Here is a 57112-nt window from a genome sequence, read left to right as displayed (position 1 = left end):
GGGCGGTGACGCGATCGTGCATGCCGTCGAGTCGCTCGCCTCGGCCCGGGCCGGCGGGATGCGTCTCGCGTACGTCACCAACAACGCTCTGCGGACTCCGGACACCGTGGCCGCGCATCTGACGGAGCTCGGCATACCGACCGGGGCGGGCGATGTCATCACCTCGGCGCAGGCGGTGGCGCGGCTGATCAGTGAGCAGGTGCCGGCGGGGGCGCGGGTGCTGGTGATCGGCGGGGAGGGGCTGCGGGTGGCGCTGCGGGAGCGTGGTCTGGAACCCGTCGAGTCGGCGGACGACGATCCGGCGGCGGTTGTGCAGGGGTTCGGCGGGCCGGAGCTGCCGTGGGGGCGCTTCGCGGAGGCTTCGTACGCCGTCGCGCGCGGTGTGCCGTGGTTCGCGTCCAACACCGATCTGACGATTCCGAGCGGGCGGGGCATAGCGCCGGGCAATGGTGCCGCGGTGGAGGTCGTAAGGATCGCCACCGGTGCCGAGCCGCAGGTGGCGGGCAAGCCGTTGCCTCCCATGCACCGGGAGACGATCCTGCGGACGGGTGCCGAGCGGCCGCTGGTGGTGGGGGACCGGCTGGACACGGACATCGAGGGCGCGTTCAACGGGGAGGTCGACTCGCTGCTCGTGCTGACCGGCGTGACCGACGGCGCCCTGCTGCTCGCGGCGCCGCCGCAGCACCGGCCGACGTATGTCGACGCCGATCTGCGGGGGTTGCTCGGCGGACAGCCGGAGGTCTCCGCGGCCGGGGAGGGTTTCCGGTGCGGTGGCTGGACGGCGACCGCCAGGGCAGAGCGGCTGGAACTCGACGGTGACGGTGCGGCCTTGGACGGGCTGCGGGCGCTGTGCGCGGCGGCCTGGACCGCGGCCGGGGACGGCTCGTGCACGCTGGACGCGGGTAAGGAGCTGGCGCGGCTGGGGTTGTGACGCCGAGGCGAGGGGCCGGAGCCGGGGTTGTGACGTCGTACGGTGGGATCGTGGCTGAATGGGAGGGTAGGCTAACCTAACCGCGTGTTGGTCGACAGTCCTCCCGAACAGCGCGCGGAGTCCCCGTCCGCGCCTCCAACCCGATGGGCGATACGTACCGTTGGGCTGCTCGTCTCTGTCCTGATTCTGGTGGTCGTCGCGTTGGCGAGCATCGCGATCGGGGCGAAACAGCTGTCCCTGGGGGAGGTCTGGCACGGACTGTTCGAGAGTTCCGGGACCTACGGGGACGTCGTGGTCGACGACCGGATCTCGCGTACGGTCCTCGGGCTGCTCGCCGGTGCCGCACTCGGCCTCGCCGGTGCCGTGCTACAGGCGCTCACCCGTAATCCGCTCGCCGATCCCGGTCTGCTCGGCATCAACGCGGGCGCGTCCGCCGCGGTCGTCACCGCCATCACCTTCTTCGGCGTCACCAGCCTGAGCGGCTACGTCTGGTTCGCCTTCGTCGGCGCTGCCGCGGTCGGCGCGGTGGTCTGGTTCCTCGGCGGCAGTCGGGGTGCCACGCCGGTGCGGCTCGCGCTCGCCGGTACGGCGATCAGCGCCGCGCTGTACGGCTATCTCCAAGCCGTGATGATCATGGACGATGCGGCGCTGAACAAGATGCGCTTCTGGACGGTCGGTTCGCTGACCTCGGCCACGGACTCGACCATCAAGCAGGTGTTGCCGTTCCTCGTCGTCGGCATGGTCCTCGCGCTCGCCCTCGCCCGGCCGCTCAACGCCATGGAGATGGGTGACGACACCGCCAAGGCCCTTGGCGCGCATCTGAACCGCACCCGGGTGCTGTCGATGCTCGCCGCGACCGTGTTGTGCGGGGCCGCGACCGCCGCCTGCGGGCCGATCGTGTTCGTCGGCCTGATGGTGCCGCACGTCGTGCGCTCCTTCACCGGGCCCGACCTGCGCTGGATCCTGCCGTACGCGGCCGTCCTGTCGCCGGTGCTGCTGCTCGGCGCCGATGTCCTCGGCCGGATCGTGGCCCGACCGTCGGAGCTCCAGGTCGGCATCGTCACCGCGATCCTCGGCGGACCGGTCTTCATCTTTCTCGTACGACGGCGGAGGACGGCCCAGCTGTGAAGACCGCACTGAAGAAGGAAGCGACGAGCGAAGAGAAGAGCGACGCGCGGGGGGCGGCGAGGAGTGCGGTGAAGCCGGCCCGGGCGTCCCGGGCCAGCCGTGCCGTGCGGGCCCCGGGCGGGCTCTCCGTCCGGCTGGACGTCCGGGCGCTGACCGTCGTCGTGCTGTTGCTGCTGGCCGCGCTCGCCGCGACCGTGGTGCTGATCGGCACCGGCGACTTCCCGATCTCGGCGGGCGACGTACTCAGGACGCTGGTCGGCGACGGCAACGCGGGGCAGGAGTTCATCGTCAACGAGCTGCGGCTGCCGCGGGTCCTCGTCGGGCTCCTCGTCGGGGCCGCGCTCGGCCTCGGCGGTGCGCTGTTCCAGGCGCTGTCACGCAACCCGTTGGGCAGCCCCGACATCCTCGGCCTCGGACAGGGGGCCACGGCCGGCGCGCTCGTGATGATCGTGCTGTTCTCCGGGGACGCCGGCCAGGTCACCATCGGTGCGCTCGTGGGCGGACTCGCGACCGGGCTCGCCATCTATCTGCTCGCCTGGAAGCGGGGCGTGCACGGCTATCGACTGGTCCTGGTCGGTATCGGCATGTCCGCGATCATGACAGCGGTCAACGGCTATCTGCTGACCAAGGCCGACCTGGTCGACGCGGCCCGCGCGCTCGTGTGGATGACCGGCTCCCTCAGCGGCCGTGACTGGGCCCAGGTCTGGCCGCTGCTCGCGCTCTGCGCCGTCCTCGTACCGCTCGTCCTCGCCAACGCGCGCGGGCTGCGGATGATGGAGATGGGCGACGACGTCTCGTACGCCCTCGGGGTGCGCGTCGAACGCGTACGGCTGCTGATGATGCTGTCCGCCGTGCTGCTCACCGCGGCCGCCACCGCCGCCGCGGGACCCGTCAGCTTCGTGGCGCTCACCGCCCCGCAGCTCGCCCGGCGCCTGACCCGCTCGCCCGGGCCGAACCTGCTGCCCTCGCTCTGCATGGGCGCCGCCCTTCTCGTCACCGCCGACTGGATCTCCCAGCGGGTCTTCGGCGCCGACCAGCTGCCCGTGGGCGTGGTCACGGGCGTGCTCGGCGGCGTGTATCTGCTGTGGCTGCTGGTCACCGAGCGCAAGGCGGGCCGGATATGAGCGCCGGTAGGAGCAACGAGAACAGCAGTGGGCTGAACAACCGAAGGAGCACCGTGAACCGCCTGTCCGCCGACAACGTCACCCTCGCCTACGACCAGCGGGTCATCGCCGAGCAGCTGTCGGTGGAGATACCCGACAACTCCTTCACCGTGATCGTCGGCCCGAACGCGTGCGGCAAGTCCACGCTGCTGCGGGCCCTGTCACGGATGCTCAAGCCCAGCCAGGGCCACGTCCTGCTGGACGGGCAGATCATCCAGTCGATGCCGGCGAAGAAGGTCGCCCGCACACTGGGCCTGCTGCCCCAGTCGTCGATCGCGCCCGACGGGATCACCGTCGCCGACCTGGTGGGCCGCGGCCGGTACCCGCACCAGGGCATCCTGCGCCAGTGGTCGACCGAGGACGAGCGGGTCGTACAGGAGTCCATGGAGCAGACCGGGGTCGCCGAGCTCGCGGATCGCTATGTCGACGAACTGTCCGGCGGTCAGCGCCAACGCGTATGGATCGCGATGGCGCTCGCCCAGCAGACACCGCTGCTGCTGCTCGACGAGCCGACCACCTACCTCGACATCCAGCACCAGATCGACGTCCTCGACCTGTGCGCCCAGCTGCACGAGGAGCAGGGGCGCACGCTGGTCGCCGTCCTGCACGACCTCAACCACGCCGCCCGGTACGCCACCCACCTCATCGCCCTGCGCGGCGGGGCCGTGATCGCCGAGGGCGCGCCCAGCGACATCGTCACGGCCGAGCTGGTCGAGGACGTGTTCGGGCTGCGGTGCCAGGTCATCGACGACCCGGAGACGGGGACGCCGCTGGTGGTGCCGGCGGCGCGGAAGGCGCGCGAGCAGGTCAGGAAGGAGCCGGTCGACCAGGGCGGGCAGGCCGAGAAGGTGGCGGCTACAGAAGCTTTCTGAGCGTCAGCAGGTCGCGCACACCCGCGTGCAGCTTCACCCGGCCCGAGCCCCAGGCCTTGGCGAAGTGCAGCTCGCCGCCGACCAGGGCGACCAGGTCGTCGCCGGTCATGCTCAGTCTGATCTGGGCCTTCTCGCGGGGCGGGCCCTGGATCGTCTCGTGGACATGGATCCGGCCGCCCGACATGCGGCCGGCGAAGGTGACGTCCAGGTCGGTGATGTGGCAGCTCACCGAGCGGTCCAGGGCCGCGGCCGTGCGGGCGTCCCCTTCGGCGCGCTGCATGTTGTCCGAGAGCTTTTCGAGTGCTGCGCGGCACTCCTCAGTCGTGGCCATCGCGATCGACGGTACCCCAGCGGTTCGGGGTAGCGTCTGGGCATGAGCGACACGGTTCCGGAGACGGAGATCCCGGAGATCCCGCAGGAGGCGGCCGAGGCGGAGGCCGGAGCGAAGGCCGAGCTCGCGGTCGAACCAGTCGAACCAGTCGAACCGGTCGCAGCGGTCGAGACGGCCGAGGCGGTCGAACCCGAGTACGACCCGGCCGCCCCCGCCCCGCTGAACATCCCCCGCACCCTCACCGGCAACGCCGACGTCGACGCCCAGCTGGAGCGGCTGGGTGATGCCGACCACCTCGCCACCGACGGGCATGTCGAGGTGTACGAGGATGTACACCGGGGGCTGCGCGACGCGCTCACCGCGCTCGACGCCCGCCCGGGACCTCCGGCGCCCCCGTCGATGCCTGGGATGAGGAGCTGAACCGAACGTGGCAGGAGTCGCACGCCGCCGTCTCGACGCGGAGCTGGTCCGCCGGAAGCTCGCGCGCTCGCGCGAGCACGCCAGCCAGCTGATCGCCGCCGGGCGGGTCACCGTCGGCAAGACCGTCGCGACCAAGCCGGCCACGCAGGTGGAGACCGCGGCGGCGATCGTGGTGTCCACCGACGACAGCGAGCCCGAGTACGTCTCGCGCGGCGGGCACAAACTCGCGGGCGCGCTGGAGGCCTTCGTGCCCCAGGGGCTCGTGGTGAAGGGGCGGCGAGCACTGGACGCCGGCGCGTCCACCGGGGGTTTCACCGACGTCCTGCTGCGATCGGGGGCCGTCCATGTCGTCGCTGTGGACGTCGGATACGGACAACTCGCCTGGACTCTCCAAAGCGATGAACGCGTCACCGTCAAGGACCGTACGAACGTACGCGAGTTGACGCTCGAAGCGATCGATGGGGAACCAGTGGATCTTGTCGTGGGGGATCTGTCCTTCATCCCGCTCGGACTGGTACTGCCCGCCCTGGTGCGGTGCGTGAAGCCGGACGCCGATCTGGTGATGATGGTCAAGCCGCAGTTCGAGGTGGGGAAGGAACGGCTGGGCAGCGGGGGAGTCGTACGGAGTCCGCAGCTGCGGGCGGAGGCCGTGCGGGGAGTCGCCGGGAAGGCGTGGGAACTCGGGCTCGGAGTGAAGGGCGTCACGGCGAGTCCGTTGCCCGGCCCCTCCGGGAATGTCGAGTACTTTCTGTGGCTGCGTGCCGGGGCGCCCGCCCTGGACCCGGCCGACGTTGACCGTGCAGTTGCGGAGGGGCCGCGTTGACACCGAACCGAGCTCGTACTGTTTTTCTGCTCGCCCACACGGGGCGGCCCGCGGCGATTCGCAGCGCCGAGCTGGTGGTCAAGGGGCTGCTGAGGTCGGGGATCGGTGTGCGGGTCCTGGAGTACGAGGCGGCCGACCTGCCGCTGCCGCCCGAGGTGGAGCTCGTCAAGGAGGCGACTCCGCAGTGCCTCGACGGGTGCGAGCTGCTGATCGTGCTGGGCGGCGACGGGACGCTGCTGCGCGGCGCCGAGTTCGCCCGGGCGTCCGGGGTGCCGATGCTGGGTGTCAACCTCGGGCGCGTCGGGTTCCTCGCGGAGGCCGAGCGGGACGATCTCGACAAGGTTGTCGACCGGGTCGTGACCAAGGCGTACGAGGTCGAGGAGCGGATGACGGTCGACGTCGTCGTGCATCAGAACGGCGACATCGTGCACACGGACTGGGCGCTGAACGAGGCGGCCGTGCAGAAGGCCGGGGCCGAGAAGCTGCTCGAGGTCGTGCTGGAGATCGACGGGCGGCCGGTGACGGGGTTCGGGTGCGACGGGATCGTGCTGTCCACGCCTACCGGGTCTACGGCTTACGCGTTCTCCGCGGGTGGGCCTGTGGTGTGGCCCGAGGTCGAGGCGTTGCTGATGGTGCCGATCAGTGCGCATGCGTTGTTCGCGAAGCCGTTGGTGACCTCGCCGGATTCCGTGCTTGCGGTGGAGGTTCTGCCGCATGTCCCGCCGGGGGTTTTGTGGTGTGACGGGCGGCGGACCGTGGAGTTGCCGCCGGGGGCGCGGGTGGAGGTGCGGCGGGGGGCTGTGCCGGTGCGGCTTGCTCGGCTGCATCATGCGTCGTTCACGGATCGGTTGGTGGCGAAGTTCGCGTTGCCGGTTTCCGGGTGGCGTGGGGCGCCTCATTAGCCCATTCGCAGTGGGGTGAGGGGTGCGTTTGGCGGCTGCGGGTCCGTTGTGGCTGGTCGCGCAGTTCCCCGCGCCCCTTAAGGCGTTGCACTCGCCCGGGTGACAATGTGCTGCCGATATGCATTCGTCACCTGGACCTTCACATGACTGGGGCCGGGGGGCGTCGCACTCCCGGTACCCGACCTCGTAAGGTCGTGTCCGTGTTGGAGGAGATGCGGATACGGTCGCTCGGAGTCATCGATGACGCGGTCGTCGAGCTGTCGCCGGGGTTCACCGCTGTCACGGGTGAGACGGGTGCGGGCAAGACCATGGTGGTCACGAGCCTGGGTCTGTTGCTCGGTGGGCGGGCGGACCCGGCGCTCGTGCGGATCGGGGCCGAGAAGGCGGTCGTGGAGGGGCGGATCGCCGTGTCCTCGGGCGCGCCGGTCGTCGTACGGGTCGAGGAGGCCGGGGCGGAGCTCGACGACGGGGCGTTGCTGATCAGCCGTACCGTTTCCGCCGAGGGGCGGTCGCGGGCGCATCTGGGCGGGCGCAGTGTGCCCGTGGGGATGCTGGCCGAGCTCGCCGACGAGCTGGTGGCCGTGCACGGGCAGACCGATCAGCAGGGGCTGCTGAAGCTGGCCCGGCAGCGGCAGGCGCTCGACCGGTACGCGGGGGATTCCGTCGCCGTGCCGCTCGCCAAGTACGGCGAGGCGTACCGGCGGCTGCGGGCCGTCTCCGTCGAGCTGGACGAGATCGTCACACGCGCGCGTGAGCGGGCCCAGGAAGCCGACATGCTGCGGTTCGGGCTCGACGAGATCGCCGGGGTCGAGCCGCGGGCCGGGGAGGACGTGGAGCTCGCGGAGGAGGCCGAGCGGCTGGGGCACGCGGAGGCGCTGTCGTCGGCCGCCACGGCCGCTCACGCGGCGCTCGCAGGCAATCCGGAGGACCCCGAGGGCATCGACGCGGCGACGCTCGTCGCGGGCGCGCAGCGGGCCCTGGACGCCGTGCGGTCGCACGATCCGGCGCTGGCCGCGCTGACCGACCGGATCGGTGAGATCGGGATCCTGCTGGGCGATGTCGCCGGGGAGCTGGCGGGGTACGCCGACGACCTGGACGCCGATCCCCTGCGGCTCGCGGCCGTCGAGGAGCGGCGGGCCGCGCTGACCGCGCTCACGCGGAAGTACGGCGAGAACGTCGCCGCCGTGCTCGCCTGGGCCGAGGAGAGCGCCGCCCGGCTGACCGAGCTGGACGGAGACGACGAGCGGATCGGGGAGCTGACCGCCGAACGGGACGCGTTGCGGGTCGAGCTGGGCGGGCTGGCACAGGCGCTGACCGACGCGCGGACGGACGCCGCCGAGCGGTTCGCCGCCGCGGTGACCGCCGAGCTGGCCTCGCTCGCGATGCCGCACGCGCGCGTGTCCTTCGACATCCGGCAGACCGAGGACCCGGAGGGCGTGGAGGTCGGCGGGCGTACGGTCGCCTACGGGCCGTCCGGTGCGGACGAGGTCGAGCTGCTGCTCGCCCCGCACCCGGGAGCGCCGCCCCGGCCGATCGCCAAGGGCGCGTCCGGCGGTGAGCTCTCGCGCGTGATGCTCGCCGTGGAGGTCGTGTTCGCGGGGACCGATCCCGTGCCGACGTATCTCTTCGACGAGGTCGACGCGGGTGTCGGTGGCAAGGCGGCCGTGGAGATCGGGCGGCGCCTGGCCCGGCTGGCCAAGAGCGCGCAGGTCGTCGTGGTGACCCACCTGCCGCAGGTCGCCGCCTTCGCCGACCGCCAGTTGCTCGTCGAGAAGACCAACGACGGGTCGGTCACCCGGTCCGGCGTGAAGGTCCTGGAGGGCGAGGAGCGGATCCGGGAGCTGTCCCGGATGCTCGCCGGGCAGGAGGACTCGGAGACAGCGCGGGCCCATGCGGAGGAGTTGCTGGCTACGGCTCGCGCGGACGCGTAGGAGGGCGGGGCTTCCCGCGTGGGCGGCTCCGATCGCCTGGGCGGGCCCCGCGCAGGGCCGGGCTGTCAGTGGTGGACCGTAGGGTGGCCGAATGAGCGAACGTGCCTCTCGGACCACCGCCTTCGGCCTCTCCGCGGCCCTCACCCGCGCCGCCGTCGCCGCCCTGCGCGCCAAGGCACCCGGCGGCCATGACCGCTGGGAGCGGAAGAACTGCGCCGGGCGGACGGTGGAGTTGTACGCCGGGCCCGCCTCCGCCCTGGCGGCCGCGGTCGGAGCCGGGCGGCTCTCGCCGGCGGCAGGGGCCGCCGTGGCGGTCGCGGGGGTCTGCGGGGGATACGACGACGTGGCGGGTGCCGATGACCCCCGGCGTGGGTTCCGGGCGCACCTCGGTGCGCTTCGGGACGGTGAAGTCACCAGCGGGGCCGTCAAGTTGTTCGGGATATCCGCCGCCGGGCTCGTCGCGGGGGCGGTCCTGAAGGAACGGCTCCTGGACAAGCTGCTCGCCGGGGTCGTGATCGCCGGCGCCGCGCACTTCGTGAACCTCGTCGACGTACGGCCCGGTCGGGCCGCCGCCGCGGTGCTCGCGCTCGGTGCGCCGGGGCTGCTGCGCTCCGGACACGGTGGCGCGTTGGCCGCCGGTGCCATGGGAGCAGCCGCGGCCGTCCTGCCCGACGACCTCGGGGAGCGGGCGATGATCGGCGACTCCGGCGCCCATGCCCTGGGCGCGGCCCTGGGTGCGGCTGTCGTCGCCGGGAACGGGCGGGCCGGGCTGGTCGCTCATGCCGCCGCTGTCGTGGCCGCCGCGGTGTACGGCGACAAGGTGAGCGCGTTCGCACGAGGCGCCGACGCGCCGTGAGGTCAGTGGGGCTCGGTGCGCCACACCGGTGCACGCCGGTCGCCGCCGAAACGTGCTCCACGCGCGCATGTTCGGCCACCATCCCCACCCCGGATCACTCGTGCAGGTGACTCCGGCCACCGAGTTGCCCGGCACCCGGGCCGCCCGGGGCCTGCCGGCGTTCCCGGAACGGCCGTACGTCCTGGCATCCTTGGCGTAAACACGTCGTACGCGTAGGGATTCTCGCGGTGCACCCCGTCCGCCCGATCCTTCTGTACGTTCTTCGTGACCGCCCGACCCGAAGCAGGAGCCCTGGCCACGTGACCCCCGCCAGCAGCCATGCACCGCACGGCCAGTCCTCGCTGCGCACCGTGCAGGTGCTGGGCGGTGGCAACGCCGGCAGTAGCGCGCATGTGCGATCACTGGCCTCGGGGCTGGTCGCGCGGGGCGTGCGGGTCACCGTGTGTGCCCCCGTCGAGGCCGATCAGCTCTATGACTTCACGGGGGCCGGCGCCGACCATGTGCATGTGCCGCGCAGCAGCGATCCCGGCTCGGTGGCGGCCCTGCGGGCGGCGTGCGCGGAGGCCGACCTGGTGCACGCGCACGGGCTGCACGCCTCCTTCCGCGCGGTGCTCGCGCTGAGCGGGCGGCGCACCCCGCTCGTCGTCACCTGGCACGACCGGGCACATGCCGAGGGAGCCCGCGCCCATCTCGTACGGCTGTTGGAGCGGCGGGTCGTCAAAGCCGCCTCCGTCGTGCTCGGGACCACCTCGGCGCTCGTGGACCGGGCCCGCCGGACCGGCGCCCGGGACGCGCGCCTGGCCGCTGTCGCCATGCCCGGCCCCCTCCGCGCCGTCGAGCACGACGACCCCGACCGGCTGCGGCCCAAGGTCCGGGCCGAACTCGGGGCCACCGGACGGCCGTTGCTGATTGCCGTCGGCTCACTGGAGCGGCACCGCGGGTACGACGTGCTGCTGGACGCCTCGCGCGCGTGGCTGCGGCTCGACCCCGTGCCGTTGGTCGTGATCGCGGGGGAGGGGACGCAGCGGGCCGAGCTCCAGCGTCGGATCGAGGACGAGGAGCTGCCCGTGCGGCTGATCGGGCGGCGCGACGACGTCTCCGAGCTGCTCGCCGCCGCCGATGTGGCGCTCCTGCCCAGCAGTTGGGAGTCCCGGTCCGTCCTCGCCCAGGAGGCCCTGCACGCACGCGTGCCGCTCGTCGCCACCGAGGTGGGTGGCGTACCGGAACTCGTCGGCGACGCGGCCGAACTCGTCCCGTACGGCGATGCGAAGGCCCTCGCCGACGCCGTCGTCCGGCTGCTCGGCGACCCCGAGCGGCGGGAGCTGCTCAGGGAGCGCGGCGTGCGGCAGACGGCCACCTGGCCGACCGAGGACGAGACGGTGGCCCAAGTCCTCAGCGTGTACGACGAGTTGACCCAGCCCCGGTTCGTGATCTAGACGCCTCGGCCCCGGCACGCGCGTCCGACCCCAGCTGCCTCCGGCTATCCCGCATGCCTTCGCGCCCGGAGTGCCAGGCTCAACGCCAGCACCGTCTGCGGGTCGTCGAGGTCGGTGCCGAGCAACTCGCCGATGCGGGCGAGGCGGTTGTAGAGGGTCTGCCGGTTGAGGTGCAGCTCACGGGCGGTCTCCGCCTTGCGGCCCGCGTGGGCCAAGTACGTCTCCAGGGTGGGCAGCAGGGGCGGCTTCGAGCGGTTGTCGTGCTCGCGGAGCGGGCCGATCGCGCGGTCCACGAAGGCCGCGAGGTCCGGGTGGTCACGCAGCCGCCACAGCAGCAGGTCGATGTCCAGGCGCCGGGCGTCGTACCAGGGGCGGTCGGTCAGGCCCTGCGCCGCCGTCGCCGTCTCCGCCGCGTGTCTGAGGCCCGCCGAGGCCGCCGCCCAGCCGCCGGCCACGCCGACGACCACGACCGGCGGCGGCGCCCCGGGCCGCTGCACCCCGGCCCGCTCCACGCCCGCCCGCAGCGCCACCGCGACCCGGTCCGCGACCGCCGACCGGTCCGCCTCCGCACGCAGGCCCAGCAGCAGCGGCACCCGGCCCTCCACCGGCCGTACGCCCAACAGCACCGGCACCCCCACCGAGGCCAGTTCTTCGCCGACCGCGCGGGCCAGCACCGCCCAGCCTCCGCCGGGGGACGGCGCGTCCCCCAGCCGCATCACGACCGGCAGCAACGGGCCCTCACCCGGCTTGAAGCCCAGCACGCGCGCCTGTGCCGGGGCGTCCTCGGCGGCGACACGGCCCTCCGCGAGGTCGGTCAGGAAGTCGCCGCGCCCGCGCGCCGCCAGCTCATCCTCCTGCCGTGCCTGCATCAGCACCACGGCCAGGATGCCCGCGGCCCGCTCGGCGGCGATCCGGTGCACCGGGGCCAGAGGGTTCCGTACGGGGAGCAGAACCAGACGGGCCCGGACCGACACCGTTCCCGGGCCGCCCCCGGGAACATCCACCAGCACCGAACCGGCGGGCGGCGGCCCCTCCTTGTGCTGCCCCCGCAGCCCCTCCCACACCTGAAGCGGATCCGCGCCCTCCGGACCGGCCCCGGCGGCGTACAGCAGCTGCCCGTCCGTCGTCTCCAGGAAGACCGGGTTGCCGCTGAAGTCGGCCAGGATGCCGAGCACTTGGGGCACTCCACCGCCGCCGAGCAGGGCTTTTGTGCAGCGGCGGTGCACCTCCTCCGCGCGTTGCAGCAGCGCGTAGTGGCCGTTGACGATCTCGGTGTGGATCTCCTCGGTGACCGTCACGAACGGCACCTCGCGATGCAGCTGGACCAGCGGCAGACCGGCCGCACGGGCCGTGTCGACCAGCGTGGCGGGCAGCCGGGTGAAGCGGGTGCCGAGCTCGATGACCAGGGCCGCGATGCCGCGCTCGGCCAGGGTGCGCACGAACGCGCGCTGGTCGGCGGGGCGGGTGCCGATGCCGTAGCCCGTGGTCAGCAGCAGTTCCCCGCCCTTGAGCAGCGAGGCGATGTTGGGCGCCTCGCCCGCGTGCACCCAGCGCACGGTCCGCCCCAGCCGGTCGGCGCCCGCGAGGACCTCCGGAAGCCCGCTGCGCAGGCCGGGCAGCTCCAGCGCCCGGCGCACGGTGATCCCGGCGCTGTGCGTGTCGAATCCGCTGCTCATCCCGCCCGTACCGCTGTCCATGAGGCGGACGCTACCTGTGGGCACGGCTCCGCGGCATATCCAGCCGGATGCGCGCCTTGACGAAGTGATCACCGCGCCGGATTGGGGTGCGCCCGTCGGGGTAGCGGCGTCGGCATGGACTTCAGCGTGGTTGCCGTGGCACGGGAGGACGACAGTCCGGTCGAGGAGCCGCTGCGGGTGGCGGTGGCCGCCGACCGGCTCGGGTACCGAGAGGTGTGGGCGGGGGAGGGGCCGACCTGGGACTCCTTCGTCCTCGCCGCGGCCATCGGGCGGGCCACCGAGCGGGTCGCGCTGACGGCCGGTCCCGTGGCGGTGTCGGTGCGCGAGCCGTTCGGGATCGCGCGGGGCGCCGCCTCGGTCGCCGCCGTCACGGGGCGGCCGGTCGGGGTGGCGCTGGGGACGTCCAGCAAGCGGGTCGTCGAGGGCGTGCACGGGGTGCCGAGGGTGCGGCCCGCGGCGGCGATGGAGGCCTCCGCGGCGGCCCTGCGCGTCTTCCTGTACGGCGAGCCCGGTGAGCCGATCGTCCCCGGCAGCGTCTTCCCGCGCCGCCTCCCACCGCCCGGCGGCCCGCTCACGGTGGCGGCGTTCGGTGACCGTGCCATCGCCACGGCCGCGACGCACTCCGACCGGATGCTGCTCGACCTCGTCTCGCCGGACCAGGTGCGGACGCTGCGGGCCAAGCTGACGGCGGCCGCCGAACGCGCGGGCCGTACGCCGCCGACGCTGGCCTCCTGGCTGCCGGCCGCCGTCGATCCGGACCCGGAGTCCCTCGCGCAGGTCCTGCGCAGCGTCGCCGGGTATCTGACGGTGCCCGGCTACAGCGACATGTTCGAGGCGGCCGGCTTCGGGGAGGCGGTGGAGCTGGCCCGTACCGGCGCCGACTCCGGCACGCTGGTGCGGGCACTGCCCGCCGCGGCGGCCGGCACGGTCGGTCTGGTGGGCGACCTGGACGCCGTACGCGCGCGGGTGGCGGAGTACGCCGACGCCGGCCTCGACGAGATCGCCCTCGTGCCGGCGACGGCCGGAGACCCGGGCGGGGAACGGACGCTGACGGCGTTCCGGCGAGCCTGGTGAGCGTGCTCAGGCCGGCCGGATGTTGTGATTGAACCGGAAGACGTTGTCCGGGTCGTAGCGCCGCTTCAGCTCCGCCAGCCGACGGGTGTTCCCGGCGCCCAGACCGGCCACCACACGCTCCGCGCCCTCGTCGCCGATGAAGTTCAGATAGACCGCGCCGCTGCTCCACGGCCGTACCTCCGCGCGGACGTCCCGCACCCACTGCCTGCACCGCTCGTCGTCCGCCGGGTCCTGCCACATGCCGTACGGGTGCACCGCCCAGGGGGCGTCCCGGTACGGCACCGGGTACTCGTGCGGACCGGCGGAGATCGCCCCGCCCTGCGGCAGGAGGACGTGCTGGGTGCCGGTCGGCACGGGCATGGACCGCCCGGCCGCGCAGTAGACGTCGACGAGGTCGTCCGGTGCGCCCGTCAGGTACTCCGCCGACCAGTAGTGCCGCATGCCGGGCGGATCGTCGATCATGCACTGCACGTCGGCGTACGGCATCGCGCCGACGATCTCCGCCTCGTGCGGCAGCGCCAGCAGCGGCTCGGCGTACTTGCGCATGTCCTGCTCGGCGCCGGCGTACGTCAGGAGCGCACCGCACACCAGATCGCCGACGAGGGAGGGCGGTACGAACTCCTCGGGCGGGCCGGTGAAGTGGATGATGCCGCCGCCCACCTCGTCCGGGCCGGACTCGATCACGTCGCGGAAGGTGCGCACGGCGTCCGGCGCGAACTCGGGCCGGTACAGCACCAGCGCGATGGCGAACTCGGGCAGCTCGTGCAGCTCCAGCGTGATCGCGGTGGCGATGCCGAAGTTGCCGCCGCCCCCGTGCAGGGCCCAGAACAGGTCCGGGTTCTCGTCCGCGTTGGCGTGGACCCGGCCGCCGTCGGCGGTGACCAGCTCCACGCCGAGCAGATTGTCCACGGCGAGGCCGCACCAGCGGTCCAGCCAGCCCGTGCCGCCGCCGAGGACGAAGCCGCCGACGCCGGTGGTCGACGCCCGGCCACCGGTCGTGGCGAGGCCGTACACCTGGGTGGCGCGGTCCAGGTCGCTCATCGTGGCCCCGCCCGAGACCCGTACCGCCTCGGCCGCGGGGTCGACGGTGACCGCGCGCATATGGCGCAGGTCGATCACCAGACCGTTGTCGTTGAGCGCCATGCCCGCCACGCTGTGCCCGCCGCCGCGCACCGCGATGTGCAGGTCCAGGTCCCTGGCGAACCGCACGGCCCGGACGACGTCGTCCTCGTCCACGCACTGCGCGATCACCGCGGGCCGCCGGTCGATCATGGTGTTGAAGACGACCCGCGCGTCGTCGTAACCGAAGTCCCCCGGCGCGAACACATCACCGGCGAGATCCTCGCGCAGCGCGGCGAGGGCCGCGCCCGCCTTGGAGTGGGTAGCCATGGCCGCCCCCTTCCGACAAGGGGCAAGACAAGCGGCAATCGCTTGCTTCCAGGTTAGGCGGGCGCGATACGGGCGTCCTGTCGAGCGCTGCGGCGGCCGCTCGGCTCAGCCCCCGTACGCCCCGGACGCCGTCAGCCGCAGCGCCGTGTCGATCAGCGGAACGTGGCTGAAGGCCTGCGGGAAGTTGCCGACCTGGCGCCGGAGGCGCGGGTCCCACTCCTCGGCCAGCAGACCGAGGTCGTTGCGCAGCGACAGCAGCTTCTCGAACAGCTTGCGGGCCTCGTCGACCCGGCCGATCATCGCCAGGTCGTCCGCCATCCAGAACGAGCAGGCGAGGAAGGCGCCCTCGTCGCCGGGGAGGCCGTCGACGCCCTCGTCGTCGCCCTGCGTCGGGTAGCGCAGGATGAACCCGTCCGAGGTGGACAGCTCGCGCTGGATCGCCTCGATGGTGCCGATGACGCGCTTGTCGTCGGGCGGCAGGAAGCCCATCTGCGGGATCAGCAGCAGCGAGGCGTCCAGCTCCTTCGAGCCGTACGACTGCGTGAAGGTGTTGCGCTCCTTGTCGTAGCCCTTCTCGCACACGTCCCGGTGGATGTCGTCGCGCAGCTCGCGCCACCGCTCCAGCGGGCCGTCGGCGTCGCCGGACTCGATGAGCTTGATGGTGCGGTCGACGGCGACCCAGGCCATCACCTTGGAGTGCACGAAGTGGCGGCGCGGTCCGCGCACCTCCCAGATGCCCTCGTCCGGCTCGTCCCAGTGGTCCTCCAGGTAGCGGATGAGCTTGAGCTGGAGCAGCGAGGCGTAGTCGTTGCGGGCCAGGCCCGTCATATGGGCCAGGTGCAGGGCCTCGGTGACCTCTCCGTAGACGTCCAGCTGGAGCTGGTGCGCGGCGCCGTTGCCGACCCGGACCGGCGCGGAGGCCTCATAGCCGGGCAGCCAGTCCAGCTCGGCCTCGCCCAGCTCGCGCTCGCCGGCGATGCCGTACATGATCTGGAGGTTCTCCGGGTCGCCCGCGACCGCCCGCAGCAGCCATTCGCGCCAGGCGCGGGCCTCCTCGCGGTAGCCGGTGCGCAGCAGCGAGGACAGGGTGATGGCCGCGTCGCGCAGCCAGGTGTAGCGGTAGTCCCAGTTGCGGACGCCGCCGATGTCCTCCGGCAGGGAGGTCGTCGGCGCGGCGACGATGCCGCCGGTCGGGGCGTACGTCAGCGCCTTCAGCGTGATCAGCGAGCGGATGACCGCCTCGCGGTAGGGGCCGTGGTACGTGCAGTGCTCGACCCACTCCCGCCAGAAGTCCTCCGTCGCCTCCAGCGACTGCTCCGGCTCCGGCAGCGCGGGCGGCTGCTTGTGCGAGGGCTCCCAGGAGATGGTGAACGCGATCCGCTCACCGGGGGCGACCGTGAAGTCCGAGTACGTCGTCAGCGACTTGCCGTAGGTCTCGGTCTCCGCGTCGAACCACACCGAGTCCGGACCGGCGACGGCGACCGTACGGCCCTCGTGCTTGTGCACCCACGGCACGACCCGGCCGTACGAGAAACGCATCCGCAGCGCCGAGCGCATCGGCACGCGGCCCGAGACGCCCTCCACGATCCGGATCAGCTGGGGCGCGCCGTCACGCGGGGGCATGAAGTCGATCACCCGGACCGTGCCGCGTGGCGTGTCCCACTCGGACTCCAGGATCAGGGAGTCGCCACGGTAGCTGCGCCGGGCCGCGGTGGGCGGCGGGGCGTCGGAGGCATGGGCGGGGCCGAGCCGCCAGAAGCCGTGTTCCTCGGTGCCCAGCAGCCCGGCGAAGATGGCATGCGAGTCGAAGCGGGGCAGGCACAGCCAGTCGACTGTGCCGTCCCGGCAGACCAGTGCCGCGGTCTGCATGTCTCCGATGAGTGCGTAGTCTTCGATGCGCCCGGCCACGTGCAACTCCAGTCGAACGGCCACGTCACCCCCTTCTCTGGCAAGGGGGCTCTCGCTTGGTGCGGTCAAGGGGTGGGTTTTGTCATGCGTCGTTGAGCGATGAAGCAAAGCAGTCGTCTCGGCCGTGAGGCAAAACGACAGTCTCTTCTCGACGATCTCTGCTCAACGAACTGACGAGCTCTCGTTGTTCCGGTGGTTACGGGCGAGGGGTGGTGCCGTGTTACCGGCCGGGCCCGGCAGCGAATGTCCGAGCAGGATACGACGCACGCAGATGATCTGCGTGCCGCTCCGGGCAACCCGGGTCGGCCGAACGGGTGAGCAGGGGGTGAGCGATGGGTGGGAAACCGGTGCGGCGTGCGGATCCGTGCCGACTCGTGTGCGGAGCGTGGCCGGAAGCCATCGGTCCTAGTCGCTGATACCCTGGTAGCCCGTGGACCGGTGGGCGTGAAGACCCCCGAACCGCACTTCAAGATCGCGACCACGGGAGCCCCCTCTTGGCCATGCCAAAATCCACGACGACCAAGCACATCTTCGTCACCGGGGGTGTCGCCTCCTCGCTCGGCAAGGGCCTGACGGCCTCCAGCCTCGGCATGCTCCTCAAGGCGCGGGGTCTGCGCGTCGTGATGCAGAAGCTCGACCCGTACCTCAATGTCGACCCTGGCACGATGAACCCCTTCCAGCACGGCGAGGTGTTCGTCACCAACGACGGTGCCGAGACCGACCTGGACATCGGCCACTACGAGCGCTTCCTCGACCGTGACCTGGACGGCTCGGCGAACGTCACCACCGGCCAGGTGTACAACACCGTGATCGCCAAGGAGCGGCGCGGCGAGTACCTCGGCGACACCGTGCAGGTCATCCCGCACATCACCAACGAGATCAAGCACCGCATCCGCCGCATGGCGACCGACGAGGTCGACGTCGTCATCACGGAGGTCGGCGGCACGGTCGGCGACATCGAGTCGCTGCCGTTCCTGGAGACCGTCCGCCAGGTCCGTCACGAGGTCGGTCGTGACAACGTCTTCGTCGTCCACATCTCGCTCCTGCCGTACATCGGCCCCTCGGGAGAGCTGAAGACGAAGCCGACCCAGCACTCGGTTGCGGCGCTGCGCAACATCGGTATCCAGCCAGACGCGATCGTGCTGCGCTGCGACCGTGAGGTGCCGACCGCGATCAAGCGCAAGATCAGCCTGATGTGCGACGTCGACGAGGCGGCCGTGGTCGCCTGCCCCGACGCCCGCTCGATCTACGACATCCCGAAGACCGTGCACGGCGAGGGCCTGGACGCCTATGTCGTCCGCAAGCTGGACCTGCCGTTCCGCGACGTGGACTGGACGACCTGGGACGACCTGCTCGACCGCGTCCACAACCCCGACCACGAGATCACCCTCGCCCTGGTCGGCAAGTACATCGACCTGCCCGACGCCTACCTCTCGGTCACTGAGGCGCTGCGCGCGGGCGGCTTCGCCAACAAGGCCCGCGTGAAGATCAAGTGGGTCACCTCCGACGACTGCAAGACCCCGGCCGGCGCCAGGCAGCAGCTCTCCGACGTCGACGGCATCTGCATCCCGGGCGGCTTCGGCGACCGCGGCGTGCTCGGCAAGGTCGGCGCGATCAAGTACGCCCGCGAGAACCGGATCCCGCTGCTCGGCCTGTGCCTGGGCCTCCAGTGCATCGTGATCGAGGCGGCCCGCAACCTCGCCGACATCGGCGACGCCAACTCCACCGAGTTCGACCCGGCGACCGGCCACCCGGTCATCTCCACCATGGCCGAGCAGCTCGACATCGTCGCCGGTGAGGGCGACATGGGCGGCACCATGCGGCTCGGCATGTACCCGGCGAAGCTGGCCGAGGGCTCGATCGTGCGCGAGGTGTACGACGGCAAGGAGTACGTCGAGGAGCGGCACCGTCACCGGTACGAGGTCAACAACGCCTACCGGGCGGAGCTGGAGAAGAAGGCCGGCATCCTGTTCTCCGGTACGTCGCCCGACGGCAAGCTCGTGGAGTACGTGGAGTACCCGCGCGAGGTCCACCCTTACCTGGTGGCCACGCAGGCCCACCCCGAGCTGCGCTCGCGCCCGACGCGCCCGCACCCGCTGTTCGCCGGGCTGGTGAAGGCAGCCGTCGAACGCCAGCAGGGCGACGGCGCAGGCAAGAATTCGAAGTAACACGACAGTTGTACGGTGGCCGGGGTGCAAACCTTCAAAGGTGGGCACCCCGGTTTTCTTTGCGCACGTGGAAGGGCAGGGCATGACGATCAAGGACACCCCCGAGGAGTGGGAGATCCGGGCGACGGAGACCCCCTTCGTGGGCAACAAGACCTCCGTCCGCACGGACGACGTGGTCATGCCCGACGGCTCGGTGGTGCGACGCGACTACCAGGTCCACCCGGGCTCGGTGGCCGTCCTCGCCCTGGACGCCGAGGACCGCGTCCTGCTCATCAAGCAGTACCGTCACCCGGTGCGGCAGAAGCTGTGGGAGATCCCGGCCGGGCTGCTCGACATCCCCGGCGAGAACCCGCTGCACGCCGCGCAGCGCGAGCTGTACGAGGAGGCCCACGTCAAGGCCGAGGACTGGCGGGTGCTGACGGACGTCTACACCACCCCCGGCGGCTGCGACGAGGCCGTACGGATCTTCCTCGCCCGTCATCTGTCCGAGGCGGACGGCGACCGCTTCGAGGTCGAGGACGAGGAGGCCGACATGGAGCACGCGCGCGTGCCGGTCGATGAGCTGGTGCGGGCGGTGCTCGCGGGGGAGCTGCACAACAACTGCCTTGTCGTGGGCGTGCTGTCGCTGGTCGCGGCGAGGGCCTCCGGCGGGGTGGACGGGTTGCGGCCGGCTGAGGCGGCTTGGCCTGCGAGGCCCTTCGAGGAGTGAGCGCCCCGCTGGGGAGCCATGCGGGTGCGCGCCGTGGGTGCGGTGATCTTGCCGGCTGCCGCGCCGTCGTGGCTGGTCGCGCCCACGCGGCGGAGCCGCATACCGACACAGCCCCGCGGCCCTGGGGCGTTGCCGTGACGCCCGTTGGAGAGTGCCGGTCCCGCCACCTGCTGGAGAGTGCCGGTCCTACCATCTGCTGATCCGGTCGGGGGATGTGTCCGCCGTGCTGCGCCCGGATCGTCGCAGAGCGTGAACTAGGCTCGGGACACGCCCGAACCGGAGTCCCGGCGGGCTTGCGCGTGCGGTGGGACGGGAGTGTGGCCCCGTGACGGATCAGGTCGTGGACACAGGCGGCGTGCAGGTGTTCGCCCAGGCTTCCGCCGCGCACCAATTCCTGGGCCGTACCCGCGAATTGAAGGAGCTCCGCGCCGACATCGAGCGCGCGGGCCTGGACACCCTCTCGGGCCGCAAGGCGCCACGCGCGCGCGTGCTGCTCATCGCGGGGCGTCCCGGCTCGGGCCGCACGGCGCTCGCCGAGGAGCTTGTACGGCAGGTGGCGGACCGTTACGCCGACGGTGTGCTGCGCGCCCGTCTGAGCGAGCCCGACGGCACCCCCGTCCCCGTCGAGCGCACCGCCCGCGAACTGCTCACCGCCCTGGACCGGCCCGCCCCGGCCGGCGCCGCCGAGGACGACCTGACGGCGGAGCTCCGCGAGACCCTCGCCGAGCGCAAGGTCCTGTTGCTGCTCGACGACGCGGCCGAGTCCGAGCAGGTCGACTCGCTGCTGCCGGACAGCCCGGAGTGCCTGGCCGTCGCCGTCTCGCACGGTCCGCTGACCGGGATCTCGGACGTGCGGCCCTGCACGCTCGGCGGCCTGGACACCAAGTCGGCGGTGGAGCTGCTGTCCCGGCACGCCGGCTCGGTCCGCATCACCGTCGACCCGCGGGCCGCCGAGGGACTCGTCGAGGTGTGTCAGGGCCAGCCGGCCGCGCTGACGCTGGCCGGCCGCTGGCTCGCCGCCCGCCCCAAGGTGGCCGTCTCCGACCTGGCCAAGCAGCTGCGGGCCGAGGGCGAGGAGGGCACACCGCTCAGCCGGGTCTTCCGCCTCGTCCACGGCGCCCTGTCGACGCCCGCGGCCCGGATACTGCGGCTGCTCACCCTCGCCCCGGGCGGCGTCGTCGACCCGCACACCGCCTCCGCGCTGGCCGGCTGCTCGGTGGACGGCGCCCGCGCCACCCTGGACGACATCGTCGCCCTCGGCCTGCTGCACGCCGTGGACTCGCCGCTGCCGCAGTACGAGGTCCCGGCGTGTCTGTACCCGTTGCTGAAGGCCCTCACCGAGACCCAGGACCGTCCCGCCGAGCTCCAGCTCGCCCGCGCCCGGATGCTGGAGCGGACCGTACGGCTGCTCCAGTCCTGCCGGGCGATCACCGAGACGGACAGCCCCGAGACCCGTCAGAAGCTCCTCGGCATGCCCCAGGCCCTGCGCTTCCCCAACCCGCGGGCCGCCGCCGAGTGGCTGGGCATCCGCAGGCCCGCCCTGCTGGCCTCGGCCCGTGCCGCGGTCGCCGACGGCGAGCTGGACACCCTCGCCCGCCGTCTGATGTCCCAGCTGGTCCGGGCGATGGTCGCGCACTTCGGCACCCAGGAGGCCGCCGCCGACCTGTACGGCATCCACAGCCTCGTCCTCGACGTCGCCGAGCGCCGGAAACTGCCCCGCGAGAAGGCCGCCGCGCTGCTGAACCTCGGCGATCTCGACGCCCGGACGGGGCGTACGCGCGAGGCGCTGGTGCGGTACCGGGCCGCACTGGACGCCGGATGGGAGGCGAACGACCCGTATGCGACCGGCCGTGCGATGGAATCCGTAGGTGGTGCCCATCTGGAGCTCGGGGACTACGACCGGGCCGCCGACTGGTTCGGCCGCGCGCTCGCCCAGCGGCTGGCCCGGGGGGAGCGGGCGGACGCGGCCCGGCTGTACGGCCGTATCGGCGAGGCGCACACCTATGCGGGCCGGTACGGCGACGCGCTGCGCAACTGGCGGGCGGCCATCGCCGGGCACCGCAAGAACGGCGATGTCGCCGGGCACGCACGGGCGTTGAGCGAGCTGGCCCGGGTCCAGGAGTACGCCGGCCGGCCCGAGGAGTCGCTGCGTACCTGCCAGGAGGCGGTGGAGTGGGCACGGCGCGCGGAGGACGTACGGCTCCAGGGTGCCCTGCATCTGCGGCTCGCCGACACGCTGGACCATCTCGGGGACTCATCGGCGGCGCAGCTGCACCGGGGCGCGGCCGAGCGGATGCTGGGAGAGGAGCCTCGGGAGTCCGATGCGGCCGTGCCTGAGCCCGGGCAAGACGCTTTCGAGCCGGAACATGACGCTAACGCCTGCGAAATCCGTAGTACATCCACTGAAGATTGATGCAATGAAAGGCTAGACAGCGGGAACACCTTCATTAGACTGGCTCTGCCGCACCTTCTCCTGCGGTGTACCCCGGTGTGCCCCCGCATGCCTGGGAATGTCATGCAATGCCCCACACCCTCTGAGCCAAGGACCGTGATCGACGTGAAGGTCGGCATCCCCCGCGAGGTCAAGAACAACGAGTTCCGGGTGGCCATCACCCCCGCAGGCGTGCACGAGCTGGTGCGCCACGGCCACCAGGTCGTCATCGAGCAGGGCGCCGGTGTCGGCTCGTCGATCCCGGACAGCGAGTACGTCGCCGCAGGCGCCCAGATCCTGCCGACCGCCGACGAGGTGTGGGCCGCCGCGGACCTGCTGCTGAAGGTCAAGGAGCCCATCGCCGAGGAGTACCACCGTCTCCGCAAGGACCAGACGCTCTTCACCTACCTGCACCTGGCCGCCTCCAAGGAGTGCACGGACGCCCTCGTCGAGTCCGGCACCACGGCGATCGCCTACGAGACGGTCGAGCTGCCCTCCCGGGCCCTGCCGCTGCTCGCCCCCATGTCCGAGGTGGCCGGCCGGCTCGCCCCGCAGGTCGGCGCCTACCACCTGATGCGCGCCGGCGGCGGCCGCGGTGTGCTGCCCGGCGGCGTCCCGGGCGTGCCGGCCGGCAAGGCCGTCGTCATCGGCGGTGGCGTCTCCGGCTGGAACGCCGCGCAGATCGCCATCGGCATGGGCTTCCACGTGACCCTGCTCGACAAGGACATCAACAAGCTCAAGGAGGCGGACAAGATCTTCGGCACGAAGATCCAGACCGTCGTCTCCAACGCCCTGGAGCTGGAGAAGGCCTGCCTCGAGGCCGACCTCGTCATCGGCGCCGTCCTCATCCCGGGCGCCAAGGCCCCGAAGCTGGTCACCAATGAGCTGGTCTCCCGGATGAAGCCGGGAAGTGTCCTTGTCGACATCGCGATCGACCAGGGCGGATGCTTCGAGGACTCGCACCCCACCACGCACGCCGAGCCGACCTTCCCCGTCCACAACTCGGTCTTCTACTGCGTCGCCAACATGCCGGGTGCGGTGCCCAACACCTCCACCTACGCGCTCACCAACGCCACGCTGCCCTACATCCTGGAACTCGCCAACCGGGGCTGGGTGGAGGCGCTGCGCCGTGACGCCGCGCTGGCCAAGGGCCTCAACACGCATGACGGCAAGGTGGTTTACCGGGAGGTCGCGGAGGCGCACGGCCTGGAGCACGTGGAGCTCGAGACGCTGCTCGGCTGAGCCGTTCGGAAGCCCGATCGGCTAAGTCACTTTCTGGTAAAGGCGATACGTCAACACGAGTCGTCAACCGAACGCACCCGGCCGGACCTTGCCCAAAAAGGTCCGGCCGGATGTGTGTATGGTCACTTTGCGTCTCTCGGTCAACTCGCCTCGAACGCAACCCTTCGCCCGATTCGCACACCCGTGAAACCTGCTGTGCGACGGCCGTACGCCCTTGACAGCGGGATGTTTCATTGTCGACACATCTGCTCGGTCCGGCGGATTGTGTTGCTGCGGACCACCGACACGCCATAGAGTCGCCGACTGTCGGCATGGTGCCACGCTGACCTGTCTAGAAGTTTCCTGGTCACCAAGGAGGTAAGACGACTTGTGAATGAGTCGACATTTTCTCCCGGGGGTGGTCAACCAGGAATGCCGGTACGGGGCCAGGGTCCCGCGGGATTCGAGGCTGTCGGCTCCGTTGCGGTGCGCACCTTCGCAGCCCACCAGAGTCACCAGATCTCAGGGTTGACTCAGACAGCACACCAGAGCATGGATGGCCATCACGTGAACGCCATGGCCGGCGACGGAAGTGGCGCGCCCCACAACCAATTCGCCGACTACGACGAACTGCCCGACGGGCACTTCTACGACCCCGACGCGGAGTACGAGCCCGACCCCGAGTACGCGGCCACCCTCGCGCCCGACGCTGCCCGTCAGCGCCGTGAGCGCATCGGCCCGACCGGGCGTCCGCTGCCGTACTTCCCGATCCCGGGTCCGCTGACCGACCACGGCCCCGCGAAGATCATCGCGATGTGCAACCAGAAGGGCGGCGTCGGCAAGACGACGTCGACCATCAACCTGGGTGCGGCTCTCGCGGAATACGGACGCCGGGTCCTGCTCGTCGACTTCGACCCCCAGGGCGCGCTCTCGGTCGGACTCGGCGTCAATCCGATGGAGCTCGACCTCACGGTCTACAACCTGCTCATGGAGCGGGGCATGTCGGCCGACGAGGTGCTCCTGAAGACGGCGGTCCCCAACATGGACCTCCTCCCGAGCAACATCGACCTGTCCGCCGCCGAGGTCCAGCTGGTCAGCGAGGTCGCGCGCGAGTCGACGCTCCAGCGCGCCCTGAAGCCGCTGCTGCCCGACTACGACTTCATCGTGATCGACTGCCAGCCCTCGCTGGGCCTGCTCACGGTGAACGCGCTGACCGCCGCCCACAAGGTGATCGTGCCCCTGGAGTGCGAGTTCTTCGCCCTCCGAGGCGTGGCCCTGCTGACCGAGACCATCGAGAAGGTCCAGGAGCGGCTCAACCCGGAGCTGGAGCTCGACGGCATCCTGGCCACGATGTACGACTCGCGCACGGTCCACAGCCGTGAGGTGCTGGCCCGTGTGGTCGAGGCGTTCGACGACCACGTCTACCACACGGTCATCGGGCGCACGGTCCGCTTCCCGGAGACCACGGTCGCCGGTGAGCCGATCACCACGTACGCCTCCAACTCCGTCGGTGCCGCCGCCTATCGTCAGCTCGCCAGGGAGGTGCTCGCCCGGTGTCACGCCGAGTGAGTCTGCCGGGGGCCGACGAACTGTTCCGTACGACAGGGGGTATGGCACTCCAGCCGTCCACTCCCCGGCGCCCGGCCAACGGCGAGGCCCGGGTGCCGGCTCCCACGGGGGAGAGCGATCCCGCTGCCGCCGCTGAGGACGCGCCGCAGTCGGTGCCCGTGCAGGGCGGCGACGGGGACGGTGCGGAGCACATGGCGGCCGACACGGAGTCGGTCGACGCCGGTGAGTCGCGCATCCGTACCGCGGCCGCGGAGCGCTCCGCGCGACGTCAGGGGGCGCAGGAAGGTTCTGCCGGGGCGGGTGCCTCCGGCGGTTCCGCCGCTTCCGGTGCAGCCGCCTCCGCCGCCGCGCCGCGCAAGCGCGGGCGGTCGGCCTCGCGTCGGCCCAGTGGTCGCGAACGGCACGACGAGAAGATCACCGTGTACGTCTCCGCCGAGGAGCTCATGGATCTGGAGCACGCGCGTCTGGTGCTGCGGGGTGAGCACGGACTGGCCGTGGACCGCGGGCGGATCGTCCGGGAGGCGGTGGCCGTGGTGCTGGCCGATCTGGAGTCCCGCGGGGACGCGAGCATCCTCGTACGACGGCTGCGCGGGCGGTAGCGGTAGCCTGCGGGGGCCATGACCTCGAACGACGTTCCCGCCTCCGGCGCCGGTGCCTCCGGCGGGCGTCGGCGTGTGCTGGGGCGGGGCCCCGGGGCGGCACCTGTGGTTCCGTCGGCCGAGTCGTTTTCTCTGCCTCCTGCGGAGAGCTTGTCGGCGGCCGAGGTCGAGTCTCCGGCTGAGCCCGGTGGGCCGTCGTGCCCACCCGTTCCTCCCCCAGTGCCTGAAGGGCCTGGGGGGACCCCCGGCGGAACGCCTGCCCACAACGGCGGCGGCCGGCCCGATACCGAGCCGCAAGCGGTCGAACCGGAAGAACCCGCGCACGGCGAAGCCCAGGACACGGGCGGAACCCGGGACGCGGGCGATGCCCAGGACGCGGGCGATGCCCAGGACACGGGCGATGCCCAGGAGTCAGACCGAACCCAGGATCCCGGGGAGCCCGACGACGGTGTCTTCAAGGTCCGGCTCTCCAACTTCGAGGGCCCCTTCGATCTCCTCCTCCAGCTGATCTCCAAGCACAAGCTCGATGTCACCGAGGTCGCGCTGTCCAAGGTGACCGACGAGTTCATGGCGCACATCAGGGCCATGGGGCCGGACTGGGATCTGGACGAGACGACCGAGTTCCTGGTCGTCGCGGCCACGCTGCTCGATCTGAAGGCGGCCCGGCTGCTGCCCGCCGCCGAGGTGGAGGACGAGGCCGACCTCGCGCTGCTGGAGGCGCGGGACCTGCTGTTCGCACGGCTGCTCCAGTACCGGGCGTACAAACAGATCGCGGACATCTTCAGCCGCCGGCTCGACGACGAGGCGCGGCGCTATCCGCGGACCGTCGGGCTGGAGCCGCAGCACGCCGAGCTGTTGCCCGAGGTCGTCATCAGCATCGGGGCGGAAGGATTCGCCAAGCTCGCGGTCAAGGCGATGCAGCCCAGGCCCAAGCCGCAGGTCTACGTCGATCACATCCACGCGCCGCTGGTCAGCGTGCAGGAACAGGCCGGGATCGTCGTCGCGCGGCTGAAGGAACTCGGCGAGGCCAGCTTCCGGTCGCTCGTCGAGGACACCGACGACACCCTCACCGTCGTCGCGCGGTTTCTGGCCCTGCTGGAGCTCTACCGGGAGAAGGCCGTGGCCCTGGACCAGGAGACCGCGCTGGGGGAGCTCACCGTGCGCTGGACCGGTGGGGACGGGGACGAGACGCCCACGGTGACCGACGAGTTCGACCGGCCGCCCGAGCCGCCGAAGGAGGAGAAGAAGGCGTGAGTGAGCAGACCACCGAGCTTCCGGCCGGGCTGCGTACCGTCGCGGACCTCGACCTCAAGCCCGCCCTGGAGGCGATGCTCATGGTCGTGGACGAGCCCGCGACCGAGGAGCGACTCGCGAAGCTCCTGGAGCGGCCGCGCCGGCAGATCGCCGACGCCCTGCGGGAGCTGGCCGACGACTACGTCATGCAGGGGCGCGGCTTCGAGCTGCGGTTCGTCGCGGGCGGCTGGCGTTTCTACACCCGCCCCGAGTACGCGGCCGCCGTCGAGCGGCTGGTGCTGGACGGGCAGACCGCCCGGCTCACCCAGGCCGCACTCGAGACGCTCGCGGTCGTCGCGTACCGCCAGCCGGTCAGCCGCAGCCGCGTCTCGGCCGTGCGCGGAGTGAACTGCGACGGGGTCATGCGCACCCTCCTTCAGCGCGGGCTGGTCGAGGAGGCGGGCACGGAACCCGAAACAGGTGCGATCCTGTACACGACGACGAACTACTTCCTGGAGCGGATGGGCCTGCGCGGTCTGGACGAGCTCCCGGAGCTCGCGCCCTTCCTCCCGGAGGCGGAGGCGATCGAGGCCGAGACGCAGGAAGGAGTCCCGTCGTTCGATCCGGACGCTCCGGATTCCGAGGACGCAGACGACAAGACGGAACTTTGATGCGAAGCAGCAGCGGCAGGAACAGCAGCGGAAACAACGGCGGGAGCCGTGGTGGCAACAGCGGCGGCCGCGGCGGGAGCAGCGGTGGCCGCGGTAACTACCGTGGCGCCGGTAACAACCGCGACGACAAACAGGGCGGCCGGCCGAAGAAGCCGCGCCCGGAGGAGCGGCGCTACGACGTAGGCCCCGGCGCCACCCAGGACGGCCCGAAGTCGGGGCGCGGCGCCTCCGCGCGCGGCGGCGCCAAGGGCGGGCCCAGGCAGGGCCAGGGCACCGGGCGGGGCCGTTCGGCTCCGGCGACCTCCCGCGAGTACGACGCCAGGGCCGAGGAGCGCAACCGGGAGCGCTACGCGGGCAAGAAGGACGTCAAGCTGCCCAAGACCTTCCCGGGCGCCGAGCAGGAGGGCGAGCGGCTCCAGAAGGTGCTCGCGCGGGCCGGTTACGGCTCCCGGCGCGCCTGTGAGGAGCTCATCGAGCAGGCGCGGGTCGAGGTCAACGGCGAGATCGTGCTGGAGCAGGGCAAGCGGGTCGACACCGAGAAGGACGAGGTCAAGGTCGACGGCCTGACGGTCGCCACGCAGTCGTACCAGTTCTTCTCGCTCAACAAGCCCGCCGGTGTCGTCTCGACGATGGAGGACCCCGAGGGCCGTCAGTGCCTCGGCGACTACGTCACCAACCGCGAGACCCGCCTCTTCCATGTCGGCCGGCTCGACACCGAGACCGAGGGCGTCATCCTGCTCACCAACCACGGCGAGCTGGCCCACCGCCTCACCCACCCCAAGTACGGCGTCAAGAAGACCTACCTCGCCGCGATCGTGGGCCCGATCCCGCGCGACCTGGGCAAGAAGCTGAAGGACGGCATCCAGCTGGAGGACGGCTACGCGCGCGCGGACCACTTCCGGGTCGTCGAGCAGACCGGCAAGAACTACCTGGTCGAGGTCACCCTGCACGAGGGCCGCAAGCACATCGTGCGCCGCATGCTGGCGGAGGCGGGCTTCCCCGTCGAGAAGCTGGTGCGCACCTCTTTCGGGCCGATCACCCTCGGCGACCAGAAGTCGGGCTGGCTGCGGCGGCTGTCGAACACCGAGGTCGGCATGCTGATGAAGGAAGTCGATCTGTAGGTCGCCTCCAGTGTCGGCCGGTTCTGGATTCGTCCAGGACCGGCCGATTCGTTTTCGCCGCTCCGCCGGTCTGTATCCGTGACGGAGGGAGCGGGGATGAACTCGACAGCGGGGACAGCGGGGACAGCGGGGACAGCGGGGACAGCGGGGGCGGTGGGGATGCACACGGCCGGCCAGGAGGCGCCTCAGACGGCGCCTGAGCGGCCGCTGACGGGCGTGCGGGGGCTGTCATGAGCTCCGGGGAGCTGCTGGAGCGTTCGCTCGCCTACGCGCTGGGGAGCGTCGCCGACGTGGCGGCGGGGAGCCTCGGGCGCCGGACGCCGTGCGGCCGGTGGGACCTGGGGCAGCTGCTCGGGCATCTCGACGACTCCCTGGACGCGCTGTACGAAGGGCTGACGGGCGGGCGGATCGGGCCGTTCCCGCGGGCCGACCGGGCCTGTGGCTTCCGTACGCGCGCGTGCGCCGTGCTCGGTGCCTGGGCGGCGGGGCCCGCCGGGCAGCGGGTGCTGGTCGGGGAACGGCCGCTGGACGTACGGGTGCTGGGCGCTGTCGGTGCCGTCGAGATCGCCGTGCACGGGTGGGACGTCGCCCAGGCCTGCGGTCGGCCCAGGCCCATTCCGGTGTCGCTCGCGGCCGAGCTGCTCAACGTCGCCCGCTGTGTGGTCACCGAGGAGGACCGGGGCGTGCGGTTCGCGCCGCCGGTCGAGGTGCGGCCACGCGCGCGTGCCGACGTCCGGCTGCTGGGCTTCCTGGGTCGTCGCGAGTCCTTTGCCTGACCGGGGTTGTGCCGTTACCCCCACCCATTTATAGTCGTAGTGACTATTAATAATTCCAGGGGGTGGGGTTCGCATGGACTACGACAAGTACGCACACGAACCCTTCGCCGTCACCGCCGACCTGGCCGTCCTCACCATCCGGGCCGGCGTCCTGCACGTCCTGCTCGTGGAGCGCGGGCAGGAGCCCTACAAGGGCCACTGGGCCCTGCCCGGCGGATTCGTGCAGCCGGACGAGTCGGCGGAGACGGCGGCCCGGCGTGAACTCGCCGAGGAGACGGGCCTGTCGGACGTCTCCGGCCTGCACCTCGAGCAGTTGCGGACCTACAGCGAGCCCGACCGCGACCCCCGGATGCGAGTCGTCACGGTCGCCTTCACCGCCCTGCTGCCCCATCCGCCCGAACCGCACGGCGGCAGCGACGCGGCCCAGGCGCGCTGGGTGCCGTACGACACGGCCGGACCCCTCGCCTTCGACCACGACCGGATCCTGGCCGACGCCCACGACCGCGTCGGCGCCAAGCTGGAGTACACCGGCCTCGCCACCGCCTTCTGCCCGCCCGAGTTCACCCTCGGCGAGCTGCAACAGGTCTACGAGACGGTGTGGGGCACCGCCCTCGACCGGCCCAACTTCCGCCGCAAGGTCCTCGCCACACCGGGCTTCGTCGAAGCCGTGCCCGGTGCCGCCCGGCTGACCGGCGGCCGCGGCAAACCGGCCGCCCTCTACCGCGCGGGCACCGCCGCCGCCCTCCACCCGCCCCTGCTGCGGCCCACCCCGGAAGGACGCCCCGCATGACCACGACCACCGTCCGCAAGCGCGCCGCCACCGGCTCCCTGCTCGGCCTCGCCCTCGGGGACGCCCTCGGCTTCCCGACCGAGTTCGACGACGTGCCGTCGATCCTCGCCAAGTGCGGGCCGTGGGCCGAGATGGAGCTGCCGACGCCGGCGATCGTCACCGACGACACGCAGATGACGCTGGCGCTGGGGAAGGGGCTGCGCACGGCGATGGACCTGGGCGTGCTCGGGCCCGAGTCGATGGCCGAGCCGGTGCGTGCCGAGTTCGTCGCGTGGAGCCGCTCACCGGAGAACAACCGCGCCCCCGGCAACACCTGCCTGAGGGCCTGCGACCTGCTGGAGCGCGCGGACCTGCCCTGGCAGGACGCCAGCCAGATCGGCTCCAAGGGCTGCGGCGCCAACATGCGCGTCGCGCCGGTCGGGCTCGTCCCCGGCCTCAGCGACGAACAGCGGGCGGGCGCCGCCCAGTTGCAGTCAGCGCTCACCCACGGGCATCCGACGGCGCTCGCCGCGTCCGACCTGACCGCGCACGCCGTACGCCTCCTCGCGCAGGGCGCCGAGCCGACCGGGCTGGTCGGGCTGCTGCGGTCGTACGCCTACGAGAACCGCGGCCGCTACCACGAGCGCTGGCTCGGCGACCTGTGGACCCGCAGTCAGGACCCCAGCCCCGAGCACTTCGTCGCGCGCGGCTGGGACGAGTGCCTGGGCGTCCTGGACCGCCTTCAGGAGGCCGTGCGCACCGTCTCGCCCGAGACCGACCCGTGCCTGGCGACCGGTGAGGGCTGGATCGCCGAGGAGGCCATGGCCACGGGCCTGCTCTGCTTCCTGTGGTTCGTCGACGAGCCGCTGACGGCCCTGCGGCGGGCCGCCTGCACCGCCGGGGACTCGGACTCGATCGCCTGCCTGGCCGGTGCGTTCGCGGGCGCCCACCTGGGCGCCGACGCGTGGCCGACCAAGTGGGCGGACCGGATCGAGTACCGGGGTGACCTGCTGACCCTCGGAGCGCTCTGGGACGCTTGACGGATGATCGACGCCCCGGACATCGACCTCACGCCCGTCGTCGCCGAGCAGCCCGACCCGGTGCTGTTCGCGACGGTCTCCGGCGCGCACCTCTACGGCTTCCCGTCGCGCGACTCGGACGTCGACCTGCGCGGCGTCCACCTGCTGCCGACCGCCGACCTCGTCGGACTGCGGGAGCCGGACGAGACGCGGTCGCGGATGTGGGTGCGGGACGGCGTCGAGATGGACCTGGTCACCCACGACCTGCGCAAGTTCGTACGGCTGATGCTGCGGCGCAACGGCTATGTCCTGGAGCAGCTCCTGTCGCCGCTCGTCGTGCACACCACGGACGCCCACCGGGAGCTGGCTGAACTCGCGCCCGGCGTGCTCACCAGCCATCACGCTCATCACTACCGCGGGTTCGCCACCACCCAGTGGCGGCTGTTCGAGAAGACCGGGGAGCTCAAGCCGCTGCTCTACACCTTCCGGGTGCTGCTCACCGGCATCCATCTGATGCGCAGTGGTGAGGTGCAGCCGCATCTGCCGACGCTGATCGCGGGGGTCGGTGCTCCCACCTATCTGCCGGAGCTGATCGCGGCGAAGGCGGAGCGGGAGCACGGGGGCGCCGATGTCGACCACGCGCGCGTGGCGGCCGACATAGAGCGGCTGCACGGTGTGCTGGACGAGGCGCAGACCGCCTCAGCGCTGCCCGACGCCCCGAGCGCCTACGACGCCCTGCACGCCTTCGTCGTACGGACCCGGCTGGAGAGCTGACGCGCGGCGGACGCCGATCAGGAAGTCCTCGACCCGGCGGCGGTCCGGCTCGGCCGGGAGCGGGCTGCGGTGCGAGGCCTCCTCCGCCTCCCTCGCCAGACGGCTCATCCGGGACTCCACCTCCGGCCACGGGACCTCGCCGCGCTTGACCTCCAGCAGCGGCTCGCGCTGGTCGCCGACGTCGATCGTGAGGCGGCCGGTGCGCAGCAGGTCGCGGGCGCTCGTCAGGAGACGGAGGAGGTGCATCGCGTGCTTCCAGCGCGGGGCGCCGTGCGAGCGGACGTCCGCCTCCAGCTTCTTGCGCTGGCCCAGCGCGTAACGCGTGAACGTCTCCAGGGCCTGGCGGGACAGGAACGCCTCGCGCAGGGCGAGCAGCTCGCGGCCGGTGTCGTCGACGTACTCCACGAGCGGGGAGTGCAGGCACTCCAGGATGTTCGGGTTGGCCCGCAGGGCCAGCTCGCAGAAGCGTTCCAGTTCCCAGCTGAACTGTTCCTCCAGCGGGCCGTCGACATGCGTCGGCGGCTTCTCGAAGCGCCAGAAGAGGGGCGTCGGGGCGAGGAACACGCCGCGGCGGTCGGTGTCGCTGCCGTCCGTCGCCAGACCGAAGGCGCGCGAACCCATCACACAGGCGTAGATCGTGTGGTCGCGGACCAGGGTCTCGGGGCGCATGCCCGGAGCGTACGTGGCGGATCAGACCAGGCGGATCGAATTTCCGTCCACGGTGATCTTCTTCTCGGGCAGCGGCCGCGTCGCCGGAGGGTGGGCCACGGAGCCGTCCGTGATGTTGAACTTGCTGCCGTGGCACGGGCAGTTGATCGTGCCGTCCGCGACCGTCGCGACCGTGCACCGCTGATGCGTGCAGATGGCGGTGAAGGCCTTGAACTGGCCGGTCTCCGGCTGGGTCACCACCACCTTGTCGTCCGCGAAGATCGTGCCGCCGCCCACCGGGATCTCGGACGTGGTGGCCAGCTCCTTGCCTTCCTGGCCCGTCTGGCCGTCCTGGCCGGGGGAGGTGGTGGAGGTCGATGTCGAGTCGCCGTTGCCGTCGGAATCGCCACAGCCCGCGACGAGCGCCGTCGCGCCTGTCGCGCCCGTCGCGATGAGGATCGTGCGCCGCGTCGGACGGTAGGTCATGTCGTCACTCCGAAAGTGCGGAAGTCGCTCCGAGCGGAGCAACAGCATCTTCGCACTGAAAGCATCCATGAAGAAGCAACCTGGGGCATAGCGGAGGAAAACGCGTGTTTCGTACGTCAGGGATGGCGCCGGCCCGACCGGCCGGCCCTGCGGAGACCGGCTGTCTCAGCGGGCGGGCGGGATGCGTTCGTCGCACCCTGGCTGACTAGGCTGGACAGCCGAAGAGCGATCCGTACGTCAGCAAGGAGCAGCGCCGTGGCGGTACGAGCGGTCCGGGGGGCCGTCCAACTGGAGCGGGACGAGGCCGGCCACATGGACGAGCAGGTCGGAGCACTGCTCACCGCGATCCTGGAGCGGAACGGCCTCACCGCGGACGACCTGATCAGCGTCTGGTTCACGGCCACGCCCGATCTGCACAGCGACTTCCCGGCCGCCGCCGCCCGCAAGCTCGGCAGCGGCTTCGCGGACGTCCCGCTGATCTGCGCCCAGGAACTGGACATCGAGGGCGCCATGCCCCGTGTCGTACGGGTCCTCGCGCACATCGAGTCCGACAAGTCCCGCGCCGACATCGCGCACGTCTACCTCGGCGCCGCGGCCGCCCTGCGCAAGGACATCGCCCAGTGAGAACCGCACTCGTCATCGGCACCGGTCTCATCGGTACGTCCGCCGCCCTCGCGCTGGCCGGGCGGGGGGTCACCGTCCACCTCGCCGACCACGACCCCGAGCAGGCCCGGACCGCGGCCGCGCTCGGCGCCGGAACGGACGAGGCCCCCGAGAGCCCCGTGGACCTCGCGATCGTCGCCGCCCCGCCCGCGCACGTGGCCGGCGTCCTCGCCGACGTCATGCGCCGGGGCGTGGCCCGCGGCTACCTCGACGTCGCCAGCGTCAAGGGCGGGCCGCGGCGTGAGCTGGAGGCGCTCGGGCTCGACCTGTCGCCGTACATCGGTACGCACCCCATGTCCGGCCGGGAGAAGTCCGGGCCGCTGGCCGCGACCGGCGACCTCTTCGAGGGGCGGCCCTGGGTGCTCACGCCGACCCGGGACACCGACACCGAGGTGCTGAACCTCGCCCTGGAGCTGGTCTCGCACTGCCGCGCGGTGCCGGTGGTGATGGATGCCGACGCCCACGACCGTGCGGTCGCGCTCGTGTCCCACATGCCGCACCTGATGTCCAGCATGGTCGCCGCGCGGCTGGAGAACGCCGAGGAGGCGGCCGTACGGCTGTGTGGTCAGGGCATCCGTGATGTGACGCGGATCGCCGCGTCCGATCCCGGGATGTGGATCGACATCCTCTCCGCGAACCCCGGGCCCGTCGTCGATCTGCTCACGGACGTCGCCGCCGATCTGGAGGAGACGGTGCGGGCGCTGCGGGCGTTGCAGTCGTCCGACGAGGACAAGCGGGTGGAGGGCACGGTCGGTATCGAGAGTGTGCTGCGGCGGGGGAACGCGGGGCAGGTGCGGGTGCCCGGCAAGCACGGGGCCGCTCCGCGGGTCTACGAGGTCGTGGCCGTGCTCATCGACGACCAGCCGGGGCAGCTGGCCCGGATCTTCGCGGACGCGGGGCGGGCCGGGGTCAACATCGAGGACGTGCGGATCGAGCATGCGACGGGGCAGCAGGCGGGTCTGGTGCAGCTGATGGTGGAGCCCAAGGCGGCGCCGGTCCTGTCGGCGTCGTTGCGGGAGCGGGGCTGGGCGATCCGGCAGTAGCGGCTTCTCGCTCCAGGAGGGCGGCCGGACGAGTGACGCGCACCCAGTAACCTTGTGCGGGGCGCCCTCGCGTCCCCGTACTCCCGTCACACCGCATCTGGAAGGTGTCCCCCCGTGGAAAACGGTGCCGCCAAGCCCGTGATTGTCGCCATCGACGGCCCCTCCGGCACGGGCAAGTCGAGCACGTCGAAGGCCGTTGCCGCGCAGCTCGGGCTGAGCTACCTCGACACCGGTGCCCAGTACCGGGCGATCACCTGGTGGATGGTGGCCAACGGGATCGACATCGAGGACCCGTCCGCCATCGCCGCCGTGGCAGGCAAGCCCGAGATCGTCTCCGGTACCGAGCCGGGCAACCCGACGATCACCGTGGACGGTACCGACGTGGCCGGGCCGATCCGCACCCAGGAGGTCACCTCCAAGGTCAGCGCGGTCAGTGCCGTGCCGGAGGTGCGGGCGCGGATCACCGAGCTACAGCGCTCCCTGGCCAAGTCCGCGGAGACCGGGATCGTCGTCGAGGGCCGTGACATCGGTACGACCGTGCTCCCCGACGCCGACCTGAAGATCTTCCTCACCGCCTCCCCGGAGGCCCGCGCCGCCCGCCGCAGCGGTGAGCTGAAGGGCGCCGACGTCAACGCGACCCGGGAGGCGCTCATCAAGCGCGACGCGGCGGACTCCAGCCGCAAGACCTCGCCGCTCGCCAAGGCCGGCGACGCGGTCGAGGTGGACACCACCGAGCTCACGCTGTCGCAGGTCATCGAGTGCGTCGTCACGCTCGTCGAGGAGAAGCGGGCCGGGCAGTGACGCAGGCTTCGGAGCGGGGTGCCGAGGTCGGGCGGCGGATCGGCGTCGGCCTGATGTACGGGCTGTGGAAGCCGCGCGTGCTCGGCGCCTGGAAGGTGCCCGCGAGTGGTCCGGTGATCTTCGCCGTCAACCACTCGCACAACATAGACGGCCCGATGGTCATGGGCGTGGCGCCCCGGCCGACGCACTTCCTGATCAAGAAGGAGGCGTTCATCGGGCCGCTGGACCCGTTCCTGACCGGGATCGGCCAGCTGAAGGTGGACCGCGAGACCACCGACCGTACGGCGATCACGCGGGCCCTCGACGTCCTGTCGGCCGGGGGAGTCCTCGGGATCTTCCCGGAGGGCACCCGCGGCGAAGGCGACTTCGCCTCCCTGCGTGCCGGGCTCGCCTATTTCGCGGTGCGCAGCGGGGCCCCGGTCGTGCCGGTCGCCGTGCTGGGAAGTTCCGAGCGACGCGGACGGTTGATGAAGGGGCTGCCTCCGCTGCGCAGCCGTATCGACGTCGTCTTCGGGGACCCCTTCGAGGCGGGCGACGGCAGCGGACGACGTACGCGCAAGGCGCTGGACGAGGCGACCGAGCGCATCCAGAAGCAGCTCACCGCGCACCTGGAAAACGCCAGGCGGCTGACCGGTCGCCAGGCGACACTGAACTGACTGAGTAGTGGATCAGCCGGGGGACACCCGGTGCTCCACCGATCACCACGATGAACGACGAGGTACGGACTTCATGAACGACCACATCCACTCCGAGGGCTCGCTCGAAGAGCACGACCACGGAGAGCTTGGCGATGCCGAGTACGCGGAGTTCATGGAGCTCGCCGCGGAAGAGGGCTTCGACCTCGAGGACGTCGAGGGGGCGATCGAAGCGGCCGGTCACGGTCCGCTTCCCGTCCTCGCCGTCGTCGGGCGGCCCAATGTCGGCAAGTCGACTCTCGTCAACCGCATCATCGGGCGCCGCGAGGCCGTCGTCGAGGACAAGCCCGGCGTCACCCGCGACCGCGTGACCTACGAGGCCGAGTGGGCCGGGCGCCGCTTCAAGGTCGTCGACACCGGCGGCTGGGAGCAGGACGTCCTCGGTATCGACGCCTCCGTGGCCGCGCAGGCCGAGTACGCCATCGAGGCCGCCGACGCCGTCGTGTTCGTCGTCGACGCCAAGGTCGGCGCCACCGACACCGACGAGGCGGTCGTACGACTGCTGCGCAAGGCCGGCAAGCCCGTGGTGCTGGCCGCCAACAAGGTGGACGGCCCGAGCGGTGAGGCCGACGCGGCGTATCTGTGGGCCCTCGGGCTCGGCGAGCCGCACCCGGTCTCCGCGCTGCACGGCCGCGGCACCGGCGACATGCTGGACGCCGTCCTGGAGGTGCTGCCCACCGCGCCCGCGCAGACCTTCGGCGGCGCGGCGATGGGCGGCCCGCGCCGCATCGCCCTGATCGGCCGCCCGAACGTCGGCAAGTCCTCTCTGCTGAACAAGGTGGCGAACGAGGAGCGGGTCGTCGTCAACGAGCTCGCGGGCACCACCCGTGACCCGGTCGACGAGCTCATCGAACTCGGCGGCGTCACCTGGAAGTTCGTCGACACGGCGGGCATCCGCAAGCGCGTCCACCTCCAGCAGGGGGCCGACTACTACGCCTCGCTGCGCACCGCCGCCGCCGTCGAGAAGGCCGAGGTGGCGGTCATCCTGATCGACGCCGCCGAGTCCATCTCGGTCCAGGACCAGCGGATCGTGACGATGGCCGTCGAGGCCGGGCGCGCGATGGTCATCGCCTACAACAAGTGGGACACCCTCGACGAGGAGCGTCGCTACTACCTGGAGCGGGAGATCGAGACCGAGTTCGGGCAGGTCGCCTGGGCGCCCCGGGTCAACGTCTCCGCGCGCACCGGCCGGCACATGGAGAAGCTGGTCCCCGCGATCGAGACCGCCCTCGCCGGCTGGGAGACCCGCGTTCCGACGGGCCGCCTGAACGCCTTCCTCGGCGAGCTGGTCGCCGCCCACCCCCACCCGATCCGGGGCGGCAAGCAGCCGCGCATCCTGTTCGGCACCCAGGCCGGCACCAAGCCCCCGCGGTTCGTGCTCTTCGCCTCCGGTTTCATCGAGGCGGGCTACCGCCGCTTCATCGAACGCCGGCTGCGCGAGGAGTTCGGCTTCGAGGGCACGCCGATCCATATCTCCGTTCGCGTGCGCGAGAAGCGCGGCAAGAAGAAGTAGCGGCGAGCAGAAGCAGCTGACATGACGGAAGGGCGGCCCTCACCGGGCCGCCCTTCCGTCTGTTCAGCTCCGTCTGTTCAGCCTCTGCGCGCCGGCGGCAGCGCGGCCGGGACGTGGTGCATCCCCGTGCCCTGCGGGCCGATGTGCCCGACGCGCTGCCACTGCGGCTGCTGGCTGTTGCCGTGGCGGGCGCTGTGGGCCCCCGCGCTGTAGGCGCTGTACGAACTGCTGAACGACCCCGGGCGATGGCCGCCGTACGTGCCGGTACTGCGCTGGATGTTCCCGAACGCGACGAACCCCAGGTCCTCCTCACCGCTGCGATCACCCGGCAGCGAACGGAAGGACTTGACGTACTCGGCGTAGAGCGCGTCGTAGATCGGTGTGGGCGAGGGACCGCCCTGATGGCGGGGAACGTCGTATGCATGCACGTATGTCCAAACGACCCGGCACGGGAAGAGATGCGGCCGGGTATCGCCCCAAAGGGGCACGGGGAACTACGCGACCAGCCACAAACGGCCCGCAGCCGCCGGACCACTGGCAGCCCCCGCTGAATGGGCGCCCTCAGGTTCCCGCCAGAGGCAGCGCCGCTCCGACCAACTTCCCGTTCGCCGCCGCCTTGTCCAGCGCCTCCCGCAGCAGGTCCTCCCGGGGCTGGCGCCCGATGGAGCCCACCGGAGCCGCGAACATCAGCACCTGCTGGTGCTTGTTGGCGGCGGCTCGCCAGCCGTCGGTCACCTGAAGCGGCTGATGCGCCTGCCACCAGGCGACCGGCTGCCCGCCGGAGGGGCCCGGCTGGAGTACCGCGTGCAGCTGGCCCATGGCCAACAGCACGGACCAGCCGTGCAGCACCGGCGGCACGTCGGTCAGCTCCGTCACCGGCATGAACCCCTGCTCGATGAGCAGCGGAAGGAAGTCGTCGCCGGCGTCGATCGCCCCGGGGCGCACGATGGGGCCGGTCGGCTCCACGACCAGGGCGGGATGCAGCTCCCCGGCGATCAGCACCAGCCCGCTGGTCACGCCGAGCACGGCCTGCTCCGGCACGATCGTCTCCGGCTCCAGATCGACGCGGTCGCCGGTGATGGACTTCACGGCACCCCGCAGCTGCTCCTCGGTGACCTGGACGACCTGGGAGGGCAGGCAGGTGGCGTGGGCGAAGGCGAGCACGGCGGTCTCGTCCCCGATGAACAGGACGGTGCTGGTGCGCTCCTGTTCGGAGTCGCCCGGGGTGCGGCAGGAGGTGCAGTCGTAGCTGCCCGGGGCGTTCTCTCCGGCGAGCAGCCGGTCGGCTTCTTCGTCGCCGATCTCGGCACGTACCTCGTCGCTGACGTCGAGCATGCGCGGCACGGGTGGCTCCCTCGGGATGTGGCGTGGCGGGGCCGGGTGGCTCCCGGTCCGTGAACCGGGCGGATCCCGGGCTCATGAAGAAGACAACGGACGATCTGTGGCGGGAGTCACGCACCACGGCGAACGGAATCGAACCATCCATCGCGCATCGTCACGCCGAGTGCGGAATTGCTCACTCATGGTCAAGTCCTCGGAGGGCAAAGGGAGTTGGTTGCGTGGGGTGTGTCACAGATCGTCAGGGGGTCTGGTCGACAAATCCTGAAATCAGCGAATGAAGTGGGTGGCCGGAAATCGCCGATACCGGAGGTAACGGCGAACTGGCCTGGAATGACAAGGAGTTGGTTGATGCCGACCGGCCGCTGTCCCTAGATTCCTCGGCCGTGTGCAACGAGCACCGCTCGGGTACGTCCGCCGAACCGCACCAGCCAGCGCACAGCACCACCTCCGGCGGACGGGGCCGCGCCGCTCACCCGCCCCATGGCGTGGCGAGTGGCGCTCCGCCTTGGGGGACCCCGAGTGCTTCGAGAGGGAACTACATGTCCGAATGTGCCGATAACACGCGCGACAACACCCGGAAGGCGCCGAAGGCTTCGGCTTCGAACGGGAACCGGACTCGTACGGCGGCGGTCCTCGCCGGGGCGGCACTGCTCGCTCCGCTCGGGCTGTTGGCCGCGACCGGCAACGCCGCAGCGGCGGACGGCGCAGTGTGGGACCGCATCGCCCAGTGCGAGAGCGGCGGCAAGTGGCACATCAACACCGGCAACGGCTACTACGGCGGACTCCAGTTCGCCGCCTCGACCTGGCGCGCCTACGGCGGTACGGCCTACGCGCCGACGGCCGACCGGGCGAGCAAGGACCAGCAGATCGCCGTGGCCACCAAGGTGCAGCGCGCCCAGGGATGGGGCGCGTGGCCGACCTGTTCGGCCCGGGCCGGAGCGTCCGGGAGCGCACCCGCGGCTTCCGCCGCCGGCCCGGCGCCCTCCGCGACCAAGGCAGCCCCGTCCACTTCGGCACAGACGCCGGAGCGTTCGCCGGGGCACACGAACCGCAGCTCGTCCCGCGGCGACTACACCGTCCGCGCGGGCGACACGCTGAGCGGCATCGCCGACCGCCACGGGACCACCTGGCGGCAGCTCTACGCCGACAACAAGTCCGTGATCGGCGCTGATCCCCATCTGATCGTGCCCGGACAGCGTCTCGAACTCTGAGTGCCGCTCCCCGCCCAGGGCGCAGTGCCCCGCCCGGTCCGCCGACCGGGTGGGGCACCCGCGTTCGTCGGACGCGCCGCCCCGGAAGCTCGCAATAAGCTGCCTAGCGTGCTCATATGAAATGCACACCGCTCAAGATCGTCCTGGCCGCAGCCCTGTTCACCGCCGTGGCCCCGGGAACGTCGAACGCCTCGCACGCGACGCACACAGCGCAGGCCATGTATGCCATGCGCGCAAGCCATACCGCGCCTCTACCGTCCCCCGGACCGCCGCCCAAACGCGTGGCGTACGAGTGTGCCAAGGACCAATGGCCCTGGGGCTGTGTCGCCAAGTGTGAGAGCGGCGGCAACTGGCACATCAACACCGGCAACGGCCACTACGGGGGACTGCAATTCTCGCAGTCGACCTGGGAGGCCTTCGGCGGGACGAAGTACGCCGCACGGGCGGATCTCGCCACCCGCCAGCAGCAGATCGCGATCGCCCGGAAGGTGGCGGCCTCGCAGGGATGGGGCGCGTGGCCGCACTGCTCCAGGCGGTACGGGCTCAAGGGCCGTCTGGACATGGCCAAACAGAGCGTCACGGAGCAGTTGACGGAGAAGACCTCGCTGCTCATCCGGAAGGGGTCGACGCTCATCCGGAAGGGCTCGACCCGGTTCGGCGCGCTGCACGGCGCTCCCATTCGCCCGACTCGCCGCTGAACACGACTGCGCCGCGCCGCAGTTCGTGGACGAGTGCCGCCCGGCCGTGCAGGACGGGCGGCAGCCGTTGCTCGGCGACGACCACGCACGCGTGGAGTTCGCTCAGCAGCCGGTATGTGTGAGCGGCCACGGTGGGCGACATGCCCTGCGCGGGCTCGTCCACGAGCACGACACGCGCGCGTGACAACAGGGCGCGGGAGAGGGCGAGCATGCGCTGCTCCCCGCCGGACAAGGTGCCGGCGCGGCGTGCGAGGAGGGGTTCGAGCGCTGGATAGGCGTCGAGGGCGATGTCGTACGACCCGGACGCGAGTTCGAGGTGCTCGCGCACGGTGAGGGAGCCGAACACCGCCTGCCGCTCGGGGACCAGGCACAGTCCGCGGTGGGCCCTCTCGTGCGCGGGCACACGGGTCACGTCGGTGCCGTCCCAGACCACCGCGCCGCCGGACAGGGGCACGGTTCCGGCGAGGGCCCGCAGGACGGTCGTACGGCCGGATCCGTTGCGGCCCAGCAGCACGGTGAGGCCGGGGCCGGGGGCGGTGAGAGTGACGCCGTGGAGGGCCTCCAAGGGGCCGTAGCGCACGCGCGCGTGGCGCAGGGAGATCTTGGTCTCGGGCTCGGTCATGCGGAGGTCTCCTGGGAGCCTGCCGCGTCGAGAACGCGGTCGGGAGGGCCCGAGGCGACGATGCGGCCCGCCGCCATGACGTGCACGGTGTCGGCGAGGCCTGCGACGAGGTCCAGGTCGTGTTCGACGACCAGCAGGGCCATGCCGTCGGCGGCCAGGGCCCTCAGGACGCGGGCCAGTGCGGTGACTTCGGCGGTGTCGAGGCCGGCGGCGGGTTCGTCGAGGAGCAGCACGCGCGGGTTGCCCGCGAGGGCCCTGGCCAGTTCTACGCGCCTCAGTGTGCCGGTGGGGAGGTCTGCGGCGGGCAGAGCCCTTACGGGGCCGTCGAGTCCCAGGAGCCGGAGGGAACGCTCCACGGCTGACGGGTCACGGGTTCTTCCCTGCTCCGCGCCTACGCGGACGTTCTCGGCCACGGTCAAGGACGGGAATACGGCCAGTTGCTGGAAGGTGCGGGCGATGCCGAGGCGGGTGCGGGTGTGCGCGGGGAGGCGGGTGATGTCACGGGGACCGAGCCGGACTTGGCCGTGGGTGGGGCGGTGGGTGCCGGCGAGGCAGTGGAACAGGGTGGTCTTGCCTGCGCCGTTGGGGCCGACGATGGCGGTGACTCGGCCGGCTGGGACGGTGACGCTCACGTCGTCGAGGGCGGTGAAGCCGTTGTAGTGGGCCTGGAGGTGGTGGGTGGCCAGTGCGGGGGACGGTGCGGGTGCGTGGGTGGGCACGCGGCCTTCGGCCGCGCTGAGGGTCCCACCCGCACCATCCGTGCGGCTTTCGTCGTCCGGTGCGGGCGGCCCTTGTGGGGGTGCCCCGCCGTCGGCGGCTGCGGCGGCCTCGGCGGCCTCGGCGGCCTCGGCGGGTCGGCCTGCCGGGCCCAGCCGCCTGCGCACCCCCACCCCCAGCGCCGTGAGCCTCGTTCTGTGCCGCAGGCGCAGCTGCCCCGCCGCCCTCCGCCACGCCTCGTACGGGCCCCCGGGAAAGCGCCCCACCAGCACCGCCAACACCCCGATCAGGGCCGCCGCCACCCCGCCCCGGGTGCCCGCGTCGAGGCCGACCAGGAGGGCTGCCGCGGCGAGGGCGCCGAGAGTGCTGTCGGCGCCCAGGACGATCACCGCGGCGAACCAGAGGAGGCCGCGGACGGGGTCGTAGGCGGCCGGGTCGAAGGCGCGCAGGCCCATGCCGAGCAGTCCGCCGCCCAACGCCGCCAGGGCGGCGCCCGCGACGAAGGCGAGGAGCTTGAGGGAGGGGACCTGGACGCCTGCCGCCGACGCCCCGGACTCGTGGTCGCGCATCGCGGCCAGGGCCCGGCCCGTGCGGCCCCGGCGCAGCAGCCAGGTCATGAGGAGGGCGGCGCCCAGGAGCAGCAGTTCGAGGACGTAGTACGCGCGGTCGCCCTCGAAGCCCGTCGGGCGGCCCAGGGACAAGCCCGAGACGGCGTACGGCTGGGCGAAGACGAAGCGGCTCACGCCGACGCCGACCGCGAAGGTCACCAGCGCCAGAGCCAGGCCCCGGCGGCTGATCGCGGGCCAGCCGGTGAGCAGGCCCAGCGGAGCTACGAGGACGACCGCCAGGGCCAGCGCCGCGAGCTCCGGCAGGCGGGGCAGGCCCGGGAAGCGGCCCGCGGCCAGCAGGGCCGTGAACAGGGCGCCCAGGCCCGCGTACGCCGCCTGGCCGAGGGAGATCTGGCCGCCGCGGCCCGTGACGACGACCAGGGAGAGCAGTACCACGGCCAGCGCCGGCACCTGCACCGACGTATGCAGGTCCGAGCCCGCGAAGCCGAGGGGGAGCAGGAAGAGCACGACCGCCACGATCCAGGCGCCCGGAGGAGTCGGTACGCGCGTGGTGGCCCTGCGGGGGAGGGCGTCGCGGGCGCCGACCCGGGGGAGGGCCAGGGCCGCGATCAGCAGGGCCGCGACGAAGAGGTTCGTGCTGACGGCCTGAAGCAGGGGCGCGCCCCGGCCCGACGGGTGCAGGCGGGTCAGCTGGCTCTGGGCGACCCCGATCGTCAGTGCCGCCAGCACCGCGACCGGCAGACTGCGCATCCGGGCGGCCACCGCGACCGCGACGACCTCCATGACCAGCAGCGGCATGCCGTACGGGTCCAGACGCACGTACGGCGCCAGCAGTACGCCCGTCAGGCCCGCCGTGAACGAGCCGAACGCCCAGCCCGCCGCCGCCACCCGGTCCGCGTCAATGCCCCCGAGGACGGCCAGCTGCCGGTCGTCGACCACGGCACGCAGTTCCCGGCCGAAGCGCGTCCAGCGGACGACCGCGGTGACACCGGCCGCCAGCAGCAGCGCCACCGCCAGCCCGCCCCATGGATCAGCCGACACCAGCTCCGGCGCGTCGTCCCGCGCGCCCTGGCCCCACAGCAGCACGGCACCGCCCACCAGCAGCACGAACACGCCGATGGACGCGACCAGGGTCTGCGCCGGGTCGCCGCCCAGGATCGCCAGCGGCCGGAAGACGAACCGTTCCAGCATCACCCCGATGCCGGGCGCGAGGAACAGCAGCGTCACCGTCGCGCCCGCCCACAGCGGCCAGCCCCACTCGACCACGCACTGCCGCAGCGCATACGCGCACACCATCGCGATGGCCCCGTGCGCGAAGTTCAGCACGCCGGTCGCCCGGTACGTCACGACCAGTCCGATCCCGGTGAGCGCGGCGGCGCTGCCGACCGACAGACCGGCCAGCGTGAGGTCGTACGTCAGCGAGGACATCGTCGTCCGCTTCAGTCGTCCGCTTCAGCGGGCTCACAGATCGGGCACGGGCCCAGTTCACCGCTCCGCACCAGTTTCGCGTCCACGGGTACGGCCTCCGCCTTCCCGGCGACCAGGGGGCAGTCCGCGCGGTGCCAGAGCGTGCCGCCGGGCACCATCAGCAGGTCCCCGCTGACCGCCTGCGGCACCGCGGCGGCCTGCCCGGACTCCTCGGCGTCGGCCGGCTCCACGGTCACCAGAAGGCCGTACAGCTCCTCCACGCGCGCGGCGGCGAGCGCGCCCCGGCCGTGGGTCAGCAGCACCGACCCAGCGATGATCAGCGCGGCGCCGGGTACCGTGCAGGACGCCAGATACGGCAGCTGCCGCTCGGCGAACCGCTCGCCGGAGACGCCGTACCAGCCGATGACGCACAGCACCGCCCCGGCGGCGAGCGCGGCCCAGCCGGCCCACAGGGCGGGGTGCACGGTCCGCAGTCGCGCTGTCCGCATCGCCGGCTCCCACACGTCGGGTTTGTCTGCATGCGCTCCGGGTTTCTGCGCATGTGCCTGTCCATGTCAGCCAATGGCTTGCACTATGCCTCCTGCAAGCTGACCCTGAAAGCACCGGGCGCACCCGGCCCGGATCGACACCCGGCGGTGAGCCAGATGGTTCTCGGGAGCGACCTCAGGCGGAGCAACGGACACGGGCGGCGTGGTCCACGCACGGCGGGACGGGGGACCGCCATGGCGGCGGCCCTGCTCCTCTTCCTCGCCCCGGCCCTCGCGGCGTGCAGCGACGACGAGGGAGGCGGCGGCAACGAGGCCCCGCCGACACCGACCGTCGAGCAGACGGAGCGGACGGAGGGGACCGAGCAGTCTCCGGCCGTGACGGCGCCCCCCGACGCGGGGGCGGCCGAGACGGAGATCAAACAGAACTGGCAGAAGTTCTTCGACCCGGCGACGTCCACGGAGGAGAAGCAGGCCGTGCTGGAGAACGGCGACCGGATGGGGCCGGTCCTTCAGGCGTTCAGCGGTGACGAGCGCGGTGGGCAGGTCGAGGCGAAGGTCTCCAAGGTCGAGTTCACCTCGCCGACCGAGGCGAACGTGACCTACGACCTGACGCTGAAGGGCGCGACCGCCCTGCCGAACGCCTCCGGGACCGCGGTCGAACAGGACGGCACCTGGAAGGTGTCCGTCAAGACGCTGTGCGCGCTGGTCCAGTTGAGCGGCAATGGGTCGCCGGTCCCGGGGTGCTGAGGCGGCGATCGTCGTGGTGCTGCTGGCTGTGAGCACGGCGTGCGGCAGCAGGCTGCCGGAGAGCGCCTTCGAGCACCGCGACCGCGGCAGCTCCCCGGCCCCGGGCGGCGACCGCACCCCGGTCCGGGTCGGTGTCATCGCCAGCGCCACCAGCCCGGTCGGCGGCAACGCCTTCACCGGCCCGCGCGACGGCGCCAGGGCGTACTTCGACCGCCTCAACGCGCGCGGCGGCCTCGACGGCCGCCGGGTCGAGGTCCGCGAGTGCGACGACGGAGGCAGCGGCGTCGGCAACAACGAGTGTGTGCACAAGCTGATCGACGAGGACAAGGTCGTCGCCCTGGTCGCCACCACCGCCCTCGACTACGCCGGCGCCTCCCGCGTCGCACGCGCACGCGTGCCCGACATCGGCGGCCAACCCATCGGGGCGGCCTACGACACCTACCCGCACATGTACGGCCTCTACGGCAGCCTCGCGCCCCGCGACGGCACGACCGGCTGGGACGGCAGGCAGTACGGCGGCACCGAGGTCTACCGCTACTTCAAACGCGAGCACGGCGCTCGTACGGCCGCCGTCGTCTCGTACAACCAGCCCGCGTCCGCGGCCTACGCCCGGCTCGTCGAACGGGGTCTGAGGGCCGAGGGCTACGAGGTGGTCACCGAACAGGTCGACTTCGCGCTGCCCAACTTCCGCGCGGCGGCCGCCGATCTGAAGGAGCAGGGCGCCGACCTCGTCTTCGACGCCATCGACACGCACGGCAACGCGCAGTTGTGCGAGGCGATGGACGACGTCGGTGCCGAGGTCACCGCCAAGGTGACGAACGTACAGAACTGGACGTCCACCGTCGCCGACGACTACAAGGACGCCCCACGCTGCCGCAACGCCCTGTGGGCGACCGGATCGTCCCGCAACCACGAGGACACGGAGCAGGACGCCGTACGGGAGTTCCGGGACGCCACCAAAGGGCTGAAGACGCACTCCCAGTGGCAGTTGGAGGGCTGGGCGGCGGCCATGTGGTTCACGGACGCGGCGAAGGCGTGTGCCGAACAGGGCGTCACGCGCGCGTGCGTCGACGACTTCATGAACCGCAGTCAGGGCTACACCGCCGACGGCCTGCTGATCCCGGTCAGGTTCGAGCGGTTGGCGGAGCCGCCGAAGAGCCGCCGGACCTGTCTGTCGGTGGCCCGCTGGGAGGACGGCCGGGGCTGGGTCTCCCAAGGAGACATGAACAACACGTGTTTCGAGGTGCCGCAACTTTCGTACGAGCCGTGACGGGCAACCAAAGGGCCGCATCGCTGGTCCAACCGAGCGAGCACACAGAGCCGAAGGAGGAACCGCAGCGCATGACGCCCGTGCCGCAGGCAGCACCACTGCGCGCCGACTGCATCGCGGATTCGGCCGGCGGACTGACCTTCGACGTCACGGCGGCGGGGGCCACCGAGACGGCCCACCTGGTCCTGCGCCACCGCGAGGGCCACGAGGAGGTCAGCCTGCCGCTGACCCCTGCCACGACCGGCCGCCTGCGCGCCGCGCTGCCCAGCAGTGTCGCCCTGCCCGAGGGCCACTGGGACGCGTACGCGCTCGTGACGGAGGGCGAACCGCACCGGCTGGCACCGGGCGCGATGAAGGTGGACTCCCTCGCTTCCCGGGTCCCGTACGAGACCCGCCAGGGCAACCTGAGTGTCGAATGCCGGGTCACGACAACGCCCTTAGGGGCGCGGGGAACCGCGCGATCAACCCCTACGAGCCCGCACCCGCCCGTGATATCCGTACCCCCGAGCCATTAGGCGACTGGCAGACTCGGATCATGCTGGACACCTCCGCCAGGCTCCTGCGGCTGCTCTCCCTCCTCCAGTCCCACCGAGAATGGTCCGGCGCCCAGCTCGCCGAACGCCTCGGCGTCACGCCGCGCACAGTGCGCCGCGACGTCGACCGCCTGCGCGAACTCGGCTACCCGGTCAACGCCACCCCCGGCACCGGCGGCGGCTACCAATTGGGCGCCGGCGCCGAGCTGCCACCCCTCCTACTGGACGACGACGAGGCGGTGGCCGTCGCCGTAGGCCTGCGCACCGCCGCCGGCCACGGCATCGAGGGCATCGGCGAGACCTCCGTACGGGCCCTCGCCAAACTGGAGCAGGTCCTGCCGAACCGCCTCCGCCGCCGCGTGGGCACCCTCAACGCCTTCACCGTGCCGATGCTGCGCGGCCCCCAGCCCTCCACCGTCGACCCGGCCGTTCTGACCGAGCTGGCCAACCTCTGCCGGGACTCCGAGCGCCTCAGGTTCGAGTACCGCGACCACGAGGGCGCCCCCACCCGCCGTACCGTCGAACCGCACCGCCTGGTGTGCAGCGAGCGCCGCTGGTACCTGGTCGCCTGGGATCTCGACCGCGAGGACTGGCGTACGTTCCGCGTCGACCGCATCACGCCCAGGCCGCCGCACGGCCCGCGCTTCACACCGCGCACCCCGCCCGCCGAGGACCTCGCCGCGTACGTCTCCCGGGGCGTCTCCACGCGCGCGTACGCCTCGCACGCCGTCATCCGGCTGCTGGTGCCCCTGGAGGAGGCCGCCGAGCACATCTCACCGTCCGACGGGCAGCTGGAGGCGGACGGTCCCGACAACTGCCTGCTGCGCACCGGCGCCGGGAGCCTCGACGTGATGGTGATCCATGTGATGCTGATGGGCTTCGAGTTCGAGGTCCTGGAGCCGGCCGAGCTGGTGGCGAGGATCAGGACGGCTCACGGCCTGCTTGCTCGCTCTTTGGCTCGGGCTGCGGAGCCTCCAACGCATGCGCCGGATGGTGCAGGTCGAACGCCGGGGACTCCGAGCGGACCCGCGGCAGCGCGTTGAAGTTGTGCCGCGGGGGCGGGCAGGAGGTCGCCCACTCCAGGGAGCGGCCGTAGCCCCAGGGGTCGTCGACCCCGACCTTCTTGCCGTACTTGGCGGTCTTCCAGACGTTGTAGAGGAACGGCAGCGTCGACAGGCCGAGCAGGAACGCGCCGATCGTCGAGACCGTGTTCAGCGCTGTGAAGCCGTCGGCCGCCAGATAGTCGGCGTAACGGCGCGGCATGCCCTCCGCGCCCAGCCAGTGCTGCACCAGGAACGTGGTGTGGAAGCCGACGAACAGCGTCCAGAAGTGGATCTTGCCCAGCCGTTCGTCGAGCATCTTCCCGGTGAACTTGGGCCACCAGAAGTGGAACCCGGCGAAGATCGCGAAGACGACCGTGCCGAAGACGACGTAGTGGAAGTGGGCGACGACGAAGTACGAGTCGGAGACGTGGAAGTCCATCGGCGGCGACGCCAGGATCACCCCGGTCAGGCCGCCGAACAGGAACGTCACCAGGAAGCCGGTCGCCCACAGCATCGGTGTCTCGAAGGACAGTGAGCCCTTGATCATGGTCCCGGTCCAGTTGAAGAACTTCACGCCCGTCGGCACCGCGATCAGGAAGCTCATGAAGGAGAAGAACGGCAGCAGCACCGCGCCGGTGACGAACATGTGGTGCGCCCACACCACGATCGACAGACCGGTGATCGCCATCGTCGCCGCGACCAGCGTCAGATAGCCGAACAGCGGCTTGCGCGAGAAGACCGGGATGATCTCGCTGATGATGCCGAAGAACGGCAGCGCGATGATGTACACCTCGGGATGCCCGAAGAACCAGAACAGGTGCTGCCACAGCAGCGCCCCGCCGTTGCCCGCGTCGAACACCACCGAGCCGAACCGGCGGTCCGCCTCCAGCACCAGCAGGGCGGCGGCCAGCACAGGGAACGCCATCAGGATCAGGATCGACGTGAACAGCGTGTTCCACACGAAGATCGGCATCCGGAACATCGTCATGCCGGGGGCGCGCATCCCGATGATCGTGGTGATGAAGTTGACCGCGCCGAGGATCGTGCCGAAGCCCGCCAGCGCGAGGCCCATGATCCACAGGTCGGGGCCGATGCCGGGCGAACGCTCCAGGCTGTTCAGCGGCGCGTAGGCGAACCACCCGAAGGAGGCCGGGCCGTCCGGCACGATCAGCGAACCCATCACGATCAGCCCGCCGAACAGGAACAGCCAGTACGAGAACATGTTCAGCCGCGGGAAGGCCACGTCCGGGGCGCCGATCTGGAGCGGCATCAGCTCGTTGGCGAAGCCCGCGAAGGTCGGGGTCGCGAACAGCAGCAGCATGATCGTGCCGTGCATGGTGAACAGCTGGTTGAACTGCTCGTTGCTCAGCAACTGCATGCCCGGTCGAGCCAGTTCGGCACGCATCAGCAGCGCCATGACACCGCCGGCCAGGAAGAACAGGAACGACGTGATCAGGTAGAGATGGCCGATCTTCTTGTGGTCGGTGGTGGTCAGCCAGTCGACGACCACTCGGCCGCCGGGCTGTCTGCTTCGCATGGGTCGTGCCGTCACCGGTACGGTCTGCGTCCCCATCGCTCGCTCGCCCCTTCGCTCGTCGCGCCCGGGGCCCGCTGAAGCCCGCGCCGCACGCGCCGACGCGAGCTCACGCCATGATGCTCGCGTCGACGGCGCTCCGACAGGGGGCGTACGGGGCTTCTGTGTCGGAACCATGTATTTTCTGTGCGGCATCGGATCCCGCGGCCCGCGCGCCCACCGCGGCGGCAGTCAATGTCGCGGTGGCGGGAAATGGGGGCGGCGGCAGTTCCCCGGGAACTTTTCCCCCGGCCTATTGGCCAGGTCGGCGCGACACGCGGAAATTACGATCGAATGCCTGCGGAAGGCCTAGGGAACCGCCCGTCCGTGTGACGAAGAGCGGACGAAACGCGTGTCGTGATTCTGTGACAAAAGCGTGACCCGAGAGGTACGTGTGGCCTGGATGGCCGCTGCAAAGGTTCTCTGTCCGCTCTGGCCGGAAGCCTCGCGCAGGCCCTAGCGTGGCGGCATGGCACCCATTCCGAAACCCCCCGCCGAACCGCAGGACAGCCCGGACACCTATGTCGGTCTGGACTCCGACCGGGCCGAGCGACTCGCCCGTGACCGAGGGTGGTCGACGGTGCGTTCGTTGCCGCCGGGGGCGATCATCACCATGGAGTACCGGAGCGGCCGCCTGAACTTCGAGGTGAAGGACGGCCAGGTGGCGCGGGCCTGGAAGGGCTGACAAAGGCCGACAGACGGGCGAGGAGCCCGGTACTTGTGGAAAGGCCCCGGCTCCTGTGGCGGAGCCGGGGCCTTCACCGTGCGGACGTGCGGGGTGGTTGTGCGTACCGAACCCCGCCGTCCGGGCGGTCAGCCGCCCGTGAGAGGGCGGGCCGTCTGGGCCGTGCCGCGCGGGACGCGGTCCGTGTGCGGCGGGCGGCGGCTGCCGGCCGGGGTGACCGGAGTACGCTCCGCGCGGGCCGTGTGCGGGCCGGGCGCCAGGTAGACGGGCGGATGGGCGGTCGCCCGGGGCGAGCGTGCCGCGGGGGCCACCTCGCGTGCTGCGGCCTCGCCCTCGGCGCTCACGGGGCACGGCTTGAGCGGCACCGGAGCCTCCACCGGGGCGACCGGGACGATGACCGTGCCGGTGCGGCGCTCGCGCCAGCGGTCGCGCAGGTCGAAGATCCAGGCCTCGGACCGGGCGATCAGCGGCTCGAACCAGGGCAGGGCGAGCAGGATGAGCAGTCCGGCGGCCCAGCCGAGCAGCACATCGCTCAGCCAGTGCGTACCGAGGTAGACGGTGGACAGGCCCACGCCCAGCGAGGTCACCGCCGACAGGGCCGACAGCCAGCGGCGCGCTCTCGGGGTCGAGGCGAGATAAGCCAGAATTCCCCAGGTCACCACGGCGTTGGCGGTGTGGCCGCTGGGAAATATATCGCCGTCCAGCCACATCTCGTTGGAACCGACGGTCGTCGCGTAGTGCGGTCCGAGGCGGCCCATGCCGAGCTTGGCGGCGCCGACCGTGACGTTCAGCAGCAGCAGCGAGACGCCGAGCGCGAGCAGCGGGCGCAGCGTGTGCTGCCGCCAGGAGCGCCAGCCCAGCCAGGCCGCGATCATCACGGCGGTCGGGCCGCGCTGGCCGAGCACCACGTAGTAGTCGATGAAGGCGTGGATCTCGGCCCACTGCTGGTACGGCCGGAAGAACATGACCTGCCAGTCGAGCCGGACCAGCCAGGAGGTGATGACGACGGCCCACACGATGGCCACGTAGAAGGCCAGGGTCGATGCGAACAGCACGATCCTGTGCCGCGTCATCCGCGGCACATCGATGTGGGCCGGGCGTTCGGGCTCTCGGTCCAGCCTGGCGAAGACCCGGTCCAGACGGGTCAGCTTTCGTTCGGTACGCACCCAATCGACGTTACAGCGAGTGAGCGCAGTTCAACGGCGATTCCACGGCTTTGTGATGACGATGTGATGTGGGATTCCTCTCAGGCGGAGGTTTATTTCCAAGGAATCCGTAATCATCCGGGGCTACCTCCTTCAATTCCTTTGATCATTCCAGTGGTCCGTTTTTCACTGCTTATGAATTCGTTCACCGAATGCTGGGGTGGACTTCTCTTGACGCTCACCGTCCGGAGTGGAGTCGATCAAGGAGCTGTGTGGCGTACGCCACACGCGTTCGAGGGGAGTCTGAGAGGTCCGCCACTCGGCGCCGAGACGGACTCGCGTACTCTGACGAGTCACTCGCCCTTCGTCGCGCGGGCCGGAGACCACCGCTCCTCTCCGGCCGGGTCACGGGGAGTCCCCACCCCGTGTGACCGCCGGGGGCGAGGGAACATCTGGGAGGTACGTACATGTCCGGGACGACCACGGCTGCCGCTGCGCTGCGCCGTCGGGCGGCCGGGGCCGGTGCAAACCGCTGGGTCGTCCTCGTGGTTCTCTGCGTCAGCCTGCTGCTCGTCGCGGTCGACGCGACCGTGCTGCACGTGGCCGTGCCCGCCGTCACCGAGGACCTCAGGCCCGGCGCGATAGAGCTGCTCTGGATCGTCGACATCTATCCGCTCGTCTGCGCCTCGCTGCTGATCCTCTTCGGCACGCTCGGCGACCGGGTGGGCCGCAGACGCGTCCTGCTTCTCGGTTACGGCCTCTTCGGCCTCGCCTCCGGCCTCGCGGCCCTCGCGCACGACCCACAGGTGCTGATCCTGGCCCGCGCCCTGCTCGGCGTCGGCGGCGCGATGATCATGCCCGCGACCCTGTCGATCCTGCGCCAGGTCTTCCCCGACCGGCGCGAGCGGGCCCTCGCCATCGGTATCTGGAGCGCCGTCGCCGCGGTCGGCGCGGCGGTCGGACCGCTGCTCGGCGGCTTCCTCCTCGAACACTTCTGGTGGGGCTCGGTCTTCCTCGTCAACATCCCGCTGATGCTGGTCAGCCTCCCGGTGGGACGGTTGCTGCTGCCCGAGTCCAAGGGTGACGGCAAGGGTCCCTGGGACGTCGTCGGCGCGCTGATGGCGGCGGCCGGGCTGTTCGGCGTGGTGCTGGGCGTCAAGCGGCTCGGCGGCGGGGAGCAGGTGGCCAGTCTGCTCACCCTGGTGCCGCTGGTGGTCGGCGCGGTGCTGCTGGTCCTCTTCGTACGGCGGCAGCGGCGCCGCGAGTATCCGCTGATGGACCTGCGGATGTTCGCGCGGCCGGCGTTCAGTACCTCGGTCGGGTGCATCGTGCTGGCGATGCTCGCGCTCGTGGGGCTCGAACTGATCGCGGCGCAGTATCTACAGCTGGTGCTGGGACTCTCGCCGCTGGAGACGGGTCTACGACTGCTGCCGCTCACGTTCGCGGCGATGGCGGCCGGGCTCGCGGGCGCGCGGATGCTGCGGCGGTTCGGGCCGCGGCGGATGGTGTGCGCCGGGTTCGTCCTGACGGCCGTCGCGGTGCTGCTGCTGACGGCGATGGGTGGCGAGGACAACCCCGGGCTGCTGCTGTCCGGGTTCGTCCTGCTGGGCTTCGGACTGGAGACGACGCTCTTCGGGGCGTACGAGTCGATGCTGAGCGAGGCGCCGCAGGACCAGGCCGGCGGCGCGGCGGCGATCGGTGAGACCTCGTACCAGCTGGGCGCGGGGATCGGCATCGCACTGCTGGGCAGCGTGATGAACGCGGCGTATGCCCCCGGGCTGGCGAACGTGCCGGGTGTTCCGGCGACGGCCTCCGCGGCGGCTTCGCACTCGCTGGGTGAGGCGTACGAGGTTGCTGCGCAGCTGGGCGGGCCTGCGGGGGTGGCCCTGCAACGGGCGGCTCGGGACTGTTTTGTGCACGGGCTGCACGTGACGCTGCTGGTGAGTGCGGGGTTGTTGCTGCTGGGCGCCGTGATGGCGTTGCGGTTGCCGCGGGCCATGCAGTGTGAGGAGCCTGCCGTGGAGCTGCCTGCGCAGAGGGAAGTCGCGGAGTCCCGCGTCTCTGTGTGAACAACCTTCTCCCGCCCCGCACCACCCGTTTCCAGTTCGTTGATGGGTGGACCTCTCCTGTGGGGCCCGGCGCCGTTGGCGGCTTCCGGTTCGGGGGAGTTCCACTGGACGCGCGCGGCACCGCGTCGTAGCGTCAGGCCCGAGCCGTGACTAGCGGCGCTAGTTTTAGTCCTTCCCGGAGGGTCTCGCATGTCCGCGTCCTCGAAGCTGCCCCCGTTCGACCCCGCCGACCCCCTCGGCATCGACGACCTCCTGGAGCCCGAGGACCTGGCGATCCGGAGCACCGTGCGGGCGTGGGCGGCGGATCGGGTGGTGCCGTATGCCGCCGAGTGGTACGAGAAGGGCGAGCTGCCGGAGATCCGGGAACTCGCGCGGGAGCTCGGGGAGATCGGCGCCCTCGGGATGTCGCTCGAGGGGTACGGGTGTGCCGGGGCCTCCGCCGTGCAGTACGGGCTCGCCTGTCTGGAGCTGGAGGCGGCCGACTCCGGGATCCGGTCCCTGGTGTCCGTGCAGGGGTCCCTCGCCATGTACGCCGTTCACCGGTTCGGCAGCGAGGAGCAGAAGCAGCAGTGGCTGCCCCGTATGGCCTCCGGTGAGGTCATCGGGTGCTTCGGGCTGACCGAGCCCGACCACGGGTCCGACCCGGCGTCCATGCGGACGTACGCCAAGCGGGACGGCGCCGACTGGGTGCTCAGCGGGCGGAAGATGTGGATCACCAACGGGTCCGTCGCCGGGGTCGCCGTCGTGTGGGCGCAGACGGAGGAGGGGATCCGCGGGTTCGTCGTGCCGGCCGACAGCGCCGGGTTCTCCGCACCGGAGATCAAGCACAAGCTGTCGCTGCGCGCCTCCGTCACCAGCGAGCTCGTGCTGGACGACGTCCGGCTGCCCGCCGATGCCGTGCTGCCCGAGGTCGTGGGGCTCAAGGGGCCGCTCAGCTGTCTCTCGCACGCGCGGTACGGGATCGTGTGGGGTGCCATGGGGGCGGCGCGGTCCTGTTTCGAGGCCGCTGTCGACTACGCGAAGACGCGGGAGCAGTTCGGCCGGCCGATCGGGGGCTTCCAGCTCACCCAGGCCAAGCTCGCCGACATGGCGCTCGAACTGCACAAGGGGATTCTGCTCGCCCATCATCTGGGGCGGCGCATGGACGCCGGCCGCCTGCGTCCCGAGCAGGTCAGCTTCGGCAAACTCAACAACGTCCGTGAGGCGATCGACATCTGCCGTACGTCCCGGACGATCCTCGGTGCCAACGGGATCTCGCTCGAATACCCCGTGATGCGGCACGCGACCAATCTCGAATCGGTGCTCACCTACGAGGGCACCGTCGAGATGCACCAGCTCGTGCTGGGCAAGGCGCTCACCGGACTCGATGCTTTCCGGTGAGCCCACCAGGAAGGGGCAGGGCCGGTGGACGGCCCTGCCTCAGCTCTGGTTGTAGAAGCCGTCCTCGCGGTGAGACGCACGCTCACCGCTGATGATCTCCGTGTCGGCCGGGGTCAGCAGGAACACACGGTTGGACACCCGGTCGATCGAGCCGCGCAGACCGAAGATGAGCCCCGCCGCGAAGTCGACGACACGCTTGGCGTCCGCGGGCTCCATGGCCGTGAGGTTCATGATGACCGGGACCCCGTCCCGGAACAGCTCGCCGATGGCGCGGGCGTCCCGGAAGCTGTCCGGGGTGACCGTGCCGATGCGGCGGCCCTTCTCCTCGGCGACGTCCGTGGCCACCTTGACCCGCGGATCGGTGACCCAGGCGTCCCCGGGCTCGGTCCCTTCGGAGTAGTCGTCGTCGTAGTAACGCTCGTCATCGTTGTCGTCAACGAGGCCCAGCCAGGCACTCGCCTTGCGCACCGATCCCATGGACGCCTCCTCTCACAGCGGTCTCTCTTCCATTCCGCATCCCTATGGTCATCCATGATGCGGACGTCGCGCCAAGTGGATAGACGCCGCGCGGGGGGTTTGTGACGGTACTGGTGCACAGCGAATACGTCGAGAGCCCGTGTACCCCAAGGGGCATGCCACGTACGGCTGCTGACTGTGAGTGAAATATGATTCTTCACGGCGTATGGGTGAGGTGAGGTGCGTACGGGTGAACGAGCCCGCCATGGCGTTCACCACTCCGCTCGGTACGATGCGGCAGCTCAGCGCCGTGTGTGCGCCGTAAGAACCTCGGGGGACGTCATGTTCGGAATGGTCAGGCCCTGCCGTCATCGACTCGGAGAGAAGCTCACCGGCCAGTGGATGGCGCATTTGTGCGGGCTGTGCCTCGCGCTGCGCTCGGACCACGGCCAGTTCGCGCGGATCGTGACGAACTACGACGGCCTCCTCATCTCCGTTCTGACAGAGGCTCAGGCCGACAAGGACAGTGGACTGCGGCGTACGGCCGGACCGTGTGCGCTGCGCGGTATGCGCACCGCGTCCGTCGCGCAGGGCGAGGGCGCCCGGCTGGCCGCCGCCGTGTCGCTGGTGCTGGCCTCGGCCAAGGTGCGTGACCACGTGGCCGACGGTGACGGGCTGCTGGCCCGCAGGCCGGTGGCGCTCGCCGCGCGCCGGGTGGCCGCCGGCTGGGGTGCGGCGGGCGCGCGGAGCGGCTCGGCCGTCGGGTTCGACACCGCCGTACTCGTGGACGCCGTGGACCGGCAGGTCGGCATCGAGACACTCGCCGGGCTCGGCACCTCCGTCCTCACCGTCACCGAACCGACCGAGACGGCGACGGCCGCCGCCTTCGCGCACACCGCGATCCTGGCCGGACGGCCGCAGAACGCCGAGCCGCTCGCCGAGGCAGGGCGCCTCTTCGGACGGCTCGCCCACCTCCTGGACGCCGTGGAGGACCGGGCCGCCGACGCCGAGTCGGGCGCGTGGAACCCGCTCACCGCGACCGGCACCTCGCTCGCCGAGGCGCGACGGCTCGCGGACGACGCCGTGCGGGGGGTGCGGCTGGCGCTGCGCGAGGTGGATTTCAGGGACGCGGCGCTCGCGCATCTGCTGCTGGTGCATGAGCTGAGGCGCTCGGTCGACCGCGCCTTCGGCACGGTGCCCGCGTGCGCTTCCCATCAGCCGGGGCCCGGGCCGTATGGGCAGCCGCCGCAGCAGGGGCAGGGGCAGGGGCCGTACGGGGCGCCGCAGAATCCGTATGCCGGTGGCGGGAATCCGTACGCCGGCGGGAACCCGTACGCGGGGGGCGGAGGCGTGCCCGGCGGGGGATG

Annotated in this window: 52 protein-coding genes and 1 pseudogene (1 of these 53 cut by a window edge); 39 read left to right on the top strand and 14 right to left on the bottom strand. The window is 71.5% G+C overall.

The window, feature by feature from the left end; genetic code table 11:
• The 4 genes from KUM44_RS18495 to KUM44_RS18480 all read left to right on the top strand — a co-directional run.
• On the top strand, window positions 1-931 hold the 3' portion of the coding sequence (locus KUM44_RS18495) for an HAD hydrolase-like protein (protein WP_217209091.1). Its footprint begins 98 nt before the window's first position; the window shows 931 of its 1029 coding nt (coding positions 99-1029); the start codon falls outside the window, past its left edge; the stop codon is at window positions 929-931.
• Between the two features lie 84 nt (window positions 932-1015).
• Entirely contained in the window at window positions 1016-2059 is a 1044-nt protein-coding gene (locus KUM44_RS18490) for an iron ABC transporter permease (protein WP_217209089.1), read from the top strand.
• A gap of 68 nt (window positions 2060-2127) precedes the next feature.
• Window positions 2128-3183 carry an iron chelate uptake ABC transporter family permease subunit gene (locus KUM44_RS18485; protein WP_217209102.1) on the top strand — a complete coding sequence of 352 codons (1056 nt, stop codon included), beginning with the start codon at window positions 2128-2130 and terminating at the stop codon, window positions 3181-3183.
• Window positions 3180-4094 (top strand): ABC transporter ATP-binding protein, encoded by a 915-nt coding sequence (locus KUM44_RS18480; protein WP_217209088.1) that lies wholly within the window; start codon window positions 3180-3182, stop codon window positions 4092-4094. The genes KUM44_RS18485 and KUM44_RS18480 overlap by 4 nt, the downstream gene beginning before the upstream one ends.
• Here KUM44_RS18480 and KUM44_RS18475 read toward each other — a convergent pair.
• Window positions 4078-4425 carry an SCP2 sterol-binding domain-containing protein gene (locus KUM44_RS18475; RefSeq protein ID WP_217209086.1) on the bottom strand — a complete coding sequence of 116 codons (348 nt, stop codon included), beginning with the start codon at window positions 4423-4425 and terminating at the stop codon, window positions 4078-4080. The two genes, KUM44_RS18480 and KUM44_RS18475, sit on opposite strands and share 17 nt — an antisense overlap.
• A 42-nt stretch (window positions 4426-4467) precedes the next feature.
• On the opposite strand from KUM44_RS18475, the gene KUM44_RS18470 reads away from it, so the two are divergent.
• From KUM44_RS18470 to KUM44_RS18445, 6 genes are all read left to right on the top strand, one after another.
• A complete protein-coding gene (locus KUM44_RS18470; RefSeq protein ID WP_217209084.1) occupies window positions 4468-4845 on the top strand; it encodes a hypothetical protein in 378 nt (125 codons plus the stop codon).
• Window positions 4846-4852: 7 nt separating this feature from the next.
• Complete coding sequence (locus KUM44_RS18465; RefSeq protein ID WP_217209082.1) at window positions 4853-5668, top strand: TlyA family RNA methyltransferase; 816 nt, start codon at window positions 4853-4855, stop codon at window positions 5666-5668.
• Window positions 5665-6570, top strand: coding sequence for an NAD kinase (locus tag KUM44_RS18460; RefSeq protein ID WP_217209079.1), 906 nt, complete (start codon window positions 5665-5667; stop codon window positions 6568-6570). Before KUM44_RS18465 ends, KUM44_RS18460 begins: the two co-directional genes overlap by 4 nt.
• Before the next feature lie 212 nt (window positions 6571-6782).
• Window positions 6783-8501 carry a DNA repair protein RecN gene (recN, locus tag KUM44_RS18455; protein ID WP_217209100.1) on the top strand — a complete coding sequence of 573 codons (1719 nt, stop codon included), beginning with the start codon at window positions 6783-6785 and terminating at the stop codon, window positions 8499-8501.
• 91 nt (window positions 8502-8592) lie between these two features.
• The gene (locus tag KUM44_RS18450; RefSeq protein WP_217209078.1) at window positions 8593-9357 is read left to right on the top strand and encodes a hypothetical protein; all 765 of its coding nucleotides are present in this window, start codon (window positions 8593-8595) and stop codon (window positions 9355-9357) included.
• Window positions 9358-9656: 299 nt separating this feature from the next.
• Entirely contained in the window at window positions 9657-10793 is a 1137-nt protein-coding gene (locus KUM44_RS18445) for a glycosyltransferase family 4 protein (protein WP_217209076.1), read from the top strand.
• Between the two features lie 44 nt (window positions 10794-10837).
• Here KUM44_RS18445 and KUM44_RS18440 read toward each other — a convergent pair whose 3' ends face one another.
• On the bottom strand, window positions 10838-12490 hold the full coding sequence (locus KUM44_RS18440) for a PucR family transcriptional regulator (RefSeq protein ID WP_217209074.1): 1653 nt from the start codon (window positions 12488-12490) through the stop codon (window positions 10838-10840).
• 114 nt (window positions 12491-12604) lie between these two features.
• Here KUM44_RS18440 and KUM44_RS18435 point away from each other — a divergent pair, with 114 nt between their 5' ends.
• Entirely contained in the window at window positions 12605-13564 is a 960-nt protein-coding gene (locus tag KUM44_RS18435) for an LLM class F420-dependent oxidoreductase (RefSeq protein ID WP_217209073.1), read from the top strand.
• Between the two features lie 6 nt (window positions 13565-13570).
• Here the strand turns inward: KUM44_RS18435 and KUM44_RS18430 are convergent, their stop codons facing one another.
• A complete protein-coding gene (locus tag KUM44_RS18430) occupies window positions 13571-14953 on the bottom strand; it encodes an FAD-binding oxidoreductase (protein ID WP_217209070.1) in 1383 nt (460 codons plus the stop codon).
• 105 nt (window positions 14954-15058) lie between these two features.
• Window positions 15059-16861, bottom strand: a complete 1803-nt coding sequence (locus KUM44_RS18425) for a glycoside hydrolase family 15 protein (RefSeq protein WP_217209098.1) — start codon at window positions 16859-16861, stop codon at window positions 15059-15061.
• Window positions 16862-17361: 500 nt separating this feature from the next.
• On the opposite strand from KUM44_RS18425, the gene KUM44_RS18420 reads away from it, so the two are divergent.
• The 13 genes from KUM44_RS18420 (at window position 17362) to KUM44_RS18360 (ending at window position 31921) form a co-directional block, all read left to right on the top strand.
• Window positions 17362-19029 (top strand): CTP synthase, encoded by a 1668-nt coding sequence (locus tag KUM44_RS18420; RefSeq protein WP_217209069.1) that lies wholly within the window; start codon window positions 17362-17364, stop codon window positions 19027-19029.
• Between the two features lie 82 nt (window positions 19030-19111).
• Window positions 19112-19738 carry an NUDIX hydrolase gene (locus KUM44_RS18415; protein WP_217209066.1) on the top strand — a complete coding sequence of 209 codons (627 nt, stop codon included), beginning with the start codon at window positions 19112-19114 and terminating at the stop codon, window positions 19736-19738.
• 325 nt (window positions 19739-20063) lie between these two features.
• Window positions 20064-22151, top strand: coding sequence for a tetratricopeptide repeat protein (locus tag KUM44_RS18410; protein WP_217209064.1), 2088 nt, complete (start codon window positions 20064-20066; stop codon window positions 22149-22151).
• 135 nt (window positions 22152-22286) lie between these two features.
• Window positions 22287-23411: an alanine dehydrogenase gene (gene ald / locus KUM44_RS18405; RefSeq protein WP_217209062.1), complete on the top strand. Its 1125-nt coding sequence runs from the start codon at window positions 22287-22289 to the stop codon at window positions 23409-23411.
• A gap of 411 nt (window positions 23412-23822) precedes the next feature.
• Window positions 23823-24959, top strand: a complete 1137-nt coding sequence (locus tag KUM44_RS18400) for a ParA family protein (protein ID WP_078916304.1) — start codon at window positions 23823-23825, stop codon at window positions 24957-24959.
• Window positions 24944-25558, top strand: coding sequence for a hypothetical protein (locus KUM44_RS18395; protein WP_217209060.1), 615 nt, complete (start codon window positions 24944-24946; stop codon window positions 25556-25558). The genes KUM44_RS18400 and KUM44_RS18395 overlap by 16 nt, the downstream gene beginning before the upstream one ends.
• A gap of 18 nt (window positions 25559-25576) precedes the next feature.
• Entirely contained in the window at window positions 25577-26812 is a 1236-nt protein-coding gene (locus KUM44_RS18390) for a ScpA family protein (RefSeq protein WP_217209058.1), read from the top strand.
• Window positions 26809-27462, top strand: coding sequence for an SMC-Scp complex subunit ScpB (gene scpB, locus KUM44_RS18385; RefSeq protein WP_217209057.1), 654 nt, complete (start codon window positions 26809-26811; stop codon window positions 27460-27462). The genes KUM44_RS18390 and scpB overlap by 4 nt, the downstream gene beginning before the upstream one ends.
• On the top strand, window positions 27462-28583 hold the full coding sequence (locus KUM44_RS18380) for a pseudouridine synthase (RefSeq protein WP_217209056.1): 1122 nt from the start codon (window positions 27462-27464) through the stop codon (window positions 28581-28583). The genes scpB and KUM44_RS18380 overlap by 1 nt, the downstream gene beginning before the upstream one ends.
• 230 nt (window positions 28584-28813) lie before the next feature.
• On the top strand, window positions 28814-29359 hold the full coding sequence (locus KUM44_RS18375; RefSeq protein ID WP_217209055.1) for a TIGR03086 family metal-binding protein: 546 nt from the start codon (window positions 28814-28816) through the stop codon (window positions 29357-29359).
• 73 nt (window positions 29360-29432) lie between these two features.
• Window positions 29433-30149 (top strand): NUDIX domain-containing protein, encoded by a 717-nt coding sequence (locus KUM44_RS18370; protein WP_217209054.1) that lies wholly within the window; start codon window positions 29433-29435, stop codon window positions 30147-30149.
• Window positions 30146-31168: an ADP-ribosylglycohydrolase family protein gene (locus KUM44_RS18365; protein WP_217209053.1), complete on the top strand. Its 1023-nt coding sequence runs from the start codon at window positions 30146-30148 to the stop codon at window positions 31166-31168. Before KUM44_RS18370 ends, KUM44_RS18365 begins: the two co-directional genes overlap by 4 nt.
• A 3-nt stretch (window positions 31169-31171) precedes the next feature.
• Entirely contained in the window at window positions 31172-31921 is a 750-nt protein-coding gene (locus KUM44_RS18360; RefSeq protein ID WP_217209052.1) for a nucleotidyltransferase domain-containing protein, read from the top strand.
• Here KUM44_RS18360 and KUM44_RS18355 read toward each other — a convergent pair.
• On the bottom strand, window positions 31847-32590 hold the full coding sequence (locus tag KUM44_RS18355; RefSeq protein ID WP_217209051.1) for a DNA polymerase beta superfamily protein: 744 nt from the start codon (window positions 32588-32590) through the stop codon (window positions 31847-31849). The genes KUM44_RS18360 and KUM44_RS18355 overlap by 75 nt on opposite strands.
• A 21-nt stretch (window positions 32591-32611) precedes the next feature.
• Entirely contained in the window at window positions 32612-33055 is a 444-nt protein-coding gene (locus KUM44_RS18350; RefSeq protein WP_217209049.1) for a Rieske (2Fe-2S) protein, read from the bottom strand.
• 255 nt (window positions 33056-33310) lie between these two features.
• Between KUM44_RS18350 and aroH the strand changes: the two genes are divergently transcribed.
• The 5 genes from aroH to der all read left to right on the top strand — a co-directional run bounded on the left by aroH (window position 33311) and on the right by der (window position 37770).
• Window positions 33311-33679: a chorismate mutase gene (gene aroH / locus KUM44_RS18345; RefSeq protein ID WP_217209047.1), complete on the top strand. Its 369-nt coding sequence runs from the start codon at window positions 33311-33313 to the stop codon at window positions 33677-33679.
• Window positions 33676-34761, top strand: a complete 1086-nt coding sequence (locus KUM44_RS18340) for a prephenate dehydrogenase (protein ID WP_217209045.1) — start codon at window positions 33676-33678, stop codon at window positions 34759-34761. Before aroH ends, KUM44_RS18340 begins: the two co-directional genes overlap by 4 nt.
• Before the next feature lie 114 nt (window positions 34762-34875).
• A complete protein-coding gene (gene cmk / locus KUM44_RS18335) occupies window positions 34876-35562 on the top strand; it encodes a (d)CMP kinase (RefSeq protein ID WP_217209043.1) in 687 nt (228 codons plus the stop codon).
• 53 nt (window positions 35563-35615) lie between these two features.
• Window positions 35616-36218, top strand: coding sequence for a 1-acyl-sn-glycerol-3-phosphate acyltransferase (locus KUM44_RS18330; protein WP_254389704.1), 603 nt, complete (start codon window positions 35616-35618; stop codon window positions 36216-36218).
• Window positions 36219-36291: 73 nt separating this feature from the next.
• Entirely contained in the window at window positions 36292-37770 is a 1479-nt protein-coding gene (gene der / locus KUM44_RS18325; RefSeq protein WP_217209039.1) for a ribosome biogenesis GTPase Der, read from the top strand.
• A 77-nt stretch (window positions 37771-37847) separates the two neighbouring features.
• Here the strand turns inward: der and KUM44_RS18320 are convergent, their stop codons facing one another.
• Window positions 37848-38198 carry a hypothetical protein gene (locus KUM44_RS18320; protein WP_217209038.1) on the bottom strand — a complete coding sequence of 117 codons (351 nt, stop codon included), beginning with the start codon at window positions 38196-38198 and terminating at the stop codon, window positions 37848-37850.
• Between the two features lie 133 nt (window positions 38199-38331).
• Window positions 38332-39114, bottom strand: coding sequence for a hypothetical protein (locus KUM44_RS18315; RefSeq protein ID WP_217209037.1), 783 nt, complete (start codon window positions 39112-39114; stop codon window positions 38332-38334).
• Window positions 39115-39650: 536 nt separating this feature from the next.
• Here KUM44_RS18315 and KUM44_RS18310 point away from each other — a divergent pair.
• The gene (locus KUM44_RS18310) at window positions 39651-40322 is read left to right on the top strand and encodes a transglycosylase family protein (protein ID WP_217209036.1); all 672 of its coding nucleotides are present in this window, start codon (window positions 39651-39653) and stop codon (window positions 40320-40322) included.
• Between the two features lie 227 nt (window positions 40323-40549).
• On the top strand, window positions 40550-41020 hold the full coding sequence (locus KUM44_RS18305; protein ID WP_254389702.1) for a transglycosylase family protein: 471 nt from the start codon (window positions 40550-40552) through the stop codon (window positions 41018-41020).
• Here KUM44_RS18305 and KUM44_RS18300 read toward each other — a convergent pair.
• The 3 genes from KUM44_RS18300 to KUM44_RS18290 are packed head-to-tail and all read right to left on the bottom strand — an operon-like array spanning window position 40953 to window position 44844.
• Window positions 40953-41642: an ATP-binding cassette domain-containing protein gene (locus KUM44_RS18300; protein ID WP_217209034.1), complete on the bottom strand. Its 690-nt coding sequence runs from the start codon at window positions 41640-41642 to the stop codon at window positions 40953-40955. The genes KUM44_RS18305 and KUM44_RS18300 overlap by 68 nt on opposite strands.
• On the bottom strand, window positions 41639-44356 hold the full coding sequence (locus KUM44_RS18295; RefSeq protein WP_217209033.1) for an ATP-binding cassette domain-containing protein: 2718 nt from the start codon (window positions 44354-44356) through the stop codon (window positions 41639-41641). Before KUM44_RS18295 ends, KUM44_RS18300 begins: the two co-directional genes overlap by 4 nt.
• 11 nt (window positions 44357-44367) lie before the next feature.
• Window positions 44368-44844, bottom strand: a complete 477-nt coding sequence (locus KUM44_RS18290) for a hypothetical protein (RefSeq protein ID WP_217209032.1) — start codon at window positions 44842-44844, stop codon at window positions 44368-44370.
• A 156-nt stretch (window positions 44845-45000) separates the two neighbouring features.
• On the opposite strand from KUM44_RS18290, the gene KUM44_RS18285 reads away from it, so the two are divergent.
• The 4 genes from KUM44_RS18285 to KUM44_RS18270 all read left to right on the top strand — a co-directional run bounded on the left by KUM44_RS18285 (window position 45001) and on the right by KUM44_RS18270 (window position 48437).
• The gene (locus KUM44_RS18285) at window positions 45001-45591 is read left to right on the top strand and encodes a hypothetical protein (RefSeq protein ID WP_217209031.1); all 591 of its coding nucleotides are present in this window, start codon (window positions 45001-45003) and stop codon (window positions 45589-45591) included.
• Window positions 45566-46861, top strand: a complete 1296-nt coding sequence (locus KUM44_RS18280; protein WP_217209030.1) for an ABC transporter substrate-binding protein — start codon at window positions 45566-45568, stop codon at window positions 46859-46861. Before KUM44_RS18285 ends, KUM44_RS18280 begins: the two co-directional genes overlap by 26 nt.
• Window positions 46862-46932: 71 nt before the next feature.
• Entirely contained in the window at window positions 46933-47376 is a 444-nt protein-coding gene (locus KUM44_RS18275) for a hypothetical protein (RefSeq protein ID WP_217209029.1), read from the top strand.
• 20 nt (window positions 47377-47396) lie between these two features.
• Entirely contained in the window at window positions 47397-48437 is a 1041-nt protein-coding gene (locus KUM44_RS18270) for a YafY family protein (RefSeq protein WP_217209028.1), read from the top strand.
• Window positions 48438-48477: 40 nt separating this feature from the next.
• Here the strand turns inward: KUM44_RS18270 and ctaD are convergent.
• A pseudogene (gene ctaD, locus KUM44_RS18265) lies at window positions 48478-49974 on the bottom strand (cytochrome c oxidase subunit I); the annotation flags it as partial.
• Window positions 49975-50479: 505 nt separating this feature from the next.
• On the opposite strand from ctaD, the gene KUM44_RS18260 reads away from it, so the two are divergent.
• The gene (locus KUM44_RS18260; protein ID WP_217209027.1) at window positions 50480-50695 is read left to right on the top strand and encodes an I78 family peptidase inhibitor; all 216 of its coding nucleotides are present in this window, start codon (window positions 50480-50482) and stop codon (window positions 50693-50695) included.
• A 128-nt stretch (window positions 50696-50823) separates the two neighbouring features.
• Here KUM44_RS18260 and KUM44_RS18255 read toward each other — a convergent pair whose 3' ends face one another.
• Window positions 50824-51861: a phosphatase PAP2 family protein gene (locus tag KUM44_RS18255; protein WP_217209025.1), complete on the bottom strand. Its 1038-nt coding sequence runs from the start codon at window positions 51859-51861 to the stop codon at window positions 50824-50826.
• Window positions 51862-52307: 446 nt separating this feature from the next.
• Here KUM44_RS18255 and KUM44_RS18250 point away from each other — a divergent pair, with 446 nt between their 5' ends.
• Both KUM44_RS18250 and KUM44_RS18245 read left to right on the top strand, forming a co-directional pair.
• Complete coding sequence (locus KUM44_RS18250; protein WP_217209023.1) at window positions 52308-53909, top strand: MFS transporter; 1602 nt, start codon at window positions 52308-52310, stop codon at window positions 53907-53909.
• Window positions 53910-54098: 189 nt separating this feature from the next.
• Window positions 54099-55289, top strand: a complete 1191-nt coding sequence (locus KUM44_RS18245) for an acyl-CoA dehydrogenase family protein (RefSeq protein WP_217209021.1) — start codon at window positions 54099-54101, stop codon at window positions 55287-55289.
• 39 nt (window positions 55290-55328) lie between these two features.
• On the opposite strand, the gene KUM44_RS18240 is transcribed toward KUM44_RS18245, so the two are convergent.
• On the bottom strand, window positions 55329-55766 hold the full coding sequence (locus KUM44_RS18240) for a cell division protein SepF (RefSeq protein WP_217209019.1): 438 nt from the start codon (window positions 55764-55766) through the stop codon (window positions 55329-55331).
• 321 nt (window positions 55767-56087) lie between these two features.
• Between KUM44_RS18240 and KUM44_RS18235 the strand changes: the two genes are divergently transcribed.
• Window positions 56088-57112 (top strand): DUF5685 family protein (locus tag KUM44_RS18235; protein WP_217209017.1); only part of this gene is annotated, 1025 nt, incomplete at its 3' end.

This window comes from Streptomyces sp. AC550_RSS872 (assembly GCF_019049285.1).
Lineage (GTDB): Bacteria > Actinomycetota > Actinomycetes > Streptomycetales > Streptomycetaceae > Streptomyces.
Note: the sequence above shows the minus strand (reverse complement) of the source record. Positions and strands in the feature narration are given on the sequence as shown.

Coding starts and splice junctions, on each gene's coding strand:
- KUM44_RS18475 (WP_217209086.1), bottom strand. CDS start 4,425: ATGGCCACGACTGAGGAGTGCCGCGCAGCACTCGAAAAGCTCTCGGAC.
- KUM44_RS18360 (WP_217209052.1), top strand. CDS start 31,172: ATGATCGACGCCCCGGACATCGACCTCACGCCCGTCGTCGCCGAGCAG.
- KUM44_RS18400 (WP_078916304.1), top strand. CDS start 23,823: ATGCCGGTACGGGGCCAGGGTCCCGCGGGATTCGAGGCTGTCGGCTCC.
- KUM44_RS18285 (WP_217209031.1), top strand. CDS start 45,001: ATGGTTCTCGGGAGCGACCTCAGGCGGAGCAACGGACACGGGCGGCGT.
- KUM44_RS18300 (WP_217209034.1), bottom strand. CDS start 41,642: ATGACCGAGCCCGAGACCAAGATCTCCCTGCGCCACGCGCGCGTGCGC.
- KUM44_RS18470 (WP_217209084.1), top strand. CDS start 4,468: ATGAGCGACACGGTTCCGGAGACGGAGATCCCGGAGATCCCGCAGGAG.
- KUM44_RS18415 (WP_217209066.1), top strand. CDS start 19,112: ATGACGATCAAGGACACCCCCGAGGAGTGGGAGATCCGGGCGACGGAG.
- KUM44_RS18305 (WP_254389702.1), top strand. CDS start 40,550: ATGCGCGCAAGCCATACCGCGCCTCTACCGTCCCCCGGACCGCCGCCC.
- KUM44_RS18245 (WP_217209021.1), top strand. CDS start 54,099: ATGTCCGCGTCCTCGAAGCTGCCCCCGTTCGACCCCGCCGACCCCCTC.
- KUM44_RS18440 (WP_217209074.1), bottom strand. CDS start 12,490: ATGGACAGCGGTACGGGCGGGATGAGCAGCGGATTCGACACGCACAGC.
- KUM44_RS18355 (WP_217209051.1), bottom strand. CDS start 32,590: ATGCGCCCCGAGACCCTGGTCCGCGACCACACGATCTACGCCTGTGTG.
- KUM44_RS18290 (WP_217209032.1), bottom strand. CDS start 44,844: ATGCGGACAGCGCGACTGCGGACCGTGCACCCCGCCCTGTGGGCCGGC.
- KUM44_RS18310 (WP_217209036.1), top strand. CDS start 39,651: ATGTCCGAATGTGCCGATAACACGCGCGACAACACCCGGAAGGCGCCG.
- KUM44_RS18430 (WP_217209070.1), bottom strand. CDS start 14,953: ATGGCTACCCACTCCAAGGCGGGCGCGGCCCTCGCCGCGCTGCGCGAG.
- der (WP_217209039.1), top strand. CDS start 36,292: ATGAACGACCACATCCACTCCGAGGGCTCGCTCGAAGAGCACGACCAC.
- KUM44_RS18270 (WP_217209028.1), top strand. CDS start 47,397: ATGCTGGACACCTCCGCCAGGCTCCTGCGGCTGCTCTCCCTCCTCCAG.
- KUM44_RS18450 (WP_217209078.1), top strand. CDS start 8,593: ATGAGCGAACGTGCCTCTCGGACCACCGCCTTCGGCCTCTCCGCGGCC.
- KUM44_RS18350 (WP_217209049.1), bottom strand. CDS start 33,055: ATGACCTACCGTCCGACGCGGCGCACGATCCTCATCGCGACGGGCGCG.
- KUM44_RS18250 (WP_217209023.1), top strand. CDS start 52,308: ATGTCCGGGACGACCACGGCTGCCGCTGCGCTGCGCCGTCGGGCGGCC.
- KUM44_RS18370 (WP_217209054.1), top strand. CDS start 29,433: ATGGACTACGACAAGTACGCACACGAACCCTTCGCCGTCACCGCCGAC.
- KUM44_RS18380 (WP_217209056.1), top strand. CDS start 27,462: ATGCGAAGCAGCAGCGGCAGGAACAGCAGCGGAAACAACGGCGGGAGC.
- recN (WP_217209100.1), top strand. CDS start 6,783: ATGCGGATACGGTCGCTCGGAGTCATCGATGACGCGGTCGTCGAGCTG.
- KUM44_RS18330 (WP_254389704.1), top strand. CDS start 35,616: ATGTACGGGCTGTGGAAGCCGCGCGTGCTCGGCGCCTGGAAGGTGCCC.
- KUM44_RS18390 (WP_217209058.1), top strand. CDS start 25,577: ATGACCTCGAACGACGTTCCCGCCTCCGGCGCCGGTGCCTCCGGCGGG.
- KUM44_RS18375 (WP_217209055.1), top strand. CDS start 28,814: ATGAGCTCCGGGGAGCTGCTGGAGCGTTCGCTCGCCTACGCGCTGGGG.
- KUM44_RS18240 (WP_217209019.1), bottom strand. CDS start 55,766: ATGGGATCGGTGCGCAAGGCGAGTGCCTGGCTGGGCCTCGTTGACGAC.
- KUM44_RS18275 (WP_217209029.1), top strand. CDS start 46,933: ATGACGCCCGTGCCGCAGGCAGCACCACTGCGCGCCGACTGCATCGCG.
- KUM44_RS18435 (WP_217209073.1), top strand. CDS start 12,605: ATGGACTTCAGCGTGGTTGCCGTGGCACGGGAGGACGACAGTCCGGTC.
- KUM44_RS18295 (WP_217209033.1), bottom strand. CDS start 44,356: ATGTCCTCGCTGACGTACGACCTCACGCTGGCCGGTCTGTCGGTCGGC.
- KUM44_RS18280 (WP_217209030.1), top strand. CDS start 45,566: ATGGGTCGCCGGTCCCGGGGTGCTGAGGCGGCGATCGTCGTGGTGCTG.
- KUM44_RS18260 (WP_217209027.1), top strand. CDS start 50,480: ATGGCACCCATTCCGAAACCCCCCGCCGAACCGCAGGACAGCCCGGAC.
- KUM44_RS18365 (WP_217209053.1), top strand. CDS start 30,146: ATGACCACGACCACCGTCCGCAAGCGCGCCGCCACCGGCTCCCTGCTC.
- KUM44_RS18420 (WP_217209069.1), top strand. CDS start 17,362: ATGCCAAAATCCACGACGACCAAGCACATCTTCGTCACCGGGGGTGTC.
- KUM44_RS18480 (WP_217209088.1), top strand. CDS start 3,180: ATGAGCGCCGGTAGGAGCAACGAGAACAGCAGTGGGCTGAACAACCGA.